The 56061-nt window shown below is 71.0% G+C and carries 57 protein-coding genes, 1 pseudogene and 1 riboswitch (1 of these 59 only partly in view); of the genes and pseudogenes, 22 read left to right on the forward strand and 36 right to left on the reverse strand.

Features of this window, described 5'->3' with window-relative positions:
- The coding region (locus tag VXC91_RS09230) for an ATP-binding SpoIIE family protein phosphatase (RefSeq protein WP_329506503.1) at nucleotides 1-873 on the forward strand (873 nt) is incomplete at its 5' end.
- Nucleotides 874-1082: 209 nt separating this feature from the next.
- Here VXC91_RS09230 and VXC91_RS09235 read toward each other — a convergent pair.
- A complete protein-coding gene (locus VXC91_RS09235) occupies nucleotides 1083-1370 on the reverse strand; it encodes a hypothetical protein (RefSeq protein WP_329506504.1) in 288 nt (95 codons plus the stop codon).
- A 233-nt stretch (nucleotides 1371-1603) separates the two neighbouring features.
- The gene (locus VXC91_RS09240) at nucleotides 1604-2347 is read right to left on the reverse strand and encodes a PIG-L deacetylase family protein (RefSeq protein ID WP_329506506.1); all 744 of its coding nucleotides are present in this window, start codon (nucleotides 2345-2347) and stop codon (nucleotides 1604-1606) included.
- 195 nt (nucleotides 2348-2542) lie between these two features.
- Here VXC91_RS09240 and VXC91_RS09245 point away from each other — a divergent pair, with 195 nt between their 5' ends.
- Together VXC91_RS09245 and VXC91_RS09250 are read left to right on the forward strand one after the other, a co-directional pair.
- Nucleotides 2543-2974: a Kelch repeat-containing protein gene (locus VXC91_RS09245; RefSeq protein WP_329506507.1), complete on the forward strand. Its 432-nt coding sequence runs from the start codon at nucleotides 2543-2545 to the stop codon at nucleotides 2972-2974.
- 22 nt (nucleotides 2975-2996) lie between these two features.
- A complete protein-coding gene (locus tag VXC91_RS09250; protein WP_329506508.1) occupies nucleotides 2997-4085 on the forward strand; it encodes an MBL fold metallo-hydrolase in 1089 nt (362 codons plus the stop codon).
- A gap of 188 nt (nucleotides 4086-4273) precedes the next feature.
- Here the strand turns inward: VXC91_RS09250 and VXC91_RS09255 are convergent.
- Nucleotides 4274-4444, reverse strand: a pseudogene (locus VXC91_RS09255) (site-specific integrase); the annotation flags it as partial.
- A 408-nt stretch (nucleotides 4445-4852) separates the two neighbouring features.
- On the opposite strand from VXC91_RS09255, the gene VXC91_RS09260 reads away from it, so the two are divergent.
- Nucleotides 4853-5353: a hypothetical protein gene (locus VXC91_RS09260; protein WP_329506510.1), complete on the forward strand. Its 501-nt coding sequence runs from the start codon at nucleotides 4853-4855 to the stop codon at nucleotides 5351-5353.
- 443 nt (nucleotides 5354-5796) lie between these two features.
- On the opposite strand, the gene VXC91_RS09265 is transcribed toward VXC91_RS09260, so the two are convergent.
- The 5 genes from VXC91_RS09265 to VXC91_RS09285 form a co-directional block, all read right to left on the reverse strand.
- A complete protein-coding gene (locus VXC91_RS09265; RefSeq protein WP_329506512.1) occupies nucleotides 5797-6039 on the reverse strand; it encodes a helix-turn-helix domain-containing protein in 243 nt (80 codons plus the stop codon).
- Nucleotide 6040: 1 nt separating this feature from the next.
- Nucleotides 6041-6259: a hypothetical protein gene (locus VXC91_RS09270; RefSeq protein ID WP_329506513.1), complete on the reverse strand. Its 219-nt coding sequence runs from the start codon at nucleotides 6257-6259 to the stop codon at nucleotides 6041-6043.
- Between the two features lie 131 nt (nucleotides 6260-6390).
- Nucleotides 6391-6864 (reverse strand): VOC family protein, encoded by a 474-nt coding sequence (locus tag VXC91_RS09275; RefSeq protein WP_329506515.1) that lies wholly within the window; start codon nucleotides 6862-6864, stop codon nucleotides 6391-6393.
- Nucleotides 6865-7429: 565 nt separating this feature from the next.
- On the reverse strand, nucleotides 7430-8767 hold the full coding sequence (locus tag VXC91_RS09280; protein WP_329506517.1) for a YncE family protein: 1338 nt from the start codon (nucleotides 8765-8767) through the stop codon (nucleotides 7430-7432).
- Between the two features lie 457 nt (nucleotides 8768-9224).
- The gene (locus VXC91_RS09285; RefSeq protein WP_329506519.1) at nucleotides 9225-9566 is read right to left on the reverse strand and encodes a hypothetical protein; all 342 of its coding nucleotides are present in this window, start codon (nucleotides 9564-9566) and stop codon (nucleotides 9225-9227) included.
- Between the two features lie 219 nt (nucleotides 9567-9785).
- Here VXC91_RS09285 and VXC91_RS09290 point away from each other — a divergent pair, with 219 nt between their 5' ends.
- The 3 genes from VXC91_RS09290 to VXC91_RS09300 all read left to right on the forward strand — a co-directional run bounded on the left by VXC91_RS09290 (nucleotide 9786) and on the right by VXC91_RS09300 (nucleotide 12005).
- Nucleotides 9786-10235: a MarR family winged helix-turn-helix transcriptional regulator gene (locus tag VXC91_RS09290; protein WP_329506601.1), complete on the forward strand. Its 450-nt coding sequence runs from the start codon at nucleotides 9786-9788 to the stop codon at nucleotides 10233-10235.
- A 236-nt stretch (nucleotides 10236-10471) separates the two neighbouring features.
- Entirely contained in the window at nucleotides 10472-11059 is a 588-nt protein-coding gene (locus VXC91_RS09295; protein WP_329506520.1) for a hydrolase, read from the forward strand.
- Nucleotides 11060-11111: 52 nt separating this feature from the next.
- Nucleotides 11112-12005 carry a LysR family transcriptional regulator gene (locus VXC91_RS09300; protein ID WP_329506521.1) on the forward strand — a complete coding sequence of 298 codons (894 nt, stop codon included), beginning with the start codon at nucleotides 11112-11114 and terminating at the stop codon, nucleotides 12003-12005.
- Nucleotides 12006-12055: 50 nt separating this feature from the next.
- Here VXC91_RS09300 and VXC91_RS09305 read toward each other — a convergent pair whose 3' ends face one another.
- Nucleotides 12056-12988 (reverse strand): ketopantoate reductase family protein, encoded by a 933-nt coding sequence (locus tag VXC91_RS09305; protein ID WP_329506522.1) that lies wholly within the window; start codon nucleotides 12986-12988, stop codon nucleotides 12056-12058.
- Between the two features lie 129 nt (nucleotides 12989-13117).
- Nucleotides 13118-13885 carry an MBL fold metallo-hydrolase gene (locus VXC91_RS09310; protein ID WP_329506603.1) on the reverse strand — a complete coding sequence of 256 codons (768 nt, stop codon included), beginning with the start codon at nucleotides 13883-13885 and terminating at the stop codon, nucleotides 13118-13120.
- A gap of 93 nt (nucleotides 13886-13978) precedes the next feature.
- Between VXC91_RS09310 and VXC91_RS09315 the strand changes: the two genes are divergently transcribed.
- Nucleotides 13979-14227 (forward strand): DUF2277 domain-containing protein, encoded by a 249-nt coding sequence (locus tag VXC91_RS09315; protein WP_329506524.1) that lies wholly within the window; start codon nucleotides 13979-13981, stop codon nucleotides 14225-14227.
- On the opposite strand, the gene VXC91_RS09320 is transcribed toward VXC91_RS09315, so the two are convergent.
- The 4 genes from VXC91_RS09320 to VXC91_RS09335 all read right to left on the reverse strand — a co-directional run bounded on the left by VXC91_RS09320 (nucleotide 14199) and on the right by VXC91_RS09335 (nucleotide 19568).
- Nucleotides 14199-14798 carry a DedA family protein gene (locus tag VXC91_RS09320; RefSeq protein ID WP_329506526.1) on the reverse strand — a complete coding sequence of 200 codons (600 nt, stop codon included), beginning with the start codon at nucleotides 14796-14798 and terminating at the stop codon, nucleotides 14199-14201. The two genes, VXC91_RS09315 and VXC91_RS09320, sit on opposite strands and share 29 nt — an antisense overlap.
- A gap of 320 nt (nucleotides 14799-15118) precedes the next feature.
- On the reverse strand, nucleotides 15119-17089 hold the full coding sequence (locus VXC91_RS09325) for an FAD/NAD(P)-binding protein (protein WP_408057355.1): 1971 nt from the start codon (nucleotides 17087-17089) through the stop codon (nucleotides 15119-15121).
- A gap of 129 nt (nucleotides 17090-17218) precedes the next feature.
- Nucleotides 17219-18856, reverse strand: coding sequence for a DUF7800 domain-containing protein (locus VXC91_RS09330; protein ID WP_329506530.1), 1638 nt, complete (start codon nucleotides 18854-18856; stop codon nucleotides 17219-17221).
- Nucleotides 18857-18923: 67 nt separating this feature from the next.
- Complete coding sequence (locus VXC91_RS09335) at nucleotides 18924-19568, reverse strand: HNH endonuclease family protein (protein ID WP_329506532.1); 645 nt, start codon at nucleotides 19566-19568, stop codon at nucleotides 18924-18926.
- Between the two features lie 398 nt (nucleotides 19569-19966).
- On the opposite strand from VXC91_RS09335, the gene VXC91_RS09340 reads away from it, so the two are divergent.
- Nucleotides 19967-20548 (forward strand): TMEM165/GDT1 family protein, encoded by a 582-nt coding sequence (locus tag VXC91_RS09340; protein ID WP_329506533.1) that lies wholly within the window; start codon nucleotides 19967-19969, stop codon nucleotides 20546-20548.
- Nucleotides 20549-20880: 332 nt separating this feature from the next.
- On the forward strand, nucleotides 20881-21546 hold the full coding sequence (locus VXC91_RS09345) for an HAD-IA family hydrolase (protein ID WP_329506535.1): 666 nt from the start codon (nucleotides 20881-20883) through the stop codon (nucleotides 21544-21546).
- Nucleotides 21547-21570: 24 nt separating this feature from the next.
- On the opposite strand, the gene VXC91_RS09350 is transcribed toward VXC91_RS09345, so the two are convergent.
- Nucleotides 21571-22650: a peptidoglycan-binding domain-containing protein gene (locus VXC91_RS09350; protein ID WP_329506537.1), complete on the reverse strand. Its 1080-nt coding sequence runs from the start codon at nucleotides 22648-22650 to the stop codon at nucleotides 21571-21573.
- 331 nt (nucleotides 22651-22981) lie between these two features.
- Between VXC91_RS09350 and VXC91_RS09355 the strand changes: the two genes are divergently transcribed.
- Entirely contained in the window at nucleotides 22982-24979 is a 1998-nt protein-coding gene (locus VXC91_RS09355) for an MFS transporter (protein WP_329506605.1), read from the forward strand.
- On the opposite strand, the gene VXC91_RS09360 is transcribed toward VXC91_RS09355, so the two are convergent.
- Together VXC91_RS09360 and VXC91_RS09365 are read right to left on the reverse strand one after the other, a co-directional pair.
- Nucleotides 24976-25476, reverse strand: a complete 501-nt coding sequence (locus tag VXC91_RS09360; protein WP_329506538.1) for a GNAT family N-acetyltransferase — start codon at nucleotides 25474-25476, stop codon at nucleotides 24976-24978. The two genes, VXC91_RS09355 and VXC91_RS09360, sit on opposite strands and share 4 nt — an antisense overlap.
- 120 nt (nucleotides 25477-25596) lie before the next feature.
- A complete protein-coding gene (locus VXC91_RS09365) occupies nucleotides 25597-26016 on the reverse strand; it encodes a DnaJ family domain-containing protein (protein ID WP_329506539.1) in 420 nt (139 codons plus the stop codon).
- 118 nt (nucleotides 26017-26134) lie between these two features.
- On the opposite strand from VXC91_RS09365, the gene VXC91_RS09370 reads away from it, so the two are divergent.
- Entirely contained in the window at nucleotides 26135-26530 is a 396-nt protein-coding gene (locus VXC91_RS09370; RefSeq protein ID WP_329506540.1) for an FHA domain-containing protein, read from the forward strand.
- Between the two features lie 15 nt (nucleotides 26531-26545).
- Here the strand turns inward: VXC91_RS09370 and VXC91_RS09375 are convergent, their stop codons facing one another.
- Nucleotides 26546-27220: an O-methyltransferase gene (locus VXC91_RS09375; protein ID WP_329506541.1), complete on the reverse strand. Its 675-nt coding sequence runs from the start codon at nucleotides 27218-27220 to the stop codon at nucleotides 26546-26548.
- 177 nt (nucleotides 27221-27397) lie between these two features.
- Here VXC91_RS09375 and VXC91_RS46955 point away from each other — a divergent pair, with 177 nt between their 5' ends.
- Nucleotides 27398-27580, forward strand: coding sequence for a hypothetical protein (locus VXC91_RS46955; protein ID WP_408057356.1), 183 nt, complete (start codon nucleotides 27398-27400; stop codon nucleotides 27578-27580).
- A 247-nt stretch (nucleotides 27581-27827) separates the two neighbouring features.
- Complete coding sequence (locus VXC91_RS09385; RefSeq protein ID WP_329506542.1) at nucleotides 27828-29870, forward strand: bifunctional glycosyltransferase 87/phosphatase PAP2 family protein; 2043 nt, start codon at nucleotides 27828-27830, stop codon at nucleotides 29868-29870.
- Here the strand turns inward: VXC91_RS09385 and VXC91_RS09390 are convergent.
- Nucleotides 29827-31455, reverse strand: coding sequence for a hypothetical protein (locus tag VXC91_RS09390; RefSeq protein WP_329506544.1), 1629 nt, complete (start codon nucleotides 31453-31455; stop codon nucleotides 29827-29829). The genes VXC91_RS09385 and VXC91_RS09390 overlap by 44 nt on opposite strands.
- A gap of 204 nt (nucleotides 31456-31659) precedes the next feature.
- Nucleotides 31660-32895, reverse strand: a complete 1236-nt coding sequence (locus VXC91_RS09395) for a cytochrome P450 (RefSeq protein WP_329506607.1) — start codon at nucleotides 32893-32895, stop codon at nucleotides 31660-31662.
- Between the two features lie 259 nt (nucleotides 32896-33154).
- On the opposite strand from VXC91_RS09395, the gene VXC91_RS09400 reads away from it, so the two are divergent.
- Nucleotides 33155-34324: a steroid 3-ketoacyl-CoA thiolase gene (locus VXC91_RS09400; RefSeq protein ID WP_329506546.1), complete on the forward strand. Its 1170-nt coding sequence runs from the start codon at nucleotides 33155-33157 to the stop codon at nucleotides 34322-34324.
- On the opposite strand, the gene VXC91_RS09405 is transcribed toward VXC91_RS09400, so the two are convergent.
- Both VXC91_RS09405 and VXC91_RS09410 read right to left on the reverse strand, forming a co-directional pair.
- Nucleotides 34308-34514, reverse strand: coding sequence for a DUF397 domain-containing protein (locus VXC91_RS09405; RefSeq protein WP_329506547.1), 207 nt, complete (start codon nucleotides 34512-34514; stop codon nucleotides 34308-34310). The two genes, VXC91_RS09400 and VXC91_RS09405, sit on opposite strands and share 17 nt — an antisense overlap.
- Complete coding sequence (locus VXC91_RS09410) at nucleotides 34474-35322, reverse strand: helix-turn-helix domain-containing protein (RefSeq protein ID WP_329506549.1); 849 nt, start codon at nucleotides 35320-35322, stop codon at nucleotides 34474-34476. Before VXC91_RS09410 ends, VXC91_RS09405 begins: the two co-directional genes overlap by 41 nt.
- 92 nt (nucleotides 35323-35414) lie before the next feature.
- On the opposite strand from VXC91_RS09410, the gene VXC91_RS09415 reads away from it, so the two are divergent.
- Entirely contained in the window at nucleotides 35415-35834 is a 420-nt protein-coding gene (locus tag VXC91_RS09415; RefSeq protein WP_329506551.1) for an ATP-binding protein, read from the forward strand.
- Between the two features lie 102 nt (nucleotides 35835-35936).
- Here VXC91_RS09415 and VXC91_RS09420 read toward each other — a convergent pair whose 3' ends face one another.
- The 7 genes from VXC91_RS09420 to VXC91_RS09450 form a co-directional block, all read right to left on the reverse strand.
- On the reverse strand, nucleotides 35937-36350 hold the full coding sequence (locus tag VXC91_RS09420) for an aggregation-promoting factor C-terminal-like domain-containing protein (RefSeq protein ID WP_329506553.1): 414 nt from the start codon (nucleotides 36348-36350) through the stop codon (nucleotides 35937-35939).
- A 495-nt stretch (nucleotides 36351-36845) separates the two neighbouring features.
- Complete coding sequence (locus VXC91_RS09425; protein WP_329506555.1) at nucleotides 36846-37679, reverse strand: ECF transporter S component; 834 nt, start codon at nucleotides 37677-37679, stop codon at nucleotides 36846-36848.
- Nucleotides 37676-39367, reverse strand: coding sequence for an ABC transporter ATP-binding protein (locus VXC91_RS09430; protein ID WP_329506557.1), 1692 nt, complete (start codon nucleotides 39365-39367; stop codon nucleotides 37676-37678). The genes VXC91_RS09425 and VXC91_RS09430 overlap by 4 nt, the downstream gene beginning before the upstream one ends.
- Nucleotides 39364-40452 (reverse strand): energy-coupling factor transporter transmembrane component T, encoded by a 1089-nt coding sequence (locus VXC91_RS09435; protein WP_345127184.1) that lies wholly within the window; start codon nucleotides 40450-40452, stop codon nucleotides 39364-39366. Before VXC91_RS09435 ends, VXC91_RS09430 begins: the two co-directional genes overlap by 4 nt.
- Before the next feature lie 2 nt (nucleotides 40453-40454).
- The gene (locus VXC91_RS09440; RefSeq protein ID WP_345127182.1) at nucleotides 40455-41084 is read right to left on the reverse strand and encodes an SCO2322 family protein; all 630 of its coding nucleotides are present in this window, start codon (nucleotides 41082-41084) and stop codon (nucleotides 40455-40457) included.
- On the reverse strand, nucleotides 41081-42322 hold the full coding sequence (locus VXC91_RS09445) for a prenyltransferase/squalene oxidase repeat-containing protein (RefSeq protein WP_329506559.1): 1242 nt from the start codon (nucleotides 42320-42322) through the stop codon (nucleotides 41081-41083). The genes VXC91_RS09440 and VXC91_RS09445 overlap by 4 nt, the downstream gene beginning before the upstream one ends.
- Before the next feature lie 122 nt (nucleotides 42323-42444).
- Nucleotides 42445-42513, reverse strand: a riboswitch (cobalamin riboswitch).
- A 304-nt stretch (nucleotides 42514-42817) separates the two neighbouring features.
- Nucleotides 42818-43882 (reverse strand): MBL fold metallo-hydrolase, encoded by a 1065-nt coding sequence (locus VXC91_RS09450; RefSeq protein ID WP_329506560.1) that lies wholly within the window; start codon nucleotides 43880-43882, stop codon nucleotides 42818-42820.
- A 169-nt stretch (nucleotides 43883-44051) separates the two neighbouring features.
- Between VXC91_RS09450 and VXC91_RS09455 the strand changes: the two genes are divergently transcribed.
- Nucleotides 44052-45512, forward strand: a complete 1461-nt coding sequence (locus VXC91_RS09455; RefSeq protein ID WP_329506562.1) for an aldehyde dehydrogenase — start codon at nucleotides 44052-44054, stop codon at nucleotides 45510-45512.
- Nucleotides 45513-45515: 3 nt separating this feature from the next.
- Complete coding sequence (locus tag VXC91_RS09460; RefSeq protein WP_329506563.1) at nucleotides 45516-45749, forward strand: ferredoxin; 234 nt, start codon at nucleotides 45516-45518, stop codon at nucleotides 45747-45749.
- Nucleotides 45750-46029: 280 nt separating this feature from the next.
- Here VXC91_RS09460 and VXC91_RS09465 read toward each other — a convergent pair whose 3' ends face one another.
- Nucleotides 46030-46674 (reverse strand): TetR family transcriptional regulator, encoded by a 645-nt coding sequence (locus VXC91_RS09465; protein ID WP_329506564.1) that lies wholly within the window; start codon nucleotides 46672-46674, stop codon nucleotides 46030-46032.
- Nucleotides 46675-46879: 205 nt separating this feature from the next.
- Between VXC91_RS09465 and VXC91_RS09470 the strand changes: the two genes are divergently transcribed.
- From VXC91_RS09470 to VXC91_RS09480, 3 genes are read left to right on the forward strand one after another with little or no spacing between them, the layout of a single operon-like run.
- Nucleotides 46880-48322 (forward strand): glycosyltransferase family 4 protein, encoded by a 1443-nt coding sequence (locus tag VXC91_RS09470; RefSeq protein ID WP_329506565.1) that lies wholly within the window; start codon nucleotides 46880-46882, stop codon nucleotides 48320-48322.
- On the forward strand, nucleotides 48316-49068 hold the full coding sequence (locus tag VXC91_RS09475) for a class I SAM-dependent methyltransferase (RefSeq protein ID WP_329506566.1): 753 nt from the start codon (nucleotides 48316-48318) through the stop codon (nucleotides 49066-49068). Before VXC91_RS09470 ends, VXC91_RS09475 begins: the two co-directional genes overlap by 7 nt.
- Complete coding sequence (locus tag VXC91_RS09480; RefSeq protein ID WP_329506567.1) at nucleotides 49065-50135, forward strand: prenyltransferase; 1071 nt, start codon at nucleotides 49065-49067, stop codon at nucleotides 50133-50135. Before VXC91_RS09475 ends, VXC91_RS09480 begins: the two co-directional genes overlap by 4 nt.
- Before the next feature lie 57 nt (nucleotides 50136-50192).
- Here the strand turns inward: VXC91_RS09480 and VXC91_RS09485 are convergent, their stop codons facing one another.
- Nucleotides 50193-50486 carry a hypothetical protein gene (locus VXC91_RS09485; protein WP_329506568.1) on the reverse strand — a complete coding sequence of 98 codons (294 nt, stop codon included), beginning with the start codon at nucleotides 50484-50486 and terminating at the stop codon, nucleotides 50193-50195.
- 187 nt (nucleotides 50487-50673) lie between these two features.
- On the opposite strand from VXC91_RS09485, the gene VXC91_RS09490 reads away from it, so the two are divergent.
- A complete protein-coding gene (locus VXC91_RS09490) occupies nucleotides 50674-51228 on the forward strand; it encodes a hypothetical protein (protein WP_329506570.1) in 555 nt (184 codons plus the stop codon).
- A gap of 55 nt (nucleotides 51229-51283) precedes the next feature.
- On the opposite strand, the gene VXC91_RS09495 is transcribed toward VXC91_RS09490, so the two are convergent.
- The 5 genes from VXC91_RS09495 to VXC91_RS09515 all read right to left on the reverse strand — a co-directional run.
- Complete coding sequence (locus VXC91_RS09495; RefSeq protein WP_329506573.1) at nucleotides 51284-52294, reverse strand: LLM class F420-dependent oxidoreductase; 1011 nt, start codon at nucleotides 52292-52294, stop codon at nucleotides 51284-51286.
- Nucleotides 52295-52405: 111 nt separating this feature from the next.
- A complete protein-coding gene (locus VXC91_RS09500; protein WP_329506574.1) occupies nucleotides 52406-53167 on the reverse strand; it encodes a DUF5336 domain-containing protein in 762 nt (253 codons plus the stop codon).
- 158 nt (nucleotides 53168-53325) lie between these two features.
- Complete coding sequence (locus tag VXC91_RS09505) at nucleotides 53326-54270, reverse strand: N-acetylmuramoyl-L-alanine amidase (protein ID WP_329506576.1); 945 nt, start codon at nucleotides 54268-54270, stop codon at nucleotides 53326-53328.
- 36 nt (nucleotides 54271-54306) lie between these two features.
- Nucleotides 54307-54993, reverse strand: a complete 687-nt coding sequence (locus VXC91_RS09510; protein WP_329506578.1) for a class I SAM-dependent methyltransferase — start codon at nucleotides 54991-54993, stop codon at nucleotides 54307-54309.
- Nucleotides 54994-55126: 133 nt separating this feature from the next.
- A protein-coding gene (locus VXC91_RS09515; RefSeq protein ID WP_329506580.1) for an MFS transporter crosses the window boundary here: on the reverse strand, nucleotides 55127-56061 show its 3' portion. It continues 799 nt past the right edge of the window; only the last 935 of its 1734 coding nucleotides appear in the window; its start codon lies beyond the right edge, outside the window; its stop codon occupies nucleotides 55127-55129.

Here is a 56061-nt window from a genome sequence, read left to right on the forward strand (position 1 = left end):
CTGCCTCCCGACGAACTGCTGGCCCACCTCGATGACACCTTCCAGCGACTGGCCGAGCAAGACGCCGACGCCGCGGACCAGACCCCCACGGTCGTCGGCGCCACCTGTCTGTACGCCGTCTACGACCCGATCACCCGCCGGTGCACCATGGCACGGGCCGGGCACCCCCCGCCCGCGATCATCGACCCGCAGGGCCGGGTCACCTTCCCCGACCTGCCCACCGGAGCCCCACTCGGCCTCGGCCTCAGGCTGGTCCCCTTCGACGCCGTGGAAGTGGAACTGCCCGAAGGCAGCCTGCTCGCGTTCTACACCGACGGCCTGGTCGAATCCCGTGACGACGACATCGACATCGGGATGCACCGCCTCGGCACCGCCCTGGCACAACCCGAACGGTCCTTGGAAGACTTGTGCTCCTCAGTGATGGAAACCGTGCCGACTCAGGCACCATCCGACGACGTCACCTTGCTCCTTGTCCGGATCCACACACTCAACGCGGCCCACATTGCCTCCTGGGACCTGCCAACCGAGCCGGCCGTCGTCAGCACCGCCCGGCACCTGGCCGCCCATCAACTCAGCGAATGGGGACTGGAGCATCTCGTGCCCACCACGGAGCTGATCATCAGCGAACTGGTCACCAACGCTATCCACCACGGCGCCGGCCCGATCCGGCTACGGCTCATCCAGCACCAAGTCCTGACCTGCGAAGTCTTTGACAGCGGAAAGTGTTACCCGCGCCTGCGCCACGCCCGCATCGTCGACGAAAACGGCCGGGGACTGTTCCTGATTGCCCAGTTGTCCAGCAGGTGGGGCTTCCGCTCCGCAACGGGCGGCAAGCTCGTCTGGGTCGAGCAAGACCTGCCGTCCACACTGTAAAGCGGGGATCGATGAGGGCTTCCCCCTCGGTCCCCACGTCGGCACACCGATGCCGCCGCGGAGATCCTCCGCAACGACCGCCAGGCGGCGAGCCCGATGGCGCCACTCTTACACGACGTCCACCACCCCTGGGCTGGTGCCGTGAAACCGACTTCCCGTACCGCTTCAGAATGCCTTCACAGCCCGTGAGCTGCGGCTTTGTCGAGTGATCAACTTGCTCGGTGGTACTGATTGATGAGGCCTGCGACGGCTTGTCGGCGCTGGATCCGAGTTGCGGGCAGCGCGACAACACCCAGGATCAGGACGACCAGCGCAACGCTGCTGTCGTTGTCCCTCAGCCCTGCAAACTGGTCCGGTGACTCGATCTCGACGGTGCTTCCAAAGCTGAGCGCAATCAGCAGCCCAGCAAGCAGGACTAGGACCCCAGCCAGGCAGCCCCCAGCGAGTTTCAGGGCCGGGGTCGCTGCCGGAACTTCAGCCGAGTCGATTTGCTTCACCCGATCATCCAACCCGACATCACCGGATGACATCAACGTCGCCGGACCAGAACGGATCGGGATGGCCGCGACGGGACATGCGCGACGATACAACGATGCGCTGACGGGGAATGCACAGACCGCTTCGGCGTTCGCCGACCGACGGCTTCACCTGATTTCCCCGGTCTGCTGACGACCATGCTCCAGTGACGCCCTGCGCCGATGCGGAGGTGCGGCAGGAGCCCTTCGCCCGTTTATCGGCTGAACAATTCGAAGACGACGGCCGGCTTCCCGCCGAACCGGGCACTGTGCGCGCTGGTGCTGTCCGTCAGGAAGCGGCGTACGTATGTCTCGGGATCCTCGTCGGTCAATGTCTCGATGTATGCGCGATGCTCGAGCAGCGACAGCACTGCCTGCTCGAGACCCCGGTCCGCAGGCACTGCGTGGGTGGGGTTCGGGGAGTTGGCGACGGCGACCCACCGGACGCCATTCCACGGCGCAAGCTCCTGCTCAGCCAGTTCCGGGAAGATCCAGCGGTTGCCGGCGTCCGCTGCCGCGTCGAGGACGGCGCGCCCCACCGCCACGTGATCCGGGGTGTTCCAGGTACCCGACCCCCAGGTCGCATGGTGGTTCAGGGTGATCACCAACTCGGGCCGGTGGCGGCGGATGGCTGCGGCGATGTCGCGACGCAGCGAGATGCCGTACTCGATCGTGCCATCCCGGTGGTCGAGGAACTCCACCACGCGGACACCGACGACGGCGGCACTGGCACGCTGCTCTTTCTCCCGCAGCGGTCCAGATTCAGCCGGCGCCAGCGTGTCGATGCCCGCTTCGCCGCGTGTGGCGAGGACATAGGCGATCTCACGGCCGTCCTGGATCCAGGATGCGACAGCAGCCGAGCACCCATACTCCAGATCATCAGGGTGGGCCACCACGGCAAGGGCACGCTGCCAGTCGGCCGGCATCGGCTGCAGGGGCGGGAGATTCGAATCGGTCACAATACCTGCTTTCATGGATTGTTCCCGTGGTGGTGCGAGAACGGCCGGCGGGGCTGAGGGCCGCCGGAACTGCGAGCGGGCTCGACAGATAGACCAGACCGAGGGTTCTCGTGTGACGTATCTCCCGCCCGGCCTGCCCTGCGACGACCGCCCGGACACCCCACCGGGCCCAGGCACGAGGGCTGCTCGGACGCGGTGGCCACCCTGCTCGACAACTGCCAGGTCGCGACCGAGGGCGGCTCCGGCGACACCGGCTTCCTGGCATCGGCGGAGCTGTACAACCCTCGCACAGGCACCTCGCACACCACCGAGTCCATGCACGAAGCCCGCGAAACCACGACGGCCACGCTGCTCGACAACGGCAAGGTCCTCGTCGCCAGCGGCCACAACGACACTGGCGGCCTGACGTCATCGGAGCTGTACAACCCGAATGGTGCTTTGGGTACCGGCGCAGGTGCCCATCAGGGAAGCAGAGTTGAGGAAGCACAGGTCAACACGATGGACCTGTCTCGACTACATCGATCACTGACGTCGGTAAGAGCGCAGTTGTCACATCACGCTGGTCTCGTCGGTCAGTACGAAGACAGCGATTGCCGCCCGCAGCACAAGCCGGCAGTGGGCCCATGACTCATGCTGACAAGGACAAAACATGACTACTGAGTCCGCAGAGACGAGTGGAACCAACCGTCGCACGTTCCTGAGACGCGCGTCGGTCGCCGCGGCAGTTCCCACCGCCGCCTCGCTGCTCGGCGGCCTGTCGGGCACCGCTGCGGCGGCCGATTCGCCCAGCCTTCCCGACTATGCACCGATCCCCTCCGCATCGGTCGGGCCCGCGCTCAACGCCGACGGCTACTTCGTCGGACAGATCAAGGGCAACCTGTACTGGGTCACCGACTCCGGCTACCAGGCCATGTTCCTCACCACGCGGGAAGGGGTCGTGCTCGTCGATGCCCCGCCCACCATCGGGCACAATCTGCTGCGGGCCATCGAGGAAGTGACCCGCGCCAACGGCAGGCCTTCCAAGGTCACGCACCTGGTGTACTCCCACTCTCACACCGACCACATCGGAGCTGCTTCCCTATTCGGCAAGGACGTGGTGCGCATCGGCCACACCGAGAACCGCCGTCTGCTGCGCAGGAACGCCGACCCCAACCGTCCGGCCCCCACGGTGACCTTCGACGACCACTACGTCCTTGAAGTCGGCGGCGAGCGCCTCAAACTCGCCTACCACGGCCCGAACCACTCACCGGACAACATCTTCATCCACGCGCCCGACTACGCCACGCTCATGGTGGTCGACGTGTTCTATCCCGGATGGGTGCCCTTCAGGAACCTCGCCCAGTCCCAGGACATCCCCGACTGGATCAAGGCCCACGACATCGCCTTGAGCTACCCCTGGCAGACCTACATCGGCGGCCACCTCGGCCGCCTCGGCGTCCGTGCCGACGGCACCATCCAAAAGCAGTATGTCGCCGACCTCATGGCCAGCACCCGCGCTGCCTCCGCCTCGGTCGACCCCACCCCCTACTACGACAAGTACGGGCCGTCCGGTAACTCCTGGGCCATCTTCAAGGCTTACCTCGACGCCGTCGCGGCGGCAGCCGCCGCACCCGTCGCCGCCAAGTACGAAGGCGTCCTCGCTGCCGCAGACGTCCTCACCATCGACAACGCCGGCGCCATGCTCAATTCACTGCGCATCGACTTCGGCGAGCTCGGCCCCTTCGGCATCCGGCCGTAAAGCCCGGTGGTGGTAATCGACGAACCGTATCGAGCTGGGCTGGGCAGACCCAGGATCCACGCAGCCGATCTGCCGTCCTTCGCCTCCGTTCCTGGATGTCGGCGGTTCGAAACCGTCCGCGCCCACCAGGACAAAGGCCCCCGCAATGCATGATCGCGTGGGCCTCTGACGGCTGTCGTTGACGGCAGTCACCGGCGGCGCTTGAGCAGGCGGTCCATGTGGCCCATGGCTTCCCTGCGGCTGTCGTCACCGACGTGGGTGTAGACGTTCATGGTCACGGCGATCTGCGAGCGCCCCAGGATCTCCATCACGGTCCGGGGTGCCACTCCCGCGGCGAAGAGCAGGGAAGCGCAGTCATGCAACGACCTGATCGAGTTCCTGCGTCGCGCCGGACTCCCGGACGCTTGGGATCTTCTCGATGATCCGAATTGGCTTGAGTGGCGGGGAGGATGCGCGCATCCCTGACACGTTCAAACGAGACAGACCATGACGTATACGGCGGCCATCTCCCTCGGCGCCCCGAGTCGACAAGGAGGTACGGCAGCGAGATCATGGACGAGAACGCTAGGCCACCCTCTGGTGGGGCGGTGGCCGTCATCGGATACGGGCTGTGCGCAGGAGGGGCCCATGGCTCTCCCGGCCTCAAGGCTCCGGGCGGTGAAAGCGCACTCAGACGCGCATGTTCATCTTCATTCGCCCCGTCCCGCGTGTTTCGAACCCTCCGGGCCTGCATTCGGTTCCGTATGCCCCGAAGGAAAGGCAGAACAGTGAACGGACGTATTCGCCTCGGCGCGTTGGCACCTCTGATGGTGTCCTCTCTGGCACTCGGCTCGGTGCCCTTCACGGCCGGCTCCGCCCAGGCGGTCGTGCCTACGGCCACATGTAGCGTGACAAAACGCACCAGCGATATGGCCAATATCGCCGGACAGGGGTTCACACCAGGGTCGACCGTGAGAGTCCTGATTGGCGGAATCAGTTCCGGCTCCTTCACGATCGGGGCTACGGGAACGATCGCTGTTGGCATAACTGGGAAGGTCGGGGTCGTAAGCCTGCAGGAGGAGGGCGGAGCAAAGGTCATATGCGGCACGATCCAGCAGGCCGAGCAGAAGGAATCTCAAGACCAGTACAAGAAGGGCTTCCTGGACGGCTTCAACGCCGCCAAGGCAACCTGCAAGGCGCAGGCGCCGCAAGGTGTGACCGCGGTGGACCCCAACTACGAGAAGGGCTTCAACGCGGGCGCGGCTGCCGCGATCGCCAAGTACTGCTGAGGACTGGCAGGCCCTGAAAACCGCCGGTTCCCACGTCGATCATCGACCGGATGACTAGCCAAATGTGCGACCAGGTCTGCGGCGACGAGGGTTGTGGCGTCGGGCCGGTTGTACGGCAGGGTCGTGGCGACCGGAAGAGCCACGAGCGAGGCGACCCCCTGCAGGACGGTGGAAATCTCCTCGTTGCCACCGCTACTCCTTGTCCGTCCAACCTGCCACAGCCTCGCCAACCGCTCGGCCTGGCCAACGAGTTGGCTATGTCAGGGCTTACGCTGATCAGTGCGGGGGTGTCGGCGTCTTGCGTTGTCGGGCCAGATCATGATCCTGGCCGCGCAATCAACTCGCCTGAAAAGGGAAGGTCGGTTCGACCCCCGGCCCCGGTCACAACCGCCACGCGCAGTACAGAGCGTTTTCGCCTGCCGGGGTCGTGCGCGGCCCGAGTGTCACCGGTCCGGCGCGGGGGTGACGGTGAACAGGTCGCCGGGCAGGCAGTCGAGGGCTTCGCAGATCCGGGTGAGAGTGGAGAAGCGGATGGCCCTGGCCCGGTTGTTCTTGAGGATCGAGAGGTTCACGACCGTCACGCCCACGCGAGCGGCGAGGTCGGTCAGGGTCATCTCGCGTTCGGCGAGCAGCGCGTCGAGGTGGCAGACCACGCGGTGCGGTTCTTCTGCGGGATCGGGTGCCATGTCAGACGAGCCCCTCGACGTCCCGGGCCAGTTCGCCGCCGCGGCGGAAGGCTTCCGCGAACGCCAGCACCAGGAGTGGCAGCAGCAGATTCCGGACCATCGAGCCGATGAGATTCACCGGTGGGGCCATGACCGGGCTGTGCGCCCCGGCCAGACCCACGCGGTGCAGGACGAGGCTCGCGGCTGCCGAGGTCAGCACCCCGGGGACCACTCCGGCCACCCAGATTGCTCCGGCCAGGCCGGCGATCCGTCTGGGGTTGCCGGATTCGAAGGGCCGCCCGGCCGCGATCGACTGCAGGATCCGGTGGCGGGGACCCCGTCCTCCAGCTGTACCGGCCGCCTGGCGTACGGTCAGCGGCCGGGCTGGCGTTGCGTGATCTCCTGAAGCAGCCAGCCGTTGCCGTCCGGGTCGCTGAAGGTGGCGTAGGAGGCGTAGGAGGTGCGGTCGGGGTGCGGGCCGGCGATCCGCTCCTGGCCGGCGCCGCGGTGGACGGCGTCTCCGGCCGTGTGGCCGTGGTGGAGAAGTCCTCCGGCGTCGTGGAACACCTCGCTTACCTTGATGCCGCGGCCGACGAGCTCCGCGCGCGCCTCTTCGACATCCGAGACGATGAGGTACAGGCCCTGGACCGAGCCGGGGGCGACGGAGATCATTCCCTTGCCGAAGAGGATCGAGCACGCGGAGCCGGGCGGTGTGAAGTGCACCAACCGGTAGTCGTCACTGAACGTGTTGTCGACGTCCAAGCGGAATCCCGCCGCCTCGTAGAAGTTCTTGGCCCGATCGACGTCGGAGACGGGCAGCACAATGGCTTCGAGCTTCAGATCCATCTTGTTCACCTTCGTGGAATCGGATTCCGAGAGAATGCGATATCAGTCGAGCAGGTGGAGGCCCGGGACTCGTTTGTCGCAACGATGGCTATAGCGATCACGTCCCCGTCGAATTGCCGCAGCCGATGAAGCCGCAGGACGACACAAAATGAGGCATTACCAGTGGTAAGCAGGCTTGGAGAGGCAGCCGATGCGCGCCTTGTCAGTGTGCCTCGGGCGTGACTGGTGCGCATTCTGAAGGAACGGCGCGCCGTCTTTCCGTGCTCGGCCGGGTGTGAGGCGGTGGAGCTTTGCCCATACCCGGGCCGCAGCCCCTCGGAGAAGCGTCGGTGAACGGTCTTGGCCTCCTCCCGATCGCACGGCGCGGTGCTGCAGCGGCTTCCACCGTGGCTGCTGCGGGGCCCGAGTCCACCGGCAGGGCCCGCGGCGCGTCGCCCGGCTGGATGAGCCATGCGTGCCCGGTGTCGGTGGTGCGCAGCGCCACCGGCGCGCAAGGGGCGCCCCACCGACGCCGAAGACCCCGTACCTGGCTGGTCCGGGGCCTTCGACGGGGTGTTCAGGGTGGCTACTTGGTGATCGTCACCGTCGTCTGGCTCGTTGCGGCCGTGTGCAGGCCGTCGCCCTTGTACGTGGCGGTGTAGGTGATGTCACCCGTCCCGCGCGGGCGTTCCGTGAAGGTGAACTCGCCCGTCGCCGTGGAGACGGGGAAGGTGCCGACCGGAGTGCCGGCCGGGTGTTCCGCGTCCGTGCGGGTCACCTCCACCGTCGTGCCCGCCGGGAAGGGCTCCGCCGCCGACAGCCGGCCGGTGACGGTCAGGTCCTTGCCCTTGCGGGAGGTCGCGGGCGCCTGGACGTCGAGGGTGGTGTCCAGCTTGCCGGCGTCCGGGAGGACGTGGAGTGTGGGGGCGCTGCCGTAGGAAAAGCCCGTGATCGCGAAGAGGCGGTTCTCGTCCGGGGCCCAGGCGAGGCCGTCGCGCTGGAGGTCGTTCACGCCGTACTCGTGGAGCGACGGCCAGGTGGAGCCCGGGCGGTAGGTCTTCACGAAGTCGCCGACCGCGCCCGTCGCCACCGTTCCGTCGGTCGCCACGGCCACCGCGTTCGGGAACTGCCAGCTCGAGTAGGAGCCGTTCGACGAAAGGTCCGACAGGCGGACGATCTGGTGGTCGTATGGGTTGTTCGCCGCCACGACGATGTTCTGGCCGTCCGCCGTCACCGCGAAGTCGTTGAGGAACGAGATCGACGGCGACGAGGTGAAGAGACGCTCGGCGCGCTTCTGCAGGCCCCCGGTCGCTGTGTCGTAGACGGCCAGGGTGGCCGGGCTGACGCCCTCCTCGCCCGCCACCAGGACGTCCGGGTCGGCGGGGGACGATGCCAGGGCCGGGGCGTAGTACCAGTACCGGCCGCTCGGGACGAGCGTCGCCGCGGGGTCCGCAGAGGCCACGTCGAGCGAGCCGATGCCGCCGCTGCTGCCGACCGTGTAGCCGAACCACAGCTTGCCGCCCGCCATCGCCAGGTTCTGCGGCGAGGTGTCCGAGCCGGTCGGGTAGCGATGGGTCTCGGTGAGGGTGGCGGTGTCGATCTCGGCGATCGCGCCGGCCGTCGAAAGGGCCACGTACAGTGTGCTGGAATCCGCCGAGAGCGCGAGGCCCGCGGCCCCCTCCTCGGCGGTGATCTGCTGGACAACAGTGCCCGCGTAGTCGGTGACGACGATGCTGCCGCCGGTCGGGTCGCTGACGAACACCCGGTCGTGCACTCCGTCGACAACGATGTCCCGGAACGAGGCGCTGGGGAGCGCCACGCTCGTCTCCTCGGCCGTGGCTGTCACCGTCCCCGCCCCGATCAGGGTCAGCGAGCCGATCAGTGCCACTGCCACCGCGACGGCGGTGCGTTTCTGGATGCGCAAGTGAACAAAACCTCCTCGGAGTTGGGGCGGTCGTTTTCGACCTCCCGTTCGAATAGCGCACAGTGGTGAGCATGTGTCACTCGGAGGTCACCGACACCTCACGCCGCACCCGGCGGCTCGGATCCGCACACACTGCTCCCGCCGCCGGGGGGGCCATGAGACGAAAGCGGCGCGATGGTGCGTGCGGCGGCCCGAACCGAAGGTGATGGAGTGGCCGTGCGCGGGCATGACGACAACCTCGGCCGACAGCTGACCGCAGTTGCGCGGGACCGAGGTCGTGGGGTTCCTGGGCCGGTTCGAATGAGGTCGAGCGCCCGAGCACCCCACGCGTCGGCGGTTCCGCAGGGAGTCGGGCGGGGCCTTCCTCGTGTCGGGCAGCCGTCGTGCGCGGCTTCGGCCGCCCGACCGCATGCGAAGACCCCGGCCGCTCGCGGCCGGGGTCTTCGGTGTCGGCTCGTCAGGCCTCCCGTGACGGCTGCTCGTGCGCGTGCTTCAGGCGCATCCGCGCGTCCACCGTGTCCTCGGTGGTCACGTCCGCCCAGAAGCGGTGGCAGGAGACGAAGACCGCGAGCTCCCGCTCGCGCTGCCGGAGCTTCTCCACCTCGGCCTGTTCGTCCTCCGTCCAGCCCGGGGAGGCGGGGCGCTCCACCTTGCGCCAGCCGGTGTCGTCGCTGAATCCGTCCAGCGGTTCCACCGACCAGGGAAGCCGCTTCAGCAGGGCCAGGAGCTCCGCCCGGACCTGATGCAGCTCCTCCTGACCGGCGAGGAGGTCACTCGGAAAGTCATAGGTCGCAGCCACGCCGCAATGCTACGCCTGTTCGATTTTGGGGCGCGAGCCGCTTTGTGCGGTTCACTCGAACGATTGGGCCAAGGGCGCCGGCCTGCGATTGCTTCCTTACTGGCCCCCCTTTCAGGCCGTTTTCGGCTGGTTTTTCGGCCCCTCCTTCCCGTATTTCTTCAGGGCAGGCTGTTCAGGTGCAACTGGACAGGTGTACCTGAAGGAATTAGCGTGAGGGCTGTGGAGCAGAACACCGAGGGCGTCTCCGAGTCCGCCGCCCGCGCGGCGCGTGACCTGCGGGTCGTGTTCAGCCGCCTGCGACGGCGCATCCGGGAGGTCGCCGGGGACGAGGGCCTCACACCCTCCCAGGTGTCCGCGCTCACCCTGGTCGGCAAGGGCGGTGCCGCCACCGCCAGCACCCTGGCGTCCGCCGAGGGTGTCCGTCCGCAGTCGATGGCCGCCACGCTCGGCGTCCTCGAACAGCACGGCCTGATCCGGCGCAGCCCCGACCCCGACGACGGCCGCCGCCAGCTCGTCACCCTCACCGATGCGGGCCGCGAGCGCGTCGAGGGCGACCGGCAGGCCCGTCAGGAGTGGCTCGCCCGCGCCTTGGAGGACCGCTACACGGAAGAGGAGCGCCAGACGATCGTCGCGGCGCTCTCTTTGATGGAACGGCTCACCCGGACGTGATGGCGAAGCTCGTCCCCGCGGCCGGAACGCATCGCCTCCGCCGCAGGGTTGCGACGCACTTTCATGTACCTCGGCTCCCCGCCGCCGACGCGGCGTTCTTCGCCCACGGCGCCGACACGGCAGGGCTGCACGATCCGGCCCTGTTCATGACGGCGGGATCCGCACCTGCTCGTACCGGTCGCCCTGCCGGATCGTTCCCTCTCCGCCCTCACCCCACCTCCGGAAAGGCCTGAGCCATGGCTCTCACCGCCCTCGACCCGCGTACCGCCCTGGTCGTGATCGACCTCCAGAACGGCATCGCGGCCATGCCCGTCCAGCCCCACAGCGGTGCCGAGGTGGTGGCCCGCACCGCCGAACTCGCCGACGCCTTCCGGGCCCGGAACCTCCCGGTCGTCCTGGTCCGCGTCTCCTTCGCCGCCGACGGTGCCGACGCGGTTCCCGGCCGCACCGAGCAGCAGCGTGGCGCCCGTTCCCACCCCGAGGGCTGGGACGTCATCGTCGACGAACTCTCCGGGCACCCGGGCGACACCCACGTCACCAAGCGCAACTGGGGCGCCTTCCACGGCACTGGCCTCGACGTCCAGCTGCGCCGCCTCGGGGTCACCCAGATCGTGCTGACCGGCATCGCCACCAGCATCGGCGTCGAGTCCACCGCACGTGCCGCCTACGAGCACGGCTACCACGTCACGCTCGCCACCGACGCGATGTCCGACGCCGACATCGAGGCCCACCGGGGCAGTGTCGAGCGGATCTTCCCGCGCCTCGGCGAGACGGGTACGACGGCCGAGATCCTGGAGCTGCTGGCCAAGACCCACGCGGTCTGACCCGCCCCCGCCGCCCGGCGACGGGCCCCACAAGGCAGCTACCTTGATCCCCGTGACCCTCGATGATCTGCGTGTCTTCGTCGCCGTCTGCCGGGCCGGAAGCCTCAGTGCCGCGGCCCGGGAGCTGGGATGCACCCAGTCGGCCGTCAGCCAGCATGTACGGCGGCTGGAGCGTGAGGTGGGGGTCGGCCTCGTGGAGCGGCAGTCGCGCGGAGTGCTCCCCACCCGGGCCGGGCGCGTGCTTCGCCAGGCCGCCGAGGAAGGAATGTCCGGGCTCGACCTGGCGCTGCGCAGGCTTGCGGAGATCGCGCGAGGCGACGGCGGCGTCGTACGGATCGCCACCGGCAGTGTCACCGTGCGGCACTTCATGGCGGCGGCGGTGGCCGAGTTCCGGCGGCTCCATCCCCGGGTCAGTCTGGAGTTCCGGACCGAGAGCTCGAGCCGGGGGTGCTTCGACGCGCTCCGGGAGCCCGGGCTCGATCTTGCCTGGGTGACGCTCGGGGCGCCCTTGCGGGGAATCGAACAACGCCCCGTCGTCCGCCTTCCCTGGGTGCTCGCGGTACCTGTGGACGACGAACTCGCCGGGCGGGAGCGGGTCGAGGCCGTCGACCTGGCGGGGCTGCGGCTGATCGGGCTGCCCGAGGGGTCGACCTCGCGTGCCCAGCTCGAGGCCTCCTGCGCGGAGTTGGGGATACCGGCGGCCGCCTCCGACACCAGCGTCGCCGACTGGGACACGGCCATCCTGCTCGCCGAACTCGGCGTCGGCCATGCGGTCGTGCCCGATCTGCCCGGCTGGCGTGCCGACGAGCGGCCGGGGCTGCGGTTGGTCCCGGTGCCCGAACTGCCGCCGCTCACCGTCGGCTGGGCGGTGCGGCGCTGGGACACCCTTTCCCCGTCCGCCCACGCCTTCGCGGACACGGTCACCCGGCACAACACCGGGAGCTGACCGGGCTCCCGGGCCTTCAGGAGCCCGACCCGGCACTGCGGCCCCGGACATCACACGGTGCGCCCCGGTCCCCAGGAGTCCAGGAAGGACCAGCCCAGCTCCCGAACCAGCCGTGTCGCCACCGGCACCGCCACCTCGTGCCGCTCGGCCGCACGCAGCAAAGCGCCGCCGATCGCGTCCAGTTCGAGTGGCCGGTCCGCCTCTGCGTCGCGCTGCATCGACGACTTCATCTCCGCCGGAAGCGCGTCGTACCGGGCCAGGGCCGCCGTCGGGTCCGCGGCCGCACCGCTCGCCCGGGCGACCGCCGCCGTCTCCTCCACCAGCGCGACCAACTCCTCGCGGTACCGGGTGCGGACGCCGCCCAGCGGTACCCCGTAGCGCGTCGTCAGCAGCGCGAACGGTGCGAGGAAGGCCATCTTTGCCCACAGGGCCGCCGCCTCCCCGTCCAGGACGCGGACTCGCACCCCCGCCCACTCCAGGGCCCCGGCCAGCCGGTCGAGACGGTCTCGCGCCACTGTCTCCCCGGTCAGATCGACCTCCACGAACGGACTGTCGTGCTCGATCACCCCGGGCGCGACACGGGTCGACTCGACACGGATGACGGCGGGGGCCAGCCGCCCGACCCCGTAGCGCTCGCGCAGTACCGCCGGGTGTTCCACGCCGTTCAACAGCGGTACGACCAGGGCGTCCTCGTCCAGCTTCTTCGCCGGTACGCGCTCCAACGCGGCGTCGAGCGCGGTGTGCTTCACCGCGACGATCACGATGTCGGCAGGCTCGCGCAGCTCCGTGTCCGCCTCCACCCGTGCGGTGAAGGGGCCGTAGTGGCCGCTGCGGACGCGAATGCCGTTCTCGCGCAGCGCCCGCGCGGTCCCGTCGCCCGCGAGGCAGGTCACCCGGAGCCCGGTGCGAGCCAGCAGCGCGGCCAGCAGCCCGCCGACACCGCCGGGGCCCAGGACCGCCACCCTGAGGTCGTCGTTCGCCATGTTCCGTCCCCGCTCCTCGCCATGTGCCCCCGTGGCCGGGGACCCCTCGGCGAGGATCACAAGGGGCCTGGAGTCCAGTCAATCCTCGGGGAAACTTGCCGATCCCCAAGAATCTGCTTGGGGATCCGGTCACAGTCGTACCGAGGACCCCGGTTCCAGCAGGTGCAGACGGTCCGCCAGGCCGGCGTCCGCGAACGCCTTCGTGAGCGTGGCGGCGCCCTCGGTGAAGTGGGCCCAGTGTTCGAAGTGCAGCGGAACCACATGCCGGGCGCCGAGGATGCGGGTCGCCTCGGCGGCCGCCTCACTGGTCAGCGTCAGCGGGGCGTCCGGGACGAGCGGGGTACGGGCGGCGCCGGCGAACAGCACGGCCACGTCGAACGGGCCGAGGCGATCGGCGATCCCGCGGACCACGTCGAGGGAGGCGTTGTCCCCGCTGACGTACACCGTGGGCAGGCCCTCGCCGGACAGGACGAAGCCGGTGACCTCGCCGACGACCGGCTCGCTGCCCTCGGGCCCGTGCAGCGCGGGCACGGCCGTCACACGCAGCACCCCGCCACCGGGGCGTGCGAGCTCCGTATGCCCCCAGGAGGGCAGGGCCTGCACGGGTGGGCCGACGCGGTCGTGTGCCGACGCGGTGGACAGGGCCAGCGGAGCCTCGGCCAGGTAGCGGCGGCCCGCCGCGTCCAGGTTGTCCGGGTGCTGGTCGTGCGAGAGGAGGACGCCGTCGACCGGGCCGATCTCCGTCTCCGGGAGGGCGGGACCGGCCGTCTTGACCAGGCTGCGCGAGCCGATGGGGTATGCGCCCGGTGCGTCGAAGGTGGGATCGGTGAGCAGGCGTACACCGTCCAGTTCGATGACGGCGGTGGGGCCGCCCACATAGAGAATGTCGACAGTGATCACACCGTGCACAATCCGGCGCGGTGCACGGGTATTCCCCCCGGGTTCCCGCGAGAGCGGGACCGTGCGGGCCGATGGGGCCACACTGGACCCATGTGCCGCAGTATCAAGACGCTCCGACCGCCCGCCATCCCCGAGGACGCCACGGAGGAGGAGATCCGCGCCGCAGCGCTCCAGTTCGTGCGCAAGGTCTCCGGCTTCCGCGCCCCGGCCGCCCACAACCGCGAGGTCTTCGACCACGCGGTGGACGTGATCGCCGCGGCCACCGCGGAACTGCTCGACGGTCTGGAGGTGCGGGGCCGGTCCCGGGAGGCTACTTCCGCGGTGCCGGGCGGCGCATGAGACAGGTCGCGCCCGCGCCCGCCGCGAACAGGGCCCCCACCGAGACGGCCGTTGCCAGCCAGGTCGCGCCCAGCCACTGGCCGCCGAAGTAGCCGAGGGCCACGCTGTAGGCGGCCCAGGCGATACCGGCGAGCGCCGACCAGGGCACGAAGTCGCGGGCGCGGCGATGGGTGGCGCCCGCTCCGAGGGAGACGACCGAGCGGCCCGCGGGCGCGAACCGGGCGAGGATCACCAGTGCGCCGCCGCCCCGGGCGAGCGCCGTTCCGAGACGTTGCTGGGCGTGGGTCAGCCGGCGCGAGCGGGCGATCGCGCGGTCCAGGCGGGCGCCGCCGTGCCAGGCCAGGCGGTATGCCACGAGGTCGCCCAGGACCGAGGCCGTCGCCGCGCACAGGAGAAGCGCGAGGATGTCCGGCGTGTGCCCCACGGCCGACCCGGCCGCCGCGGCGGTCGCCGCCGCGATGACCAGGACGCCGCTCGGCAGGAGGGGCAGGAAGACGTCCAGCAGGACCGACGCGGCCACCGCGGGGTAGATCCAGGGGCTGTCGGCCAGCGACCCCACACTCTCCAACACCGGAACTCCCCGTACGACTCCCCAGAGGCAACTGCGTGCCGCGATCTCGCGGGGGAGCGGCAGGAAGAGGCCTTTCGACAGCCGTACAGCGTACGCCTGGCTGTGACGGCAGATGCACCAGGGGCCGGTGAGGCCGGCTCGGACGGTCCGGCCGCCGGGGCCACGGCGGAGTCACGCTCCGTGACGGCCGGGAAGGGGGCCGCGGCGGTCCGGGCAGAGCGGGCCGGCCTGCGGAAGTGCGCGTACCTCGTCCCGCCGACGCAGTGGCCTCGGCACCACGGGTGCCGAGGCCGTGCCGCGGTGGGCGCGATGCGGGCCGGCTACTGATCGATGTGTGCGAGTTCGCCCTGTGGCCGGGCGGCCGGCCGCGCTCGCGGATCCGACTCCGGCGCCGCCGCGCGCAGGAGCGCGCGTGCCACCGCGTCGGCGTCGGACAAAGTGACCGAATCCACCCCGGGCCGGGCGCCCGCCGCGGTCACCCAGTGCACGCCCTCGGTGGGCACGCCGAAGGCGAACCGGCGTGGATGGGCGATGCCCCGACGGTCGATCAAACGGTAGGGACGCGATGTCACGTCCACACCTCCGGTCTCGTAGCCGCCCACGGTGTGCGGACGGCATCCGCCCGCGCGAAACAGACCACCGAGGAGTTCGTCCGCCGTGCGCCGCAGATCGGGCTCGGGCAGCCGCGCCTCGACGAGCGTGCGGACGCGGACGGCCGAGCCGGGGACCGCGGCGGAGCGGGCAACCCATGTGCCGGGCTCGGCCCGCACCTCCAGGCCCGGGCCCACCACCTCCAGTACGCCCGCTTCGATCAGCGCCGTCATCTCCTCGATCCGCCGCCTGGGCGGACCGATGGACAAGAAGGCGTTGAGCGGGGTGTACCAGCGGTCCAGGTCGTCGCGGCGGGAGTCGCCGGACAGACCGCCGTGGTCGACGATCAGCCGCAGTTCGTTGCGCAGGTCGCGCAGCACGTCCAGGGCGGCCTTGAGCGGGCCCTCGACATTGCCGAGCGCGGCCTGGGCGGCGTCCTCGCGGAGGTGGCCGAGCAGCCAGCTGCGCCATGCGGCGGGAGAGCCGAAGGTCCGCCCTGTGTACGGGCGGGCGACGCGGTCCCAGCACCAGCGGTCGTCGCGCGGTATGCCGAACTCGTCGAGGACGGCGCTCTCCTCGGCGCCGTCCGGGCCGGTGGCGAGAAACCGGTCCCGGAAACCGGCGCGTCGGGCCGGCCCGCGGGCCAACAGCGCCTCGTAGTAGACCGTCTCCACCTCCTTCGCCACCAACGGCCATATCTCGGCCTTGAACTCCGGCGCCTCCCCGGAGTCCGCGCGCTTGCGGAACCGGGCTATCACCTCGTCGGTCAGCAGCAGCGGCGTATGGCGGCCGTGCGGCCCCTTCGCGTTGTCGCCGCGCGCCTGGTACGGGACACCTCGGCGGGAACCGGCGTACAGGCGCGGCTCGTGGCCCGAGGGCCGGTAGCGCAGCCCGTCGGGGGTGCGGACGAAACGGCCGCCGCGACCCGTCGTCAGCAGGGCCGTGTGGTCGAAGAAGTTGAGGCCCAGGCCACGCAGCAGAACCGGTTCGCCGGGCGTGAGCGGGGAGAGGTCGACGTCCGCCGGGTTGGCGGGAGGGATGTGGCGCAGGCCGTACCGGGCCGCGTGCGCGGTGAGCCGGCGCCGGCCGGGAACGGCGACCGAGGGCAGGTGGCCCTGGGCGAGGACAACGGCGGACAGACCGGCGAGGGTGCGGCCGGTGGACAGGGTGAGGATCTGGCGGCCGTCCGGCGCCTCGGCGAGGCGTATCGCGCGGGCGGTGTGCACCTCGATCCGGAGCGCGTCCGGAGCGCCGTCCACCACATGGGCGAACACCCACTCCAGGTAACGGCCGTACTGGGCGCGGGTGGGGTAGTCGTCCGGCCCCAACCCGCCCTGCGCGGGCCCCGCTTCATGGCTGCCCGGGCGGCCCCGTCCATCCGTGGCCGCTGCGCCGTCGCGCGCCCACTCGTACAGGCTCGGCCCCGGCCGGATGGGCCCCGCGCACTCCACGCTCTCGTCGGTGAACAGCGTCACCTGGCAGGCCACCGTGTTCATCAGCAGCTCCGGGGACTGCGCGGTGCGCCAGACCCGGCCCGGCCCCGGCGGTGCCGGGTCCACGACGTGCACGGTCAACCGCGTACCGGGCGGAAGGAGTTCCACGGCGGAGGCGCACAGGCGCTCCAGAACGCTCGTGCCCCGCGGCCCCGCGCCGACGACGGCTACGGAGAGGGGTACGGATTCCACGGTCACGGTGGACAAAACGGGTGACTCCCGGGCGTGTGGGGGGCGCAGGGCGACCGATCCGCCCGTGGCAGGCGGAGGGTCCGCCTCATCATGCCTTTGTGGGCCGCGGAAGCCAACGCGCGTCCCACACGCCCCGGATGTCCCTCATGAGGCGGTCAAGGGCGACTCCTCCACGGTCGCGAGCTGTGCCTTTCCGGTCCCGTCCGGGCGCGCCCGCTCGAGTCGCAGCGACGCCGAACGGCCGTGCAGCGTCAGCGTCATGAGCTGGTTGCCGAACCACGGGCCGCCCGCGCGGCGCCAGTCGAGCGAGGGGCGCGCCCCCCGGCCGTGCCGGGCGACACTGCGGCCCAAGGCGCGCCCGAGGCCGCTCCAGCCGAAGCGGAAGCCGAGCTTCATGGACAGCGGCACGGAGTTGTGGACGGGGGAGCAGGTCAGCTGGAGGACCCGGGCGTCGGGCCCCGCACCCGGCCACTCGGGCTCCGCGATGTACGCGTGATGCACATCGCCCGACAGCACGTACACGCTCGCCGGTGCGCCCGGCCCCGTGCCCGCCTCGGCGACGAGGGCGGCCAGCGACTCGAACGACTCCGGGAACGCCGCCCAGTGCTCCAGGTCGGCGGTCCGGCGCAGGCGTTCGCCGAAGCGGGCCCAGCGGGCACCGCGCTCGCCTCGGCACAGGGCGGCGCTCCACGCCTCGGCGTCGTGCACGAGGTGGGGGAGCAACCAGGGCAATGAGGTACCGATCAGGAGGTGGTCGTAGGTGTCCCGGGCGCCGAGCACCCGCTCGCGCAGCCAGCGCGCCTCCGCGGGGTCCAGCATCGCCCGGCCGCTCTCGTCGAGGACCCGGGCCGCCCGGGTGTCCACCATCACCACCCGTGTCCGGCCGAAGTCACGGTGGTAGCTCCAGCGGACCGTGTCGGGGTGGGCGTCGGCCTGGGCGGCGTAGGCGTGCAGGACGTCCGTGCCGTCGGGCGTCTCGCGGACGGCCGCGTAGAGCGGGTCGGCGGCCAGTTCCGCGGGGGACAGATTGCCCAGGTGCTGGTGGACCCAGTACGCCATCAGCCCGCTCAGCAGCCGTTCGCGCCACCACGCGGTCGCGCGCATGTCGGCCACCCAGGACGCACTCGTGTTCCAGTCGTCGATGATGTCGTGGTCGTCGAAGATCATGCAGCTGGGCACGGTCGAGAGCAGCCAGCGGATCTCCGGGTCCAGCCAGGACTCGTGGTAGAGCCAGGTGTACTCCTCGTAGTCCGCCACCTGGCCGCCCGGGGGGTCGGTGAGGCCGCGACGCGCGGCTATCCGGTCGCGCACCGCAATGGACGTCTCGTCCGCGTACACCTGGTCGCCCAACAGCAGCAGGACGTCGGGCCGTTCGGCGCCCGGATCGGCGGCGAGCCGTGCCGCCAGCGTGTCGAGCGCGTCGGGACCCACCGGGTCCCGACGCCCCTGGGGCGGTGCTGCCAGACGACAGGAGCCGAACGTGACGCGGACCACCGCGGGGTCGGACGTGCGGATGACGGAGGGCGGGTAGGGCGACTCGGGCTGCGGCCATACGGGCGTGCCGTCCAGCAGCACCTCGTACGTCTCCGTCGTGCCCGGCACCAGTCCGGTGACCGGCACGATCGCGTAGTGGTGCCCGGCGATCTGGAAGGTACGGGCCCTGCCGTGGGCCCCCGACGGGCAGCGCACCTCCGCGGTGCACGGACGGCTCGCCTCGACCCAGACGGTCGCCGACGAGCCGTCCACGTACCGCAGCAGCGGTCCCAGACACAGTTTCACCACGATGATCCTCTCCTCCGTCGCCCCGTACGGTACGGAACGACGGAGGCGAGCGGGGAGGGGCCTGGCGTCAGCAGCCCGAGAGGTAGCTCTGGAGCGCGCTCTTCTCGGCGGAGTCGACGGAGAGGTTGTAGTAGTACTTCACCTGCACCCAGGCGCGGACGTAGGTGCAGCGGTAGGCCGTACGGGACGGCATCCACGTGGCCGGGTCCTGGTCGCCCTTGGCCTGGTTGACGTTGTCGGTCACGGCGAGCAGCTGCGGACGGGTGATGTCGTTGGCGAAGGCCTGGCGCCGGGACGTCGTCCACTTGCTCGCGCCGGAGTCCCAGGCCTCGGCGAGCGGGACCAGGTGGTCGATGTCGACGTCGGAGGCGGCGTGCCAGGTCGCGCCGTCGTACGGGGAGTACCAGCTGCCGCTGGTGGCGGCGCAGGAGGAGTCGGTGACGACGTTCGAGCCGTCGCGCTTGAGGATGTACTCGCGGGTGTTGCAGGCGCCGCTGATGGTGATCCACGTCGGGAACAGGTCGCGGTTGTACCCGGTGCGGTTCTCGGTCGCCACGGTGAGCGAGGCGAGGTAGCTGCGGGCGGTGGCGCCGCTGACGGGTGTGGGGAGTGCGGCGGAGGCGGTCGGACCGTTGAAGAGTCCGACGGAGGCTATGAGTCCGGTAAGAGCCGCGACTATGCCGAGGTGTCGACGCGCGTAGATCTTGAGCATGCGAACTCCCTTGTGGGGTAGGAGCGTTGAGGTGCAGGCGAGGGAATGCTCGTGGGGGGTTGTTGCCGGAGGGTGTGCGTTCGGTGAGAAGTTAATGACGCGCACATGACATAACAAGCCGTGTGACATGACTTACGCCCCGGGAGAGGGCCTCAGGCCGTCGCGTACGATGGAAGGCGCAGAAGGGGAGTAGCTCTTCGCCGGACCGTCGACATACTGCTCAGCCCGCCTGAGCCGGCGCCCGGAGGCGGATCCTGATTTCGGGATCGGCCGGCGAGACCTTCGGCATGCAGTGCACGTCCGTGCCCTACGGCATGGGTGATCCGTGTGCTGCCGTGCCGAGGTGTTGCAGCAGCCACAGCACTCTCGGTGGGGCAGCCCCGACCGATTGAGGAATCTTGATCAGCATCACCGTCCTGGCGCTCGTCTTCGGTGTCGTCTTCCTGGCCGAACTGCCGGACAAGACGGCCCTCGCCGGGCTCGTCCTCGGCACCCGCTACCGCGCCTCGTACGTGTTCACCGGTGTCGCCGCCGCCTTCTTGCTGCATGTTGTGCTGGCGGTGGCGGCAGGCAGCCTGCTGACCCTGCTGCCCCCGCAGATCGTGCACGGGATCACCGGTGTGCTCTTCCTCGGCGGCGCTGCCGTGCTGCTGCTGAAGAAGGGCGACGACGACGAGGAGATCCGCCGGCCCGAGAACCAGAGCTTCTGGAAGGTGTCGACGGCGGGCTTCATGCTCATCCTGATCGCCGAGTTCGGCGATCTCACCCAGATCATGACGGCGAACCTCGCGGCCCGTTACGACGACCCGCTGTCGGTGGGCCTGGGTGCGGTCCTCGCCCTGTGGGCGGTGGCGGGTCTCGGCATCGTGGGCGGCAAGGCGCTCATGAAGAAGGTGCCGCTGAAGCTGATCACGAAGATCGCGGCGCTGCTGATGCTGGTCCTCGGGGCGTGGAGCCTGTACGAGGTCGTGGCGGCCTGATGGGCCGCGACGCGCCGTGCGGCAGCGCGGCGGGGGCGGGATACCTGTCCGAGCGGCGGCCATGAGGGCCGCCGACGGGGGCGGCGGGCTGCCGTGGGGCCCGGCCGTCCATGTACCGGCCGTCCGGTGACGTCCCGATGTCCGGCAGATGTCCTCCCGGTGTCCGTCCCGGACATGGCGTCTTCGGTGCAGGTCGGGCGCGGTGGCAGGACCGGGAGCCGTTTTGTATCGTGAAGGAACAAAGTGGCTCCGTCCGCTCCCCCTGACCGGCGGGCGGGGCCGCCTTGGCCCTGGAGGTCGCCTGCCGGCCCCTTCCCCCGCGCACTGGAGTCATGCCGATGACGGCCACGACCGTTCTCACCGCCCGTGCCTTTCTGCTCGACATGGACGGCACCCTCGTCAACTCGGATGCCGTCGTGGAGCGCTGCTGGCGGCGCTGGTCCGAACGGCACGGGCTGGACGCCGACGAGGTGCTGAAGGTCGTGCACGGCCGCCAGGGCCACGCCTCGATGGCCGTTCTGCTGCCGGACCGTCCCATGGAGCAGAACCTCGCCGACAACGCCCGTATGCTCGCCGAGGAGACCGCCGACATGGATGGCGTGGTCGAGGTTCCCGGCGCTGCCGCGTTCCTCGCCTCCCTCCAGGGGCTCCCGCACGCCCTGGTGACCTCGGCGGACGTGGCGCTGTCCACCGCGCGCATGGGCGCAGCGGGCCTGAAGCTGCCCGACGTGCGGATCACCGCCGAGTGCGTGGGTGCGAGCAAGCCGGACCCCGAGGGCTTCCTGAAGGGCGCGGCCGAACTGGGTGTCGCCCCCGAGGACTGCCTCGTCTTCGAGGACTCCGGTGCGGGCATCGCCGCGGGGCGCGCCGCCGGGATGCGGGTGGTCGGAGTCGGCTCCCGGGCCGGTGTGCACCGTCCCGACGTGCTGGTCCCGGACCTCACACGAGTGCGTGTGGCGGCGACGGCGGACGGCCGGATCCGGCTGCACCTCGGCTGACCGGGCGGTTCCCCGCCGGATGCGTCAGGGCTCGATCGTCTCCGACTCCAGCTTCGCCCTGCTGGCCGGCCCGTACTCCCCGTGCTCGTCCTGGGTGATGTCGCGCGTGACCTGATAGGTGCGCACGGCGTTCTCCACCTGGTTGCCGTACCTGCCGCTCGCCGGGCCGAAGTACAGATGGAGCTGGTGCAGCCGGAGCTGCAGCTCGGTGACCTCCGGGCCCCTGTCGCCGTGCCGCAGGACCTGGGAGCGGTCCTGGTCCCAGTCGCCCCCGGAGCTCGGGGACGGAGAGCCGGCGGGCAGTGCGGTCGTCGCCGGCCGACTCGGTGTGGCCGAGGCGGTGGGGCTCGGCGAGGTGCTCGGCGTGGCCGAGGGCCACGCGCTGGCGGTCGGCGACGGGGTCGCGCTCGCCGAGGGCGCCGGCACGGACAGCGTGGACGCCGATGCGGACGCGGCGTCCGGCGACAGCTCCTTCGGCACGCTCGCCCGTATGTCCTCGGGCAGCGCACCGTCCCGTTCCGGCGAGTCGTAGGAGAAGAGCCCGCTGGCCAGCCCGGCGGTCGCCACGACCGTTGCGACGGCAACGGCGGCCGCCAGTACCACGGTGCGCCGCCGGCGCCGGGACGGTTCGGCGCCCGGCAGGGGGGCGAGGGGCCCCTCGGCGCCGTCGGGCACGGCGCCGAGCTGCATGGTCTCGTCCGGCGGACGGGTCCCGTCGGATCCGGAATCGTCGTGCGTCGCGGCCGCGAGCCGCGCGGTCTCGTCCGGGGCCGCGGACGCCACAGGCACCCCGGCGGCGTCCGGAACGACGGCGTCCGGCCCATCGGCGCCCTCCGGTCCCGCGGTGGGCCGCTCAGTCCCCTCCGATACGGCCGCGAGCCGCACGGTCTCGTCCGGGGCCGCCTGAGCCTCGGTCGTGGTGACCCCCAGGTCCACATACGGCCGGATCCGCAGCGGATCGAAGTCCTCCGCCGCTGCCGCCTCCGCTGTACGGACGTCCCGGAGCGCATCGGACGCCCGTCGGGTGCACGCGCACGACGGCGTGCCGTCCGGCCGCCTCGGTGCCCCGCACTCCGGGCAGGCTTGTCCGTTCGTTCCGTTCACGCGTGAGTCCCCTCCCGACGAATTCCAGAAATTATGCAGATCTCCCTCACGCAATCTCCCGGGAGCCCCCGGAATCCCCGCATCCCATGGGGACTCAGCAGGCCATAACGGGTCACACCAACCAGGATGAGAGTGCACGATGGACGGGAACCCGGGCCCGCGCGGACCACGCCCCAGGGCCCAGGGTCCACCGAGGTCGTACGACCGTCCCCGGGAGACCTTCATGACCGACGACACTCAGGGCCGGGCGGGAGAGGCAGCAGAGGCCGAGACGGACCTCACCATCGACGGCGGTCCGCTCTCCGGACGGCGCACGGCCGTCGACGAGAGCATGGGCGGGAGCGTCCTCGTCTCCATCGGAGCGCTGCTGCTGGGCATGCTGCTTGCGGCGCTCGACCAGACGATCGTGTCGACCGCGCTGCCCACCATCGTCAGCGACCTCGGCGGTCTGGAGCACCTGTCCTGGGTGGTCACGGCCTATCTGCTCGCCTCGACCGCGGCGACGCCCCTGTGGGGCAAGCTCGGCGACCAGTACGGGCGCAAGAAGCTGTTCCAGGCCGCGATCGTGATCTTCCTCATCGGGTCGGCGCTGTGCGGGATGGCCCAGAACATGCTCGAGCTCATCGCCTTCCGTGCGGTCCAGGGGCTCGGCGGCGGCGGGCTCATCGTGCTGTCGATGGCGATCGTCGGCGACATAGTCCCACCCCGCGAGCGGGGCCGTTACCAGGGACTCTTCGGTGCCGTCTTCGGCACCACCAGCGTGCTCGGGCCGCTTCTCGGCGGCCTGTTCACCCAGCATCTGAGCTGGCGCTGGGTCTTCTACGTCAACCTGCCCGTGGGCATCGTCGCCCTCGTCGTCATCGCCACCGTCCTGCGTATCCCGAGGAAGGCCGAACGGCACGTCATCGACTACCTCGGCACCTTCCTCGTCGCCTCCGTCGCCACCTGCCTGGTCCTGGTCGCCTCCCTGGGCGGTACCACCTGGGGCTGGGGCTCGGCGCAGACCGTCGGCCTGGCGGTCCTCGGCTTCGTCCTGCTCGTGGCCTTCGTCCTCGTCGAACGCCGGGCGGCCGAACCCGTCCTGCCGCTCAAGCTCTTTCGCGTCCGCACCTTCACGCTCTCGGCGGTCATCAGCTTCATCATCGGCTTCGCGATGTTCGGCGCGATGACGTACCTGCCGACGTTCCTGCAGATCGTCCACGGCATCACACCGACCCTGTCCGGTGTGCACATGCTGCCGATGGTGGCCGGCATGCTGCTGTCGTCCACCGGCTCCGGCCAGATCGTCAGCCGGACCGGCCGCTGGAAGGTGTTCCCGCTCGCGGGCACCGGCGTCACCACGATCGGCCTGCTCCTGCTGCACCAGCTCGACGAGCGCAGCAGCATCGCCGAGATGAGCGGCTACTTCTTCGTCTTCGGTCTGGGCCTCGGCCTGGTCATGCAGGTTCTGGTGCTGATCGTGCAGAACGCCGTCCCCTACCGGGACCTCGGCGTCGCCACCTCGGGCGCCACCTTCTTCCGCTCCATCGGCGCCTCGTTCGGTGTGGCCATCTTCGGCACGATCTTCGCGAGCCGGCTCGGCAGCGGTCTCGGCGAGGCGCTCGCCGGGCGGCCGCTCCCGGCCGGTGTCACCCCGGACGGACTCATGGCCGATCCGCGTGGCATCGCGACCCTCCCGGCCGCCGTACGGCCCCCCGTCCTGCACGCCTTCGCCGTCTCGATCACCGACGTCTTCGTGTACGCCGCACCGGTCGCCCTCCTCGGCTTCGTCCTCGCGTGGTTCCTGCGCGAGGACAAGCTGCGCGGCTCGGTGACGGCGCCGGACGGGACGGAGACGCTGGCGAGCAACCCGGTCGAGCGCTCCTCGTACGACGAGGTGTGCCGCGCGCTGTCCCTGCTCGGCTCCCGCGAGGGGCGGCGGAGTGTCTACGACAAGATCACCAGGCGGGCCGGGTACGACCTGCTGCCCGGGGCGAGCTGGCTGCTGCTGCGGATCAAGAAATACGGCTGGGCCGAGCCGGGGGTGCTCGCCGAACGCAGCACTGTCCCGCTGAACGTCATCCTCGCCTCCGCGCGGCAGCTGGAGGAGCGGCGCCTGGCCCGGCGCGAGGGGTTGGACCTCATGCTCACCGAGGGGGGCCGTGAGGTCGCCGAGCGTCTGGCCTTGGCCCGCGAGGAGTCGCTGGCCGAACTGCTCGGCGACTGGTGGGGCCCGGACCGCCCGACCGACCTGGTCAGGCTGGTGCGGGAACTGAACGCGGAGCTGTGCGGCTCGGACGCGGAACGCCCGGACGAACGGTCGCCGACGCGGCTGGCCCGGCCCTTCTAGGACAGCACTTTCGCGAACCAGTGCTCCGCGTAGGCCTGGTCGTTGTGCGGTGGGGTCTCGGTGTACCCGAGCCGGGCGTACAGGGCGCGGGCCTCCACCAGGTCGTGGCGGGTGTCGAGGACGATCCGCCGCGCGCCGAGCGTGCGGGCCGCGTCTTCGGCGGCGGCCACGAGGCGCGGGGCGCCGCCCCGGCCGCGCATCTCCTTGTGGACGAAGACCCGCTTGAGCTCGGCGGTGCCGGCGTTCAGCAGCCGTACGCCCGCGGTCCCCACCGGTTCGCCCTCGTACCTGGCCACCAGGAGCGTCCCGCCCGGCGGAGCCAGATGTCCGCCGGTGTCGGCGGCGATCTCGCGCTCCAGCTCGTCCGGGTCCGTCGCGCGCCCCTCGTACAGCTGGTACCAGCGATCGCTGACTTCGGTGTAGTACGCGCGCCACAATGCGGCGGCCACGGGCGAGTCATGGCGTTCGGGGGCGATGGTCCAGGTCATGCCGGCCATTGTGGGGAGCGGCCGGGCAGGGGCCGCAACCGAATATGCGCTCCGCGGTCCGGTCGGTGACCGGGCAGGGACGGATCGCGGCTCGGCCCGGGACCGGAAGGGCCCCGCCAGGTGCGGCGCTCAGTCCGCCTTCGGGGATCCGGCCCGGCGCTCGCGCCACTGCCGGACGATCTCCTCGATGTCGTACGGCTTGAGGCCCAGCGGCGGTCCCGGCGGAGGCTTGAACATCATGTCGCGGATCTTCACGTTCAGCTCCTCGACCATCCGGCGCACCACTCGCTCGGACGGCGCCACCGCGGCCGCGGCCAGTGTGTCCTCCGCCTCCTTGCGCAGGGCCAGCGTCGGCGGCAGGACCGCGAGTCCCTCACGGGCCATCTTCCGCTTGATCCACCACAGTTCGTCGTAGACCGTCTCGGTGACGGCGGGCGCCGGTTCACCCGCGCCGGGAAGGTCCGCGAACTCCCCGCGTGCCTGGGCGTCGCGAATCTGTTTGTCGACAAAGGACTCGAAGCTGACGCCGGGGGGCTTGCGCTCGGTCATGGGTTCATTGTGCCGGACGTCACCCTGCGGGGCGATCGGGCGAATTATCATTCCGCAGCGGTAGGCCAACCGGGCTCGCCCACGGAACACCTGACCGCCGCACTCAGGAGGAGCGCACGTGCTCGAACTCACCATGGCCTCGGTCTCCAGGGAGGACGCCGGGGCGACTGCCGGCATGCTGATGGCCGACGCGCCCAGCGACCCGGGCGCCGTGCTGCGGGTGGGCCGGGACAAGTCCGTGTGCCGGCTGGCGACCCCCGACGACTGGCTGTTCATCTCGCGGGTGCACCTGGAGTTCCTGTGCGGACCGGACGGCGTCTGGCAGGTCACCTGGCTGCGCGGCTCGCACACCGAGCCCTCCTCCGAGGTGCTGCTGACCCTGCCCGGTCTCCCGGCCCAGGCCCTGCCCTACGGCGGCACCGCCAGGCTCCCGCACGGCGGCTCCGGGGAACTGGTCATTCAGGACCGCACGGCTCCCCGCAGCGTCAACGTGGGCTTCTACCACGAGGTCTGAGAGGCGCCCGCGGCGTCAGCCCGCCACCCGTGCCAGCGCGAACCCGTCGTGCCCCTTGCTGCACACCGTCTGCACCGCCGTCCCGCTCAACTTCGGGTGCGAGGCGATCAGTTCCAGGGCGGCCCGGGTGCCGCGTACGCCCGGGTCGTCGCTGCCCGCGTCGGTGACCCGGCCGACCCGCACCACGTTGTCGAGGACGATCAGGCTGCCGGGACGCGTGAGTTTGAGGGCCCACTCGACGTAGTGCAGATTGTCGACCTTGTCCGCGTCGATGAAGACCAGGTCGAACGGCTCGGTGCGCTCCTCGGCCAGCTTCGGCAGCGACTCCAGCGCGGGGCCGACGCGCACCTCGGTGATCCCGTCCAGGCCCGCCCGGGCGAGGTTGCGGCGGGCGACCTCCGCGTGCTTGGCCTCGTACTCCAGGGTGATCAGCCGGCCGTCCCCGGGTAGCGCGCGGGCCAGCCAGATCGTGCTGTAGCCGCCGAGCGTGCCGATCTCCAGGATGCGGCGCGCGCCCTGGATCTGGGCGAGGAGCTGGAGCAGCTTGCCCAGGTTGGGCGCGACGTGGAAGGGCGGCAGTCCGGCCGCCTTGCTGTCCCGCAGCGCCGCGGTGAGCACCTCGTCGGGGGAGGAGAGAAGGGCGGTGAAATACGCGTCGAAGTCGTCCCAGAGCTGTTTGTCTGTGGTCATGTGCATGCCTTTCCCGTATCTAGTTAGGTGTCCTAACTAGTCTCCCTGATGAATATAACGGGGTGGGGGGTCATGTCACTGGATATCAGCCAATGGGGCAGGATGTCAGCCGATCGGAGGAGAGGTGTGCGCCGGCGGGCCCCGTGCCGCCTCCGTCGTGCCGTATAGCCGGCGGGCGTGTCGAACTCCAGCCGGCTGCCGAAGCAGGCGCGCCTCTTGGCCGGCGCGTCCTCGGCGATGAACGGGGATGCGCTCGCGTACTCGCCGCCGGTCGAGAAGCCCCGCACCGGGCGGGTGGCGAGCAGCAGGACCGGCGCGTCGACGCCGATCGCCGTGTGCGACGGGATCAGGCGGGCGTAAGCAGGTACGACCGACGGGCCGCGGGTGGCTCCCGCTCCGCGCCGTCCTGATTGTGATCCTTCTCGCGCAGCGGGGGTGGAACCGGGTCGACCCAGCACTATCGTCGTCCGGACAAAGGGCGGGCGGACCTCAGGTGAAGAGGGGGTTGCCTGCGTCTCACCGTGGGGGGGCTGCGAACCTCATAGGGTCGGACAGGGGTCAACACACGGGACGCACGGGACGAACGGGGCGGGAGGGCCGACGGGGCGTGGCGAACGTGGAGCACGGCGGGCAGATGAGCGGTGCCTTCGGGGCGGGGGGCCCACAGCAGGCGAAGGCACGGTTGAGGGCGGCCCGCGTCGGGCTCTGGATGGTCGTCGCCGTCCTGGCGGCGCGCCAGGTCGCCGTCGTCCTCAGCACGCCCCGGGGCGAGCGGCTGACGGACCTCGAGACCTGGGTCGGTCCCGCCGGGGTCCTGCATGTGAACGGGTCGCTGTACGACTCGACGCGGTTCACCGGCACACCGTTCGCGGGACTCGTCCTCAAGCCGCTTACCAGGGCGGCCCAACAGGCCCTCGGCTGGGGCTGGACCTTCGGCACTCTGCTGCTCGTCGTCGCGCTCGGCCTGATCGCCGCCCGGGCCCTGCCCAAGCCGGTGACGCGGCGCAGTGCGCTGCTGGCGGCGCCGGTCGCGATCAGTCTGCTGATGCTGTCGCTGCCGGTGCGCAACACCCTCTACCTCGGTCAGACCAGCATCATCCCGGTGCTGCTCGTCCTGCTCGGCTGCTTCGCCGTGCGCGGGGAGCGGACCGGCGGACTGCTGATCGGCCTGGGCGCCGCGCTTCAGCCGACCGTGCTGCTGTTCGCGCCCCTGCTGTGGTTCACCGGCCGTCGCCGTGCCGCGGCCTCCGCGGCCGGCACGTTCGCCGTGTGCACGGCGCTCGCCTGGGCGGCGATGGCACACGACTCGTACACCTATTGGGTGCACCACCTGGCCGGCACCGGGCTCGGCGGCAAGGCCGACGACCACGCCAACCAGTCCCTGCACGGCGCCCTGCTCAGGCTGGGCCTGTCCGGACCGCTGGAGATCGGACTGTTGTTCGTGCTGGGTGCCGCCGTCGCGGTCCTCGGGCTGCACCGCGCGATCCGGTACGCGCACGACGGACAACTGCTGCTCGCCGTAGCGGTCACCGGGTGCGTCGCCGTCGCCGTGTCGCCGACGAGCTGGCAGCACCAGCTGCTGTGGGTGCTGCTCGCGGTGGTCGGCCGGGTCGGCAGGAGGGCCTCGGACCGGTATGTGTGGCCGGTCGCCGTCGTCCTGCTGATGACGCTGCCCGCGAAGATGATGCTGCCGAACGTGGAGGCGCTCGAGCCGCTCCGCGACAATCTGGTGCTCCTGGCCGCCCTGGCCGCCGCCATCTGTGTGCCCTTCCTGTCCCGCACCTCCCCCTACTACCGGGCCCCGATTCCCACCGAGTACGCGCGGCTCGTGCCCACCCGGTGGAAGCGCGTCCCGCTCCTGCCGTTCCTGCGTCGGGTCCTCACCCGTCCGAACCTGCTGCTCGAACTGCTGCTGATCCGGGTCACCTATGCCGCCTACGCCCGGGTCAGGCTCGCGGCGTCCGGCGACAGCAGCACGGCGGGCCGGGTCACCGCCGAGCGGCACGGCGACCAGATCCTCGCGGTCGAACGCTTTCTGCACATCGACATCGAGCGCTGGGCCAACCACGCCGTCGTCGGGGTGGGCCGGCTGCGGGGCTTCTTCGACTTCTACTACGAGTCCTTCCACTTCGTGTTCCCGCTGGCCGTCCTGGGCGTGCTCTACTGGCGCAGCCCGGTCGACTACCGCTGGGCGCGCTCGGTGATCGGCTTCACCACCTTCGTGGCGCTGATCGGCTTCTGGCTCTACCCGCTGGCTCCACCGCGCCTGATGCCGCACCTCGGGATCATCGACACCGTGCACGGCGTGCAGGACTTCTCCAAACCGGACTACGGCACGTTCACCGCGCTGACCAACCAGTACGCGGCGATGCCCTCGCTGCACTTCGGCTGGTCCCTGTGGTGCGGTCTCACCATCGCGATCCTGGCGCCCAAGTGGTGGATGAAGGTGCTCGGCCTGCTCCACCCCCTTTTCACGGTCTCGGCGATCGTGGCGACCGGGAACCACTGGGTGCTGGACGCGGTCGGCGGCGCCGCCGTCGTCGGTGTCGGCTTCGGGCTCGCCCATCTGCTCCAGGGGCCGCGGGCCCGGATGGCCGTGGCCGAGGTCAGCAGTGCCCCGGCGCCGGTGACGGTCCGTACTCCGAGCTGATCCGGTACGTGCCCGGCGCGGTGACCGTGAGCCGCGTGAATTCACCTTCCCGGCTGAGGCAGCCGGCGTCGGCGTGCAGCCACGGCGAGTGGGCGACCCGCACCGTCACCGAGCCGGGGCGCGGAATCCGTATGTCCACTTCGGCGCTGGTCGTCCGCACGACGGTGCCGGGCGCGGAGACGAGCGGGACCGCGTTGCGCACCCGGTACACCCGCCAGTGCGCGTCCTGCCATACCGGCTCGAGCCAGTCCGGACGCTGGGCGCGCACCAATCGGGCCTCCTGTTCGGCGTATCCGTCCGGCTTGCCCAGCGGCAGCACGACGAGGCCGACCGCCCAGTGGTCCAGCCAGCGGCGGTAGGTCGCCGCCGAGAAAGTGCCGTCGTAGAAGAGACGGCCCCGCTCCATGTCGAGCTGGCGGTTCCAGCCGCGGGCCAGGTTCATGTGCGGGGCGAGCGCGGTCGCCTCCCGGTGGTTGCGTGCCGGGACGACCTCGACGCGGGTGCGGTCGGCGCCGAGCCCCCGTAACGCACGGAGCACACCCCCGGTGTCCGCGGCCCAGGCCGGCACCGTGGTGGAGACCCGAAGATCGTCGACGGTCTTGCGGCCCACCCAGACGACGCAGAAGACGAGTGCGACGATCAGCAGGTTGCGGCGCAGCACGCGCATCCGGGGCTCGGTGAGCAGCGCCGCGAGCAGCGTCGCCGGCGCGAACAGCTCCGCGAAACGCTCGATGTTCGTGCCGACGGGCGAGGGGATCAGATACGCGAGGACGGTCCCGGCCGCGTACACCACCCCGCTCCACCGCGCGACCCGCCAGCCGCGCGGGGCCAGGACGGTGACGGCCAGTCCGAGCACCACGGGTTGCCAGATGCGGTCGGCCGACATCAACTGCTCGCCGGTGAAAGGGAACAGCAGAGTGGTGGCGGCGACCACCGCGAACGGCGGCACCAGCAGGACGAAGGCCCTCCGCCAGTCCCGTACGGACAGGAAACCGGCCCCCACCACGGCCAGGAACAGCCCGGCGACCGGGCTCGCCATGGTCGCGAGTGTCGTGTACGCCGCCGCCGGCACCGGCCGCCGCTCCCTCCCCACCAGCAGCACACAGCCCGCGAGACCGAACGCCACGCCCAGCGCGAAGGTCGTGCGCCCCGACGCCACGTTGCACCACAGTGCCAGCGACGCGAGCAGCGCGGGGCCGAGCGGCCGCGTGACCCCGGCGCGCACGATCAGCACGGCGGCCAGCCAGGCGGCGGCGACACCGGAGACGACCGTGACCGTGCGCACGCCGAGCACGGCCATCAGATACGGGGAGATCAGGCTGTAGTTGGCGGTGTGCATACCGCCGTACCAGAAGAGGCTGTACGCCGACCCGCCGTCACGGGCGGCGAACCGGGCCCATGCCTCCTGGGCCGCGAGATCACCGCCGCCGGTGGCCAGGAACAGCCACCACCCGGCGTACAGCGGCAGCGTGGGGAGCGTGGCGAGGAGCGGAACGCGATGGCGGTCCCGGAACGCCTGGAGAGGACGGTTCCGTGAAGCGGCCGGGTCCTCCGGCCGGGCGAGGGTGAGGTCGGCAGGGACCACAGGTGCGCGCTTCCGTTCGATGTCTGCGGCGGTGTGGGACGACTGTGCCCCCTGGTAGACGTGAAACGGAAGAAGGACGTTCGCCTGACTTCGGAACGTGTGCCCCGGAGGGTCGCGGGGGAGGCAGGGGCGGGGCGTGGGGGGAATGCCCCTGCCTCCCTCGAGACGGGCCGGCGGCGCCGGGAGGCCGACGGCCCGCGTTCGTCATCCCGCGCTGACCTGGAGTTCCTTCACGCCGTTGATCCAGGCCGAGCGCAGCCGACGCGGCTCGTCGACCAGCCGGAGGTTCGGCATGGCGTCGGCGATCGCGTTGAAGATGAGGTCGATCTCCAGCACCGCCAGGGACTTGCCGAGGCAGTAGTGCGGGCCCCCGCCGCCGAAGCCGAGGTGCGGATTGGGGTCGCGGGTGACGTCGAAGACCTCCGGGTGCTCGAAGATCTCGGGGTCGTGGTTCGCGGACGAGTAGAACAGGCCCACCCGCTCGCCCTTCCTGATCTGCTTGCCGCCGAGCTCGGTGTCCTGGGTGGCCGTGCGCTGGAAGGCGACCACCGGCGTCGCCCAGCGGACGATCTCCTCCGCGGCCGTGGAAGGGCGCTGTCGCTTGTAGAGGTCCCACTGGCCGGGATGGGTGAGGAAGGCGTGCATGCCGTGCGTGATGGCGTTGCGCGTCGTCTCGTTGCCGGCGACGGACAGCATCAGCACGAAGAACCCGAACTCGTCGTAGGACAGGTTACCCTCGTCCTCGGCGGCCACCAGCGCGGTGACGATGTCCTTGGCCGGGCACTGCTTGCGGTCGGCGGCCATGTTCATGGCGTAGGCGATGATCTCGGTGGCGGCCTCGGCACCGACCTCCTCGGTGATGGCGTACTCCGGGTCGTCGTACGCGATCATCTTGTTGGACCAGTCGAAGATCTTGGCGCGGTCGCCCTGCGGGACACCGATCAGCTCGGCGATGGCCTGGAGGGGCAGTTCACAGGCGATCTCGGTGACGAAGTCGAACGGGCCACGCCGTTCGAGGGCGCCGTGGACGATGGCGTGCGCGCGGGCGCGCAGCCGGTCCTCCAGCGCGCGGATGGCGCGCGGGGTGAACCCGCGCTGGACGATCTGACGGACCCGGGTGTGCTCGGGCGGGTCCATGTTGAGCATGATGAGCCGCTGGGCGTCGATCGCGTCGCGCTCGATGTGCTCGTTGAATCGGATGATCGCGGTGTTGAGCAACGAGGAGAAGATCTCCGGATGTGTGGAGACGTACTTGACGTCCGTGTGCCGGGTGACGGCCCAGTAGCCCTCGTCCTGGAAGCCGGCCACGTTGCCCGGCTGGGGTATCCAGCGCACCGGCTCGGCCCGGCGCAGTGCGGCGAACTCCGGGAGAGGCACGCGGTGGTGCAGCACATCGGGGTCGGTGAAGTCGAACCCGTCGGGCAGCGCGGGACAGGGCATGGCGACCCCCAGCATTCTGACGGTCCATCAGGATTTGTCGTGAAGGTAGTAACGGGTTCTACAAGTCGCAAGGGGTGTGGCAAGCACAATTGCGTGCGGGATTCGTGCAGATCACGACTTCGGGGGCTGCAAGACCCTTGCCACTGTGGCCCCGCTGTCAGCAGACTGCAAGCAGAACTAGAACGCGTACTAGTTCTGCGTGGCGGGTGGGCCGGGACGCCCGCGCCGCGCGGGTGACCGAGGAGAGGACGAGCCCCCCATGGCCGCGGAACCCGTGATCGTCGAAGCCGTACGCACCCCCATCGGCAAGCGCGGCGGCGCGCTCGCCAATCTGCACCCCGCCTACCTCCTGGGCGAGACCTACCGTGAACTCCTCGGCCGCACCGGCATCCATGCCGACTGTGTCGAGCAGATCGTCGGCGGCACGGTGACGCATGCCGGCGAGCAGTCGATGAACCCCGCGCGCACGGCTTGGCTGACGATGGGCCTGCCGTACGAGACCGCCGCCACGACCGTGGACTGCCAGTGCGGCTCCTCGCAGCAGGCCTCGCACATGGTGGCCAACATGGTCGCGGCGGGCGTCATCGACGTCGGGATCAGCTGCGGCGTGGAGGCCATGTCGCGGGTGCCGCTCGGCTCCGGCTCCAAGCACGGTCCCGGCAAGCCCTTCCCGGACGAGTGGAACGTGGACCTGCCGAACCAGTTCGAGGCGGCGGAGCGTATCGCCCGGCACCGGGGGCTGACCCGCGAGAACGTCGACGCGCTCGGGCTCATCTCCCAGGAGCGGGCCGCGATCGCCTGGTCGGAGGAGCGGTTCAAGCGCGAGACGTTCGCCGTGCAGGTGCCGACCACCGAGGACGAGCAGCGGGCCGGTCAGGGCATGTGGCGGCTGGTCGACCGGGACGAGGGCCTGCGCGACACCTCGATGGAGGCGCTGGCCGGGCTCAAGTCGATCATGCCGACGGCGGTGCACACGGCCGGCAACTCGTCGCAGATCTCCGACGGCGCGGCGGCGATCATGTGGGTGTCGAAGCGGATGGCGCGGGCCCTGAAGCTGCGGCCGAGGGCACGCATCGTCGCCCAGGCGCTGGTGGGTTCGGACCCGCACTTCCACCTCGACGGCCCGATCGATGCCACGAAGGCCGTGCTGGGAAAGGCCGGGATGTCCCTGAAGGACATCGACCTGGTCGAGATCAACGAGGCGTTCGCGTCGGTGGTGCTGAGCTGGGCGCAGGTCTTCGAGCAGGACCTGGAGAAGGTGAACGTCAACGGCGGGGCGATCGCGCTGGGGCATCCGGTGGGTGCGACGGGCGCGCGGCTGATCACCACGGCGCTGCACGAACTGGAGCGCACCGGCAAGGAGTTCGCGCTCATCACCATGTGCGCGGGTGGCGGGCTGGCCACCGGGACGATCATTCAGCGGTTGTAGACGCCCAGGAGACGAACGCCGCGTAGGCGGCGGGTGCGAGGGTCAGCACCGGTCCGGCGGGGGTCTTGGAGTCGCGTACGGCTACGGTGGCGCCAGGGAGTTCGGCGATCTCGACGCACTCGCCGCCCTGGTCGCCGCTGTGGCTGGACTTACGCCACTGGATCCCCGTCGGCTTCGCGTTGATCTCCATAGCGTTCCTCCATCACGCGCTGGATCAGCTCCGCCGAGTCCCTGAGTGAGAGTGCGGCGGCTTGCAGATGATCGTAACGGAGTGAGCAGTCCTTGACGGTGTCCGGATTCGCGGATGGGTGCCCGCTGCCGTAGCCCTCTGTGTAGACGACGGTCGGATCGCTCACGAAGCGGAAGATACTGAACGAGCCTTGTAGGCCCGCGTGTGCCCCGACTGAGAACGGCAGGATCTGGACATTGATCCGGGGGTTGCCTTCGAAGGACAACAGATGGACCAGTTGTTCGCGCATCGTCGCCGAGCCGCCGACCTCTTGGTGTAATGCGGCCTCACTGAGCACCATCCAAAGGATCGGCGGCTCGGTCTTCTCGAGGATGCGCTGTCGGGCCAGCCGCACTTCGGTGCGATCATCGAGGTCCGTCCGGTCGAGTGCCCCAAGCACCGTGCGCGCATAGGCCTTGGTCTGGAGGAGGCCGTGGATCGTGAACGCCTGGAAGGTGGAGATCTCGACGGCCCGCGCTTCCAACTCCGCCACGTGTTGGAACCACGCCGGAAGCTGACTGCGCATCACCAGCGTGACGAGCCGCGACAGTAGCCCACCGGTGCCCAGCGCCGCGTCCACCCGCTCGCTGAACTCCGGTGTGGGCAGCTTCCGTGCCGTCTCGATCTGCCCGACCAGCGAACCCGTGTAGTTGACGATGTCTCCGAGCTGCTTCTGCGTCAGTCCCGCGGCCTCTCGATGGCGGCGCAGCTCGAACCCGTAGTAGTCGAGTGGTGAGGCGCCCGGGTCGAGGGCGTTGATGTGGGTCATGATCGGCCCCCTCTCGCGCAACCCGGCCCACTGAGGGGCTGGTTGTATCCGATCCATAGCCGAGCGTAGTCGTGCCAGGTGAGCCTTGTACGGTGAACGACTACATTCCCTCGCCCCTCCTGGGTCCCCGCCCGAATCAGTACCGCATGCGTCTCACCGTCGCCGAGCACTCGGCGCGGCACGTCCGCCGCATCGTCCGCTCGTTCCTGCACGAGTGGGAGATGGCGGACCTGGTCGACGTCGTGGAGCTGGCCGTGACCGAGCTGGTCGCCAACGTCGTACGCCACGTCCCGGACCGGCACTGCACGCTGCTGGTCCTGCGGCAGGCCGCGGGGGTCCGGGTGGAGGTGGCCGACGGGTTCTCCCGGCTTCCCCCGATGCCGCAGGCGTGGCCCCCGGATGCGGAAGGTGGACGCGGGTTGCTGCTCCTGGACGCTGTGGTCGACAAGTGGGGTGTGGAGCCCGGACCTTCGGTGGGCAAGACCGTGTGGTTCGAGTGCCTGGTCGCCTGACGCGGAAGACTCCGTGGAGCTGACGGACGGGCGCGGATACGCCGAAGGCGGCGGTCCCGGTCGGGGGACCACCGCCTTCGCAGCAGCGTGAGCTCGGCCGGCTCAGTACCAGTGGTGGGTGGACCAGAAGTTCCACGCGGCGACAGGGCTGCCGTAGCGGGAGTTCATGTAGTCCAGGCCCCACTTGATCTGGGTGGCCGGGTTGGTCTTCCAGTCGGAGCCCGCGGAGGCCATCTTGGAGCCGGGCAGCGCCTGGACCAGGCCGTAGGCGCCGGACGAGGCGTTGGTGGCGTGCATGTTCCAGCCGCTCTCGTGGGTGACGATCTTGTTGAACGCTTCGTACTGCGCGGCGTCAGGAATCATCTGGTGCGCGATCGCCCTGGCGTTGGAGGCCGAGTCGGTGGCCGCGTGAGCGGGCACCGAGGTGAGCAGCATGCCGGACGCGGCGGCGGCGACGGCGGCAGTGGCGAAGGCCTTCTTGGGGGAAGCGACGCGGCGGATGAAAGAGACGGACACAGAGAACCTTTTCGTTCGGGGACAAGGGGTCGCAGGCATGCCGTGACCACGCGGGATGCGGTGGGGGCGTGCATCGGCGCCGCGGCCCGTGTGGGCTCGTCGGCGCCCGGCGACGTCATCCAGAGAAGCAGGCCGGGGGAATGTCCGCAATGACCCTTTTTACTAGTTGTGGTCGCATCCGTTGCCCGCGACCCCTGTGTGACCTGGCTCTCAATCCCCAGGTCAGGGGTTGAATTGCCGCGTACATGCTTATCTGCTCGCCTACGGCCCCGGGTCGTAGGTGACCTCGCTCACGTGGGGCTCGTCACGGTTTGCGTCACCGATGGTCGAGGGAGCGACACGGAGCGAAGGCGAAGGGTGTGACCTGCGCCGCAGGCGGAGGGCGTGCGGTGTGACCCAGGTCGCAGCCCAGGGGCGCGTGAGGTGCCTTTGCACGTCCGTCAATGTGACCGGCGCCGCACGCCGGGGAGTTGGAATGTGCCCGGGGGTCTTGTGTCAGCGCGGCTCGAAGGCGACGGGGCTCTCGAAGGCGGCGCGCCGGGTCCCCCGGCGCAGTGCCCTGAGCACGGCCGGACCGAGGAAGAAGGTCAGGACGACCGTGACGACGGCGCGGCCGAGGTCCCAGCCCAGGGAGGTCGCCACGCAGTAGGCGAGGAAGCGGGTCAGGTTGGCGGCGAGCCCGGCGTGCGGGTCGAAGGCGATGCCGGAGGCGAGTGCGTTCATATAGGGCCAGCCCGCCAGGTTCATCATCGTGCCGTACGCGAACGCGGCCAGGAAGCCGTACCCGGCGAGCATCGTGGCCTCCCCGCGCCCCCGCAGCCGGTCGCCCGGCAGCAGCCCCGCGCCCAGGGTGAACCAGCCCATGGCCAGCATCTGGAACGGCAGCCACGGCCCGACCCCACCCGTCAGCAGGGCGGAGGCGAACATCGTCACGTTCCCCAGGACGAACCCGAAGCCGGGCCCCAGCACCCGACCGCTCAGCACCATCAGGAAGAACATCGGCTCGATGCCCGCGGTCCCCGCGCCGATCGGCCGCAGGGCGGCGCCGGTCGCGGCGAGCACCCCGAGCATGGCCACGGCTTTGGGACCGAGCCCCGACTCGGAGATCGTCGCCGCGACGACGGCGACGAGCAGCACGAGCAGCCCGGTGAAGAGCCAGGGGGCGTCCTGGGCGTGTGCGCCGACCTGCGAGGCGGGGTCGGCGAACAGGGGCCAGGTGAACCCCGCGGCACCGACCGCGCTCACCAGTGTGAGGGCGGCGACGGAACGGGGGCCGAGGCGGACGGGACGGGCCTGGGGGGCGACCGATTCCGGCGTGCGGGGCGTCATGACGACAGTGCCTCCCGGACCTGGGCGACGGTGAGCCACTGCTGCGGGGCGAGGACCTTCGTCACCTGGGGCGCGAACGACGGGGACGCGACGACCACCTCGGCGGCGGGCCCGTCGGCGACGACCTCGCCGTCGGCGAGGATCACGACGCGGTGCGCGAGTTCGGCCGCCAGTTCCACGTCGTGGGTGGCCAGCACGATGGCGTGCCCCTCGGCGGCGAGCCGGCGCAGCACGGCCACCAGACGCGCCTTCGCCGCGTAGTCGAGTCCGCGCGTCGGCTCGTCCAGGAGCAGCAGTCGGGGCCGCGCCGTGAGGACGACGGCGAGTGCGAGCGCCAGCCGCTGCCCCTCCGACAGATCCCTCGGGTGGGTGTCGTCCGCGACGCCCGGCAGCAGTGCGGACACCAGGGCCCGGCAGCTGCCGGGGGAGGCCCCCGCGTCCCGGTCCGCTGCGGCGCACTCGGCGCCCACCGTGTCCGCGTACAACAGGTCCCGCGGCTCCTGCGGCACGAGGCCCACCCGTCGTACCAGGTCGCGCGGGGCGGTGCGATGCGGCACCGCGCCACCGGCCCGTACGGAACCTCGGGACGGCTCGAAGAGCCCGACGAGCGCCGACAGGAGCGTGGACTTCCCCGCCCCGTTGCGTCCCATGAGGGCCACGGTCTCGCCGGCGGTGACGGTCAGGTCGACCCGGTGCAGGGCCTCGACGGCGCCGCGGCGGACGGCGAGGGAGGTGACGACGGCCGCGGGCTGGGGCGGCGCGGCGACCGGGGCGGTGCTTCGGCGCAGGAAGCGGCGTGCGGCGGGCGCCGCGTCGGGGCGGGGGCTCGTCCCCACGTGGGGCAACGGATCCCGGCCCGGTACGGGTGAGGCGCCCGCGAGCCGTTCGCGCAGGGCGTTCGCGCGGCGGCGGGCGTCGCGGACCGTCAGGGGCAGGGGCGACCAGCCCGCCAGCCGGCCCAGGTCCACCACCGGCGGATACACCGGGGAGACCGCCATGATCTCCGCCGGGGTGCCGACGACCGGACGGGCACCGGGGCCGGGGAGCAGGACGACCCGGTCGGCGTAGTGGACGACCCGTTCCAGCCGGTGCTCGGCCAGCAGGACCGTCGTACCGAGGTCGTGGACGAGCCGCTGCAGGACGGCGAGGACCTCCTCGGCCGCCGCCGGGTCCAGAGCGGACGTCGGCTCGTCGAGGACGAGGACCTTCGGATGAGGGGTGAGCACCGAGCCGATCGCGACGCGCTGTTGCTGCCCGCCCGACAGGGTGGCGATCGGCCGGTTCCTCAGGTCGGCCAGGCCCAGCAGGTCCAGGGTCTCCTCGACCCGCCGCCGCATGACGTCCGGGGCGAGCCCCAACGACTCCATTCCGTAGGCGAGTTCGTCCTCCACCGTGTCCGTCACGAAGTGGGACAGCGGATCCTGCCCCACCGTGCCCACCACGTCGGCGAGTTCACGCGGCTTGTGCGTACGGGTGTCACGTCCGGCCACGGTGACCCTGCCGCCCAGGGTGCCGCCCGTGAAATGCGGGACCAGTCCGTTCACCGCGCCCAGCACCGTGGACTTGCCGACCCCGGACGGACCGACCAGCAGCGTCAGTTCGCCTTCCGGGACCTCGAAGCCGACACCCTCGACGGCGGGTACGGCCGTACCGTCGTATCTCACGGAGACATCCTCGAAGCGGATCACGCGGACTCCTCGGGGGCGGGGGTGACGAACGCGGGCAGCAGACCGAGCAGGACGCCCGCGGCGGGGAGCAGGGGCAGCGCCGGAGCGGTCAGGGGCACGACGCCAGGATGCAGGGCGGCGGGATCCAGGGCGGCGGCCACGGCCACCACCGCCGCCGCCAGGATCCCGGAACCGGCGACCAGCCACGCCCGTGCGCCCCATGTGTCCGGGCGGTAGCGGGTGCGCGGCGAGCGCCGGCCGCCGAGCCGGAGCCCGGCGAGGGCGGCGGCGAGGCCCGCGAGCAGGCCCGGCAGACCGTAGACGCCCCCTTCCGCCGTCAGGAGTCCGTACGTTCCCGCGCAGACGCCGAGGAGACCCCCCAGGGTGAGGGCGGCGGTGGTGCGGCGGACGGCGGGCGGGACGTCGGCGGTGCGGCCGAAGCCGCGCGCGTCCATCGCGGCGGCCAGGGCGACCGAGCGCTCCAACGCCCCCTCCAGGACCGGCAGCCCGACCTGGAGCAGCCCGCGCAGACCCCGGTCGGGCCGGCCGCGCAGCCGGCGCGCCGCGCGCAGGCGCCGGACGTCGGCCACGAGGTGCGGGGCGAAGGTGAGCGCGACGACGACCGCCACGCCCGTCTCGTACAGGGCGCCCGGGAGCGCCTTGAGCAGCCGGGCCGGATTCGCCAGCGCGTTCGCGGCACCGACGCAGACGAGCAGCGTGGCCAGTTTCAGGCCGTCGTACAGGGCGAAGACAAGGCCCTCGGCGGTGACCCGGCCGCCGATGCGGATGCCCTGGGCCCAGTGCGGCAGGGGGACTTCGGGCAGGGTCAGGACGGTGTGGGTACCGGGAATGGGCGAGCCGAGGACCACGGCGAAGACCAGACGGATGACGAGGACGGCAAGGGCGAGCCGGGCGAAGGCCGCGTAGGAGCGGGACCAGGGATCCTGCGTGCGGCGGGCCGCGACGACGTACGAGGAGACGGCGACGAGGAGGGCCAGCACGAGGGGGTTGGTGGTGCGGGTGGCCGCGGCGGCGAGCCCCAGTGACCACAGCCACCAGGCGCCCGGGTGGACGGCCGGTCGGCCGCGGCCGGTCGGGGGTGCCATCGTCAGCTCCTGCGGCGGCGCGCCTGCCACAGCGCCGCCGCGCCCAGTACGACCACGGCGGCGGCGCCCGCGAACACGCCCACCGAAGGCCCGTGGTGCGGCTCGCTCTTCGTCTGCGCGGGGCGCTTCTCGGCCGTCACCTGCTCGCCGCACCCCTGCCGCGGATAGCCCGCGATCGCGCACAGCAGGGCGTTCGTGTCGTAGCGGAGGGGCCCCGCGACCGCCGCGAGCGCGTCCGCCGTCGTCGCGTCCCCGGGTATGCGGGCGCAGGCCGTGCGCGCGGTGGGCGGGGTCTCGCCCGGGGGTGCGTCCGACGGCGTACCGAAGTCGATCAACAGCGCCACCCGCTTCTGACCCGCCCGTGCAGGCGTCCCGTCGCAGATGGCGGTGAAGTCCGCGGTGCCGCGTGGTGTGGTGGCGTCCTTGGAGTCCTCGCTGACGGCGAAGCGGAAGCCCTGGACGTCCCCGTCGGCCGGGCGGGCGGTCGAGGGGCCCTGGGTGGCGTAGGTCCAGTGGCCGCCGTCGCGCTCCCAGAAGGACCAGTAGCGGTACCCGACGGCCTGTGCCTGGCCGGCGGCCCCCAGCAGCAGGAGCAGAGGGGCCAGGAGCAGGGCGCAGACACGGCGGCTCACGGCTGACGCCTCCCGCCCCGGGAGGTGTACAGGATGCCACCGGCGGTCAGGGCGAGGAGGCAGGCGCCGACGATCCACGCGACGCGGAGGGGACCTTCGTCCTCGTCGGACTGCGCCGAGTCCTTGGCGGCGTCCGGCTGGGAGCCCTTGGCGTCGGGCACCGCCGCGGGGTCCGGTCCGGTCGCGTCCATGAGCTCGACCAGGTCCTGGCCGCCGAAGTCGCGCGGGTCCGAGCCCGCCGCCTTCGCGGCGAGGATCAGCTGGGCGTACGCGGCCGGTCCGCTCTGCTTCGCCCACTGCTTGTAGTGGGCCTCCAGCCAGCGCAGGGAAGGAGCGGCCTGCTCGCCCTGACCGACGGCGGCGAGCGCGACCACCGCGTCCGCCGTGTTGCCGTAGTCGGGCTGCGGTTTGGCGCCGGGCAGCGCCTGCGTGAGGTGCCTGTCCTTGGCCAGGGCCTTGCGGAGGTATGCGGCGCCGTTGTGTGCGGCCTGCCCAGGACCGGTGGCGTCTTTGCAGGTCAGGGGTGCGCGGTCCGGCTTCGTACCGTCCCCGGCCAGCCCCTTGCCGAGCGCTCCGAGCACGGCTGCCGCCGTCGCGTCCGCATTGGCCGCCAACGCACCCTTCTTGTCCGGCTGGTAGGCGAAGGCACCGGCCCCGTCGCCGTCGCAGGGGAGTGCGAGCTTCAGCAGCGCGTCGTAGGGGGACCTGCCGCCCTTGCGGACGTCCTGCGGCTTCTCGCCCGCGGCGGCGAGGGCACCGACGACCACGGACGTGGAGTTCGCGTCGCTGGCGCCGCCCGGCGCGTAGCCCCAGCCGCCGTCCGCGTTCTGCGCCGACTTCAGCCAGGCGACGGCCTTGCCGGTGGTGGCACCGTGCCCGCCGAGCGCGGCGAGGGCCTGGACGGCGGCGGCGGTGCTGTTGGTGTCGACCATGAGCTGGGCGTCGCAGGGTTTGGCGGTGTCGGCGCGGAAGGCCGCGAACGCCCCGTTCGCGCACTGCTGTCCGGTCAGCCAGTCCACCGCCGCGGTCGCGGGCCTGACACCCACGGTGTCCTGGGCGAGGAGGGTCAGCGACTGGCGCCAGACGCCGTCGTACGTCGGGTCCGTGCGGCCGTACAGTCCGTCGGGTATCACCGGGGACGGCGACGCGGACGGGGACGGTCCGGCGGCGACGGCGGGCGTGGCCGCGCCGATCACGGCGATCGCTGCCAGAGCCGCGGCGCTGCGGCGGAGGTTCATGTGCCACTCCCTGCGGGGAGCCGGGCAGCACGGAACACTCCGGGCGGCTCTGCTCCGTAGACCTCGACGGTGCCGCACACCGGCGGGCCGCCGGTGCGCGTGAGCCGGTCACGAACCGCACGGGGCAATCCGGCTCGCCACGTGTGTGGCTCACGGCTGCGGGTCAGCGCCGGATTTCCACCGGCTTCCCCCCGTACGGGTGCGAGAACGACCCGGCTACTGTACCCGTCGGTAGGAGCGGAGCCGAGGGCCCCCTATGAGCGGTGCGGGCGCCCGGACCGTGCGGGCCGGCTGCGAACAGGGTCTGTTCATGCGGACGGGGAGACCGCTGCCAGGTGCCGTCCTCGGTGAACTGTTCGGCCACGCACGCGGGTTCACCGAGGTCGAGCCGTTGGACGAAGCCGAGGACGAGATGTGCGCAGGCGCGTTCGGCGAGGCGTTGCTCGCATGGGTCCATGGGACTTGGTACCAGAGGTGTGACGCGGGGTGCGAGCGTCACACCGCCACGTACGTCACGGGATCGCTCGCCACCACCGCCTCCGCCCGCCCCAGCTTCACCAGTCGGCGAAGATGCGCCTCGGCCTCCGAGACCGCGATGTGCCGTGAACCGTACGGGATCTCGTCCCAGGGGCGGTTCCACTCCATGCGCTCGGCGAGCTGCCAGGGGGTCAGCGGGGTGCCGAGGAGGGCGAGGAGACCGCTCAGCCGCTCCTCGTGGTGCGTCAGCAACTCCCGGACGCGGGCGGGTGCGTCCGGGAAGGTGTGCTGGTGGGCCGGGAGCACCTCGGCGGGTGCGAGGCGGCCGATGCGTTCCAGGGAGTCGAGGTAGTCGCCAAGGGGGTCCCCCCGGTCGAGCGAGGCCGAGACTGGGAGAGGGTCGGTCACGGTGGCGTCGTCCGGGTCCTCGTACAGGCCGATGTGCGGGGTGATCTCCGGGAGCAGGTGGTCTCCGGAGAAGAGGCGGCCGTGACCGGGGAGCCCGGCGGGATGCTCCTCCTCCAGGTGGAGGCACACATGGCCGGGTGTGTGGCCCGGCGTCCAGATCGCGCGCAGCCGGCGGCCCGGGAGGTCGAGGAGTTCGCCGGGGACGATCTCGCGGTCGGGGAGCGCGGGGGAGAAGCCGGGCAGGCCGCCACGGGAGCGCGCGGCGCGCAGGGGTGCCAGATGCTCCTCGGGGGCGCCGGCCGCTGCAAGCTTGGCCTCCATGTAGGTGAACCAGCGCTCGCGACGGGTCTCGCGGGTCCTGCGGACGATCGCGGTGTCCGCCGCGTGCATCGCGATCCACGCCCCGGACGCCTCACGGACCCGCCCGCACAGGCCGTGGTGGTCGGGGTGGTGATGTGTGACGACCACCCCCGCGATCTCGGTGACCGAGGTGCCGCACGCCGTCAGCCCCTCGGTGAGAGCGTCCCAGGAGTCCGGGTCGTCCCAGCCCGTGTCGACCAGCACCGGACCGCCGTCGGTGTCGACGACGTACACCAGCGTGTGGCCGAGGGGGTTGTCAGGGATCGGGACCCTGATCGACCGTACGCCCCCGCCGTGATCGGCCGTCCGAGCCATGGATTCCCCAATCGCCGCCTTCCTGCCCACTATAACTAGAACATGTTTCGAAGGTAGCCCCGGTCACCTTTCGGGACGCCTGTCCCGTCCGTGGACTCCGTCGACCGGAACTGGTATCAGTTGCGTCACCTGATGGTTCGTCAGAGTATCCCCGGGGAGGCAGTCGGCCATGACCGAGCTCGTGGAACACGGACAGCTGTTCATCGGCGGGGAGTTGACCGACCCCCTGGGCAAGGACGTCATCGAGGTGGTCTCGCCGCACACCGAGGAGGTCATCGGGCGCGTGCCGCACGCCTCCCGGGAGGATGTGGACCGGGCGGTCGCCGTCGCCCGCCGGGCCTTCGACGAGGGGCCCTGGCCGCGGATGACGCTCGGCGAGCGGATCGAGGCCGTGACCAGGATCAAGGACGCGATCGCGGTACGGCACGAGGAGATCGCCCGCGTGATCTCCTCCGAGAACGGCTCCCCGTACTCCTGGAGCGTCCTCGCCCAGGCGCTCGGCGCGATGATGGTGTGGGACGCGGCGATCACGGTCGCACGGGGCTTCACCCACGAAGAGCGGCGCGACGGGGTCCTCGGGAAGATTCTCGTGCGGCGCGAACCGGTCGGGGTCGTGGCGGCCGTCGTGCCGTGGAACGTGCCGCAGTTCGTGGCCGCCGCCAAGCTCGCGCCCGCCCTGCTCGCCGGCTGCACGGTCGTCCTGAAGCCGTCGCCCGAGTCGCCGCTGGACGCGTACATCCTCGGTGGGATCGCGCGCGAGGCGGGGCTTCCGGAGGGGGTGCTGTCGATCCTGCCCGCGGACCGCGAGGTCAGCGAGTACCTCGTCGGTCACCCCGGCGTCGACAAGGCGTCCTTCACCGGGTCGGTCGCGGCCGGCAAGCGGGTGATGGAGGTCGCGTCGCGCCATCTGACCCGTGTGACCCTGGAGCTCGGCGGGAAGTCGGCGGCCGTGGTGCTGCCGGACGCGGACCTCTCCACGACGGTGGCGGGGATCGTCCCGGCCGCCTGGATGAACAACGGGCAGGCCTGTGTGGCCCAGACCCGCATCCTGGTGCCGCGCTCGCGCTACGACGAGTTCGCCGACGCCTTCGCCGCCGCGGCGAGCGCCCTCGTGGTGGGCGACCCGCTGGACCCGGCGACCCAGGTCGGTCCGCTGGTGGCCGCCCGCCAGCGGCAGCGCAACCTCGACTACATCAGGATCGGCCAGGAGGAGGGTGCCAAGGTCCTCACCGGCGGCGGGCGTCCGCCGGGCCTGGATCGCGGCTGGTACGTGGAGCCGACCCTCTTCGGTGACGTCGACAACGCCATGCGGATCGCCCGCGAGGAGATCTTCGGGCCGGTCGTCTGCCTGCTCCCGTACGGCGACGAGGGCGAGGCCGTGAAGATCGCGAACGACTCGGACTACGGCCTGAGCGGCAGCGTGTGGACGGCGGACGTCGAGCGCGGCATCGAGGTCGCCCGGCGGGTGCGTACCGGCACGTACTCGGTGAACACCTTCAGTCTCGACATGCTGGGCCCCTTCGGCGGCTACAAGAACTCGGGCCTCGGGCGGGAGTTCGGGCCCGAAGGGTACGGGGAGTTCCTGGAACACAAGATGATCCATCTGCCGGCCGGCCACGGGGAGGCGTAGCGCATGGGAGACCGCTGGCACATCGAGGTCGACCGCTCGGTCTGCATCGGCTCCGCGCAGTGCGTCCACCGTGCCGCCGAGGCCTTCCGCCTCGACGCGGCCCGGCAGTCCCACCCCGTGGAGCCGGACGCCGACGCGGGTGAGCAGATCCTGGACGCGGCGGAGAACTGCCCGGTGGAGGCGATCGTGATCACACTGGTGGGGAGCGGGGAGCCGGTGTTCCCGCCGGAGGACTAGATCATCGAGGACGAGTGTCCGGATTGCCCAAAAAATATTGATTACGGGGGTTCCATCCGGTGGTGCCGGTGATAATCTGAAAGTCGCCTACGGGGCGAGTGAGGAAACTCGACCGGAAGCTGCCGACTTCGGCGTGAGACTTCGGTTTCCGCTGGGGCCGACATCGGTCGGCCGAGGGGCTGGAAGGTCGAAAGACCGGAAAGTCATCCAAACCCGTCTCGTAGGTCTTTTCGTGCCCGCAGCGCCTGTGCGCGCGGTTTCCCTCCGTGCGTGGACGCGGCTAGAGCCTCTCGCCGGGGCCGGTGAGGTCGATCAGCCGGCACACCGTCTCGATATCGATCTTGACCTGGGCGATGGAGGCACGGCCGGAGAGCCAGGTGATCAGGGCCGAGTGCCAGGTGTGCTCGATCACCCGGACCGCGGAGAGCTGCTCCGGGGTCGGGTCGTCCAGGCCCATGGCGTCCAGGATGATGGCCGTCGTCTGACGGGAGACCTGGTCGACCTCGGGGGAGACGCTGCGGTCCGCGAAGGTCAGTGCGCGCACCATGGCGTCGGCCAGATGCGGCTCGCGCTGGAGCGCGCGGAAGGCGCGCATCAGGGTCTCCGCCACCCGCTCGGCGGCCGTCTCCCCGGTCGGTGGCTTCTTCCGGAGGGTGCCGTGCATGTGCTCCAGCTGGTCCTGCATGGTGGCGACCAGCAGATGCACCTTCGAGGGGAAGTAGCGGTACAGCGTGCCCAGGGCCACCTGCGAGGACTCCGCCACCTCGCGCATCTGCACCGCGTCGAAACCGCCCCGGCTGGCCAGCTGTGCACTCGCGTGCAGGATCCTGCGACGGCGAGCCTCCTGCCGCTCGGTCAGCGGCGGTGAGGCCGGCTGAGCCGCCGGTCGCGCGGTACTGGCTGGCACCTTGGCTTCCGCAGGCATGGATCCCGTTCCGTGACAGTCGGTGAGGGCGGGCGGTCAGACAGCATGGCAGGGTGTCGGTCGTGGCGCGAATCACCTGATCCATCGCTCACAGTGGCGCTACCTGCCGGTAGATTCAGAGCCTCTACGATCAAGTCTGAAACTTGTTCTAGATTACCGTCCCGGCGTAATCTCGCGGGAAAATGGCAGGGAGAAGGGGCCGAGAGTGACCGCTGAGGCCAGGGAGGCGGGTCCCCAGGAGGGCTTGGCCGCGGACGGGGACCGCCCGTTGCGCATCGCGCTCCTCACCTACAAGGGAAACCCGTTCTGCGGCGGTCAGGGTGTGTACGTACGGCACCTCTCGCGCGAACTGGTCCGGCTCGGCCACCGGGTCGAGGTGATCGGCGCACAGCCGTACCCCGTGCTCGACGAGGGCGAGGACCTTCAGGGTCTGTCCCTCACCGAACTGCCCAGCCTCGACCTGTACCGGCAGCCCGACCCCTTCCGCACCCCGAGGCGCGAGGAGTACCGGGACTGGATCGACGCCCTCGAGGTCGCGACCATGTGGACCGGCGGCTTCCCCGAGCCGCTGACCTTCTCCCTGCGTGCCCGCCGGCATCTGCGCGCCCGACGCGGCGACTTCGACGTCGTGCACGACAACCAGACGCTCGGCTACGGCCTGCTGGGCGAGGTGGGCGCGCCGCTGGTGACCACCATCCATCACCCCATCACCGTGGACCGTCAGTTGGAGCTGGACGCGGCCCAGGGCCGGCAGCGGCGGCTCTCCGTACGGCGCTGGTACGCCTTCGCGCGGATGCAGAAGCGCGTGGCGCGCCGGCTGCCCTCGGTGCTCACCGTCTCCGGCACGTCCCGCCAGGAGATCGTCGACCACCTCGGCGTCTCGGGGGACCGTATCCACGTCGTGCACATCGGCGCCGACACCGATCTGTTCTCGCCGGATCCCGCGGTGCCGCAGGTGCCGGGACGGATCGTCACGACGTCCAGCGCCGATGTCCCGCTCAAGGGACTGGTCTTCCTGATCGAGGCGCTCGCGAAGGTGCGGACCGAGCACCCCGAAGCGCATCTGGTGGTGGTCGGCAAGCGGGCGCAGGACGGGCCGGTCGCGCAGGCCATCGAGCGGTACGGCCTCGAAGGCGCCGTCGATTTCGTCAAGGGCATCTCGGACGCGGAACTGGTCGACCTGGTGCGGTCGGCCGAGGTGGCCTGTGTGCCCTCGCTGTACGAGGGGTTCTCGCTGCCGGCCGCCGAGGCGATGGCGACAGGCACGCCGCTGGTGGCCACCACCGGTGGTGCCATACCGGAGGTCGCGGGACCGGACGGCGAGACGTGCCTCGCGGTGCCGCCGGCCGACGCCGGCGCGCTGGCCGCCGGGCTGAGCCGGCTGCTCGGGGACCCGGAGCTGCGGGCACGGCTCGGCGCTGCCGGACGCGAGCGCGTGCTGCGGCGCTTCACCTGGGTGAAGGCCGCCGAGGGCACGGTGGCGCGGTACCGCGAGGCCGTCGCCGCCTCCGCCCGCCCGGATTTCCGCCGCTCCGCGGCCACGGCCTCGGCACATGCCGCACACAGGGCCGAAGAAGTGGCGGCCGAGGAGACGGCCGCCGCCGAAGAAATCGTCGTACCCGATCGCGAAAGCAGGGCCACGTGCTGACCGTCGACTTCTCCCGGTTCCCGCTCGCCCCGGGAGACCGGGTCCTGGACCTCGGCTGCGGTGCCGGACGGCACGCGTTCGAGTGTTATCGGCGTGGAGCCCAGGTCGTGGCCCTCGACCGCAACGGCGAGGAGATCCGCGAGGTCGCCAAGTGGTTCGCGGCGATGAAGGAGGCCGGCGAGGCTCCCGAGGGCGCCACCGCGACCGCCATGGAGGGTGACGCCCTCGCGCTCCCCTTTCCCGACGAGTCCTTCGACGTCGTGATCATCTCCGAGGTCATGGAGCACATCCCCGACGACAAGGGCGTCCTCGCGGAGATGGTCCGGGTGCTCAGGCCGGGCGGACGCATCGCGATCACCGTGCCGCGCCACGGCCCCGAGAAGGTCTGCTGGGCCCTGTCCGACGCCTATCACGAGGTCGAAGGCGGCCACATCCGCATCTACCGGGCGGACGAACTCCTCGCGAAGATCCGGCAGGCCGGACTCAGGCCGTACGGCACGCACCACGCGCACGCGCTGCACTCGCCGTACTGGTGGCTCAAGTGCGCCTTCGGCGTCGACAACGACAAGGCGCTGCCGGTGCGCGCGTACCACAAGCTCCTGGTCTGGGACATCATGAAGAAGCCCCTCGCCACCCGGGTCGCCGAGCAGGCGCTGAACCCGCTGATCGGCAAGAGCTTCGTGGCCTACGCGACGAAGCCGCATCTGCCCCGCCTCTCCGGGGCTTTTGAGGCGGCCGGTCAGTGACGACCCCCCGGACAGAACACCTCGTCCTGCCCGGGGTCCTCACCGCCGAGCAGGCCGCCGCGACCGTTCGCGGGATCCTCGACGTACAGCGGGAGGACGGAGCCATCCCGTGGTTCCGCGGGCACCATCTCGACCCGTGGGACCACGTCGAGGCGGCCATGGCGCTGGACGCGGCCGACGAGCACGCCGCGGCCGAGCGGGCCTACGAGTGGCTGGCCCGGCACCAGAACGAGGACGGGTCCTGGTACGCGGCGTACGCCGACGGGGACCCGCAGGACGTCACCGATCGCGGCCTGGAGACGAACTTCGTCGCCTACGTGGCCGTGGGGGTGTGGCACCACTACCTCGCGACCGGCGACGACACGTTCCTGGACCGGATGTGGCCGACGGTGTACGCGGCCGTGGAGTTCGTGCTGCGGCTCCAGTTGCCCGGTGGGCAGATCGGCTGGAAAGGCGAGGACGACGGCACGGCCGTCACGGACGCGCTGCTGACCGGCTGCTCCTCGATCCACCACGCGCTGCGCTGCGCGCTCGCGATCGCCGAGCAGCGCGAAGAGGCCCAGCCGGACTGGGAGTTGGCGGTGGGTGCGCTGCGGCACGCGATACGCCGGCACCCGGAGCGATTCCTGGACAAGGACCGTTACTCGATGGACTGGTACTACCCGGTCCTGGGGGGTGCCCTTGTGGGCACGGAGGCGAAGGAGCGCATCGAGGCGGACTGGCACCGCTTCGTCGTGCCCGGTCTCGGAGTGCGTTGCGTCGTCCCCAACCCGTGGGTGACCGGCGGCGAGTCGGCCGAACTCGCCCTGGCCCTGTGGGCCGTGGGCGAGTCCGACCGCGCGCTGGAGATCCTCCAGTCGATCCAGCACCTGCGTGATTCGGAGACGGGCCTGTACTGGACGGGTTACGTCTTCGAGGACCGGACGATCTGGCCGAAGGAGCTCACCACCTGGACGGCCGGCTCACTGCTGCTGGCCGTGGCCGCGCTCGGCGGCGACGAGCCGACGTGTGCGGTCTTCGGAGGCGAACGCCTGCCGTGGGGCCTGGAGGCCGACTGCTGTGCCTAGTGCTGTGGCTGAAAGGGTTTGCCGGTGAGCCTTTCCGGTCGCGGCACTGGAAGCGGCTCAATGCCGGTGGATCCGGTGGGCGATGGCGTGGCCCACGAAGAGGTAGACCACGGCGGCCAGCCCGTAACCGGCGACCACGCGCGCCCAGGCCTCGTCGAAGGTGAACAGGTCGTGCGACCAGCCCGCGAGCCAGTTCGCCGCGTCGTGGACGAACTGCACCAGGTCGTTGGCGCGGTTGGCGTCCAGCAGGTACATCAGGATCCACAGGCCCAGGATGAGGGCCATGACGTCGGCGACGATCGCGATGACCGTGCCGGCCCGGTCCGCACCGTTGCGATATCGGGGAGACATGTTCTTCGGGTTGCCCGTCGACGTCGTTCGAAACATGTGCGACCGCGGCACATCCCTTGTGGGACAAGGGAATCACCCGAACGGCCCGGCCCGATCGGCGTCCCGGGAGGGGATGTGTGACGCTGCCGTGAGAGCCGTGGTCTCCCGGCCCTGGAGACGTACCGTTCCTCACAGGCCGGAGGATCCCGTGTCCCGACCGATACGCGCCCTCGCCGTGACGCTCGCGATGTGCTCCACCCTGTTCGCCGGAGCCGCCTGCGGTGGTCGCAGTGCCGTGCAGGAGGCCGCCGGCGCCTACATCGTGGTCGCCACGCCCTCCCCGAGCACCCCTGCGGAGCAGCAGAAGTTCGCCAGGAGCCGCTTCGTGGCGAACGCGGGGCTCGCGGCCGGGGCGACGTACCAGTGGATCGTGAAGCCGTGGAAGGCCGGCACGTTCAAGAAGGGCGCGAAGGGGCGGAAGGCCGCCCTGGCGAAGGCGGGCCTGGCGGGTACGTTCGCGTACAACCGGCTCAAGGCCGCCCGGCACAACGCCCAGGGCGACCCCGCGCTCGCCAAGGCCCTCGCCCCGCTCGCCGCGGGCATCGACGGGCTGGGGAACCTGCCGTCGCGGCTGCGCAACGGCGACGAAGCGGCGGCGAGTTCCTTCGCCGACGTGGTCGGCAGGACGAAGAGCGTGAGCAAGGGCATGGGCACCCCGGTCAGGAACCAGTACCCGACGGCCAGACAGCTCGCGGCGGGCTGAGACGGACCACCGCGGGAGCCGGGGCACCGCCGCGCAGCGTCGCGGGGCGGTGCCCCTACGCGTTCAGTTCGGCCAGCACCCGGAGCGTGTGCGGGTCCGGAGCCAGGGCCAGCAGGTCGGTCACCGGGCCCTTGCGCCACAACTCCAGCCGCTCCGCGATCCGTTCACGCGGACCGACGAGCGAGATCTCGTCGGCGAAGGCGTCGGGCACGGCCTGCACCGCCTCCTGCCGTCGGCCCTGAAGGAACAGCCGCTGGATGCGCCGCGCCTCCTCCTCGTACCCCATGCGTGCCATGAGGTCGGCGTGGAAGTTCCGTGCCGCCTGCCCCATGCCGCCGATGTAGAAGCCGAGCATGGCCTTGACCGGTAGCAGTCCCTGCGGGACGTCGTCGCAGACGCGCACCTGTGCCATGGGGGCGACGAGGAAACTCTCGGGCGCCTCGGCCAGGGCGGGTCCGTAGATCCCGGACCGGGTCGGCGACCAGTACAGCGGCAGCCAGCCGTCGGCGATCCGGGTCGTCTGCGCCACGTTCTTCGGCCCTTCGGCGCCGAGCAGGATCGGCAGGTCGGCGCGGAGGGGGTGGGTGATCGGTTTCAGCGCCTTGCCGAGCCCGGTGCCGTCCGGTCCGGAGTAGGGCAGGCGGTGGAAGCGGCCGTCGAGCGCGACCGGGGCCTCGCGCCGCAGGACCTGGCGTACGAGGCCGACGTACTCCCGGGTGGCGGTCAGCGGCGAGGCGGGGAACGGCCGTCCGTACCAGCCCTCGACGACCTGCGGTCCCGACAGCCCGAGGCCGAGCATCATACGTCCGCCGGAGAGGTGGTCGAGGGTGAGCGCGTGCATCGCGGTCGTGGTCGGGGAACGGGCCGCCATCTGGGCGACGGCCGTGCCCAGCTCGATCCTCGACGTCTGCGCGGCGATCCAGGTCAGCGGGGTGAAGGCGTCCGAGCCCCAGGACTCGGCGGTCCACACCGAGTGGTAACCGAGCCGCTCGGCCTCCCGCGCCAGCGTGACATGGTCCGCCGCGGGGCCACGGCCCCAGTAGCCGAGTGCGAGTCCGAGCCGCATGTCGCCTCCAGCTGTGCCCTTCTGACGGTCCGTCAGTCAACGAGCGCCGGGCTGCGACTGTACGGCAACGGCCCCCCGCCCGGAAGGGCGAGGGGCCGTAGGCGAAGTGGGTCAGCCGCGCTGGATGCCGCTCGTGTCCTGTAGCACACCGCGGCGGCCGTCCTGCGTCTGGGCCACCAGAGCGGGGCCACGCTGCTCGACGGCCAAGTACCAGGTGCCGGGCGCGAGTTCGGCGATCGGCGTGGGAGAGCCGTCCTCCGCGTAGAGGGGACGCGGCACCGGCACGGCGAACCAGAACGGCGAGAAGTCCCCGCCCGGAGCCTGCTGCGGCTGCCCGCCGAACGGCTGCCCCTGCTGCGGCTGGCCGCCGAACGGCGGCTGCTGGGCGCCCGGGTAGCCGTAAGCGCCCTGCGGCTGCCCGCCGTAGGGCTGGGGCGCGGCCGGCCTGGGGGCGGGGACGAGGGCGGCCTGCAGCGCCGGGACCAGGGGAGTGGCGACGGCGGCGGCCGCAAGCAGAAGGGCGGCGATGAAGCCGAGGATGAGGCCGGTGCCGGCGTTGTCGGCGTCGATGAGCGTCCACAGCAGCACCCAGGTCGCCGAGATGGTCAGCGTGGTGCCGGCCACTCCCAGGTCCAGACCCGCGACCTTGCGAGGCGCCGGGAGCAGACGGGAGACCACGACCAGCGCACCGCCGACCACACCCGCCACGTAGGTGCCGAGCCCGAGTCCGAGGCTGTCCCAGGCGTTGGGCAGGTCGATGGTGCCGCAGATCGCACCGCTGCAGCCGGTGAGGTCGAGGAACGACGTGATGAACAGCAATACCGCTGCTCCGATCACCACGCCGTCGCCTCTAGTGAGGGAGCGGATATTCACTTCGGGTCCTTCGTCTGTCGTCTCGTCGTCGGTGGAGGCGTCGCTGTCACCATGTCGCCCTCGGGCCGGGGTGGGAAGCGCAGGGGTGGCCCCTCATCGTAGGGATGACACTATCGTTCGCCCGATCTGCATGTCCGCCGGGTTCGGACCGGTGATCACTACCCGCGCAGGAAACTCACGATTCCCTCAGAGATCCCCTGCGCCGCCTTCTGCCGCCACGCGCCGCTGGTCAAGGACGCCGCGTCCTTGCTGTCGCGCATGTTGCCGCACTCGATGAACACTTTGGGAACCGTTGACAGATTGAGACCGCCGAGATCGCTCCGCACGACGAGACCCGTACCGTTGCCCACATAGTTGGACGGAGCGCTTCCGGTGACGCGGACGAAACTGCCCGCGACGCGCTCGCCGAGGTTCCGCGAGGGGGCGGCGATCCGACGGGTGTCGGCCGAGCCCGCGTGCACCGATGCCGGGGCGATGACGTGGAAGCCCCGGTCGCCGGTCGGCGCACCGTCCGCGTGGATGGAGATCGCCGCGTCCGCGTGTGCCTCGTTGCCGATGCGCGCCCGCTCGTCCACGCACGGGCCCCACGGACGGTCGCCGTCCTGGGTGAACTTCACCGTGGCGCCCTGCTTCTCGAGGAGCGTACGCAGCCGCCGGGCCACGTCCAGCGTGAACCGGGCCTCCGCGTAACCGGAATTGGTGGATGTGCCTGTGGTGTCGCACTCCTTGCGGTTCGTCCCGATATTCACTTTGCGGTCGATCTCGGAGGAGTGCTGGAAGTTGCCGGGGTTGTGTCCCGGGTCGATGACGACGACCTTGCCTGCGAGAGGACCGGCGCCTGCCCGTGTGGTGGCCGGCGTCCGATCGGGTGGTGTGGCGCTCCGTCTGCCGTCCTGCGGTGTGGACGCCGTGGCGGAGCCGGTGGCCGAGGAGCTCGTCACGGGCGCCGCACCGGACCTGCCGCCGCCGGTGTCGGCGACCGCCTCGTAGACCAGCCACCCCACGAGCGCGGCCGGCACCAGCGCGGCGACCGCCACCGTCATCGGACCGCGCCGGGAGCGACGCGGCTGGGGAGGTTCGAAGCCGGGACCCACGTACGACATGCCTGCGACCCTAACGGCTGCGACATACGCGCCGCTCTAAGGGCGCGATTCGCTTGCCGCCTGCGTTCGCTTCAGGACGCGCAGCGAGTCGGTCGCCGAGACCTCCGTGAAGGCGCCGGACTCCAGCGCCCTGAGGTAGACACGGTAGGGCGCCTGGCCGGTGAACTCGTCCTCCGGCTCGGGGAAGACGTCGTGGATGACGAGCAGCCCCCCCGGTGCCACATGGGGGGCCCAGCCGTCGTAGTCGGCGTTCGCGTGCTCGTCGGTGTGGCCGCCGTCGATGAAGACGAGGCCGAGGGGGGAGTTCCAGAAGGCGGCGATCTGCGGGGAGCGGCCGACGACGGCGACGACGTGCTCCTCCAGGCCCGCCCGGTGCAGGGTCCTGCGGAACGTGGGCAGCGTGTCCATCAGGCCGGTCTCGGGGTCGACCGTCTCCGGGTCGTGGTACTCCCAGCCCGGCTGCTGCTCCTCGCTGCCGCGGTGGTGGTCGACGGTGAGCGCGGTGATGCCGGCCGCGCGGGCCGCGGCGGCGAGCAGGATCGTGGAGCGCCCGCAGTACGTGCCGACTTCCAGCAGCGGCAGCCCGAGCCGTCCGGCCGTGACGGCGGCCTCGTGCAGCGCGAGCCCCTCGTGGAGCGGCATGAACCCCTTGGCGGCCTCGAACGCGGCCACGATCTCGGACGGGGGAGGAGCCGGTCGCTCGAGGGAGGGTGCCGACGACATGGGGGTCCTTTCGGGAGTATGTGCGCGCAGGCGCCGTACGGACGGGACGGGCGTCGATGCGGACCTGTAGTCGCCCCATGCTGCCGCACCCACCGTCGCGCGGGCGACGGTGGGTGCAGGTGGTGCGGGGCGGTCAGGCGGAGACCGTCTCGCCCGGCAGGGAGAGGTCCAGGTCGACCGGGTGGTCGTCGCCGTGGTGGGTCGCCGAGGAGGCGAGCGGGGCGTGGCCCGCGGCCCTGGCGGCGAGGACGTACGGGCCCTCGGCCGGTACGGCCAGCACGTAGCTGCCGTCCTCCGCGGAGAGCGTGGCGCCCGCCTGGCGGCCCCTGCGGTCGATCAGCGTCACCTTGGCGCGGGCGACCGGGGCGCCGCCGGCGTCGAGGACGCGGCCGCGGAAGCCGCGCAGTGCCTCTTCGGCGCGCTTCAGGTTGGCCTCCTCCTCGCTGCTCGCGCGCAGCTGCGGGGCGCGGTCGGGCTTGGGCAGGAAGAGGGCCAGGGCCAGGCCGACGGCGACCGCGCAGGTCGCGATCAGGAACGAGACCTGGAAGCCGTGCAGCGTGGGGATCGCCAGACCGTCGACGTGGTTCGCGGTGTTGGCGAGCACCATGCCGATGACGGCACTGGAGACGGACGTACCGATCGAACGCATCAGGGTGTTGAGGCCGTTGGCGGCGCCCGTCTCCGAGGCCGGGACCGCTCCGACGATCAGGGCGGGCAGCGAGGAGTAGGCGAGGCCGATGCCCGCGCCCAGGACCACCGAGGTGATCACGGTCTGCCAGGCGGTGTCCATCAGGCCGAGTCCGCCGCCGTAGCCGAGGCCGATGATCAGCAGGCCGAGGATGAGGGTGACCTTGGGGCCGTACTTGGCGGACAGCCGCGCGTAGACCGGGGCGGTGAACATCATGGTCAGACCGAGCGGCGCCACGCACAGGCCGGCGACCACCATCGACTGGCCCAGGCCGTAGCCCGTGGCGGCGGGCAGCTGGAGCAGCTGCGGCAGGACGAGCGTGACGACGTAGAACGAGACGCCGACCATGATCGAGGCGAGATTGGTGAGCAGCACCTCGC

It is taken from the genome of Streptomyces chiangmaiensis, from assembly GCF_036281785.1.
In the GTDB taxonomy this organism is placed as follows: domain Bacteria; phylum Actinomycetota; class Actinomycetes; order Streptomycetales; family Streptomycetaceae; genus Streptomyces; species Streptomyces chiangmaiensis.

Coding starts and splice junctions, on each gene's coding strand:
- VXC91_RS09265 (WP_329506512.1), bottom strand. CDS start 6,039: ATGGCACCCGATCCCGCAGAAGAACCGCACCGCGTGGTCTGCCACCTC.
- VXC91_RS09315 (WP_329506524.1), top strand. CDS start 13,979: ATGTGCCGCAGTATCAAGACGCTCCGACCGCCCGCCATCCCCGAGGAC.
- VXC91_RS09375 (WP_329506541.1), bottom strand. CDS start 27,220: ATGACCACAGACAAACAGCTCTGGGACGACTTCGACGCGTATTTCACC.
- VXC91_RS09455 (WP_329506562.1), top strand. CDS start 44,052: ATGACCGAGCTCGTGGAACACGGACAGCTGTTCATCGGCGGGGAGTTG.
- VXC91_RS09425 (WP_329506555.1), bottom strand. CDS start 37,679: ATGACGCCCCGCACGCCGGAATCGGTCGCCCCCCAGGCCCGTCCCGTC.
- VXC91_RS09305 (WP_329506522.1), bottom strand. CDS start 12,988: ATGGCGAACGACGACCTCAGGGTGGCGGTCCTGGGCCCCGGCGGTGTC.
- VXC91_RS09355 (WP_329506605.1), top strand. CDS start 22,982: ATGGGCGGGAGCGTCCTCGTCTCCATCGGAGCGCTGCTGCTGGGCATG.
- VXC91_RS09495 (WP_329506573.1), bottom strand. CDS start 52,294: ATGCGGCTCGGACTCGCACTCGGCTACTGGGGCCGTGGCCCCGCGGCG.
- VXC91_RS09405 (WP_329506547.1), bottom strand. CDS start 34,514: ATGGAGATCAACGCGAAGCCGACGGGGATCCAGTGGCGTAAGTCCAGC.
- VXC91_RS09360 (WP_329506538.1), bottom strand. CDS start 25,476: ATGGCCGGCATGACCTGGACCATCGCCCCCGAACGCCATGACTCGCCC.
- VXC91_RS09365 (WP_329506539.1), bottom strand. CDS start 26,016: ATGACCGAGCGCAAGCCCCCCGGCGTCAGCTTCGAGTCCTTTGTCGAC.
- VXC91_RS09400 (WP_329506546.1), top strand. CDS start 33,155: ATGGCCGCGGAACCCGTGATCGTCGAAGCCGTACGCACCCCCATCGGC.
- VXC91_RS09250 (WP_329506508.1), top strand. CDS start 2,997: ATGACTACTGAGTCCGCAGAGACGAGTGGAACCAACCGTCGCACGTTC.
- VXC91_RS09465 (WP_329506564.1), bottom strand. CDS start 46,674: ATGCCTGCGGAAGCCAAGGTGCCAGCCAGTACCGCGCGACCGGCGGCT.
- VXC91_RS09395 (WP_329506607.1), bottom strand. CDS start 32,895: ATGCCCTGTCCCGCGCTGCCCGACGGGTTCGACTTCACCGACCCCGAT.
- VXC91_RS09485 (WP_329506568.1), bottom strand. CDS start 50,486: ATGTCTCCCCGATATCGCAACGGTGCGGACCGGGCCGGCACGGTCATC.
- VXC91_RS09510 (WP_329506578.1), bottom strand. CDS start 54,993: ATGTCGTCGGCACCCTCCCTCGAGCGACCGGCTCCTCCCCCGTCCGAG.
- VXC91_RS09410 (WP_329506549.1), bottom strand. CDS start 35,322: ATGACCCACATCAACGCCCTCGACCCGGGCGCCTCACCACTCGACTAC.
- VXC91_RS09345 (WP_329506535.1), top strand. CDS start 20,881: ATGCCGATGACGGCCACGACCGTTCTCACCGCCCGTGCCTTTCTGCTC.
- VXC91_RS09275 (WP_329506515.1), bottom strand. CDS start 6,864: ATGGATCTGAAGCTCGAAGCCATTGTGCTGCCCGTCTCCGACGTCGAT.
- VXC91_RS09460 (WP_329506563.1), top strand. CDS start 45,516: ATGGGAGACCGCTGGCACATCGAGGTCGACCGCTCGGTCTGCATCGGC.
- VXC91_RS09435 (WP_345127184.1), bottom strand. CDS start 40,452: ATGGCACCCCCGACCGGCCGCGGCCGACCGGCCGTCCACCCGGGCGCC.
- VXC91_RS09335 (WP_329506532.1), bottom strand. CDS start 19,568: ATGCTCAAGATCTACGCGCGTCGACACCTCGGCATAGTCGCGGCTCTT.
- VXC91_RS09505 (WP_329506576.1), bottom strand. CDS start 54,270: ATGTCGTACGTGGGTCCCGGCTTCGAACCTCCCCAGCCGCGTCGCTCC.
- VXC91_RS09295 (WP_329506520.1), top strand. CDS start 10,472: ATGGCTCTCACCGCCCTCGACCCGCGTACCGCCCTGGTCGTGATCGAC.
- VXC91_RS09450 (WP_329506560.1), bottom strand. CDS start 43,882: ATGGCTCGGACGGCCGATCACGGCGGGGGCGTACGGTCGATCAGGGTC.
- VXC91_RS09445 (WP_329506559.1), bottom strand. CDS start 42,322: ATGAACCTCCGCCGCAGCGCCGCGGCTCTGGCAGCGATCGCCGTGATC.